The organism is Nocardioides terrae, from assembly GCF_900112345.1.
Lineage (GTDB): Bacteria > Actinomycetota > Actinomycetes > Propionibacteriales > Nocardioidaceae > Nocardioides > Nocardioides terrae.
The window spans coordinates 1-56,219 of record NZ_FOLB01000010.1; the positions used below are offsets into that span (position 1 = coordinate 1).

Annotated in this window: 55 protein-coding genes (1 of these 55 running past the window's edge); 40 read left to right on the forward strand and 15 right to left on the reverse strand. The window is 72.4% G+C overall.

What is annotated here, in order from left to right:
• From BM236_RS13565 to BM236_RS13575, 3 genes are all read left to right on the forward strand, one after another.
• Positions 1–324 (forward strand): integrase core domain-containing protein (locus BM236_RS13565; protein ID WP_139230111.1); only part of this gene is annotated, 324 nt, incomplete at its 5' end.
• Positions 325–332: 8 nt separating this feature from the next.
• Positions 333–1,565 carry an MFS transporter gene (locus BM236_RS13570; protein ID WP_091124749.1) on the forward strand — a complete coding sequence of 411 codons (1,233 nt, stop codon included), beginning with the start codon at positions 333–335 and terminating at the stop codon, positions 1,563–1,565.
• A 40-nt stretch (positions 1,566–1,605) separates the two neighbouring features.
• Positions 1,606–3,162, forward strand: a complete 1,557-nt coding sequence (locus BM236_RS13575; RefSeq protein ID WP_091124752.1) for a long-chain-fatty-acid--CoA ligase — start codon at positions 1,606–1,608, stop codon at positions 3,160–3,162.
• A gap of 11 nt (positions 3,163–3,173) precedes the next feature.
• Here the strand turns inward: BM236_RS13575 and BM236_RS13580 are convergent, their stop codons facing one another.
• The 4 genes from BM236_RS13580 to BM236_RS13600 form a co-directional block, all read right to left on the reverse strand.
• The gene (locus BM236_RS13580) at positions 3,174–3,473 is read right to left on the reverse strand and encodes a winged helix-turn-helix domain-containing protein (protein WP_091124755.1); all 300 of its coding nucleotides are present in this window, start codon (positions 3,471–3,473) and stop codon (positions 3,174–3,176) included.
• Positions 3,470–3,934 (reverse strand): hypothetical protein, encoded by a 465-nt coding sequence (locus tag BM236_RS13585; protein WP_091124757.1) that lies wholly within the window; start codon positions 3,932–3,934, stop codon positions 3,470–3,472. The genes BM236_RS13580 and BM236_RS13585 overlap by 4 nt, the downstream gene beginning before the upstream one ends.
• 57 nt (positions 3,935–3,991) lie before the next feature.
• Positions 3,992–4,150, reverse strand: a complete 159-nt coding sequence (locus BM236_RS19035; RefSeq protein WP_175507688.1) for a hypothetical protein — start codon at positions 4,148–4,150, stop codon at positions 3,992–3,994.
• 690 nt (positions 4,151–4,840) lie between these two features.
• Positions 4,841–6,130 (reverse strand): citrate synthase, encoded by a 1,290-nt coding sequence (locus tag BM236_RS13600; RefSeq protein ID WP_091124767.1) that lies wholly within the window; start codon positions 6,128–6,130, stop codon positions 4,841–4,843.
• Between the two features lie 293 nt (positions 6,131–6,423).
• Here BM236_RS13600 and rplM point away from each other — a divergent pair, with 293 nt between their 5' ends.
• Genes rplM through glmM form a run of 3 tightly spaced genes read left to right on the forward strand, consistent with a single transcriptional unit; the run spans position 6,424 to position 8,741 of the window.
• Complete coding sequence (gene rplM, locus BM236_RS13605) at positions 6,424–6,867, forward strand: 50S ribosomal protein L13 (RefSeq protein WP_091125017.1); 444 nt, start codon at positions 6,424–6,426, stop codon at positions 6,865–6,867.
• 14 nt (positions 6,868–6,881) lie between these two features.
• On the forward strand, positions 6,882–7,382 hold the full coding sequence (gene rpsI / locus BM236_RS13610; RefSeq protein WP_091125019.1) for a 30S ribosomal protein S9: 501 nt from the start codon (positions 6,882–6,884) through the stop codon (positions 7,380–7,382).
• 12 nt (positions 7,383–7,394) lie between these two features.
• Positions 7,395–8,741, forward strand: coding sequence for a phosphoglucosamine mutase (glmM, locus tag BM236_RS13615; protein WP_091124768.1), 1,347 nt, complete (start codon positions 7,395–7,397; stop codon positions 8,739–8,741).
• A gap of 201 nt (positions 8,742–8,942) precedes the next feature.
• Here the strand turns inward: glmM and coaA are convergent, their stop codons facing one another.
• Positions 8,943–9,938: a type I pantothenate kinase gene (coaA, locus tag BM236_RS13620; protein WP_091124771.1), complete on the reverse strand. Its 996-nt coding sequence runs from the start codon at positions 9,936–9,938 to the stop codon at positions 8,943–8,945.
• 68 nt (positions 9,939–10,006) lie between these two features.
• Here coaA and glmS point away from each other — a divergent pair, with 68 nt between their 5' ends.
• The 9 genes from glmS to BM236_RS13665 all read left to right on the forward strand — a co-directional run bounded on the left by glmS (position 10,007) and on the right by BM236_RS13665 (position 19,443).
• Positions 10,007–11,851 carry a glutamine--fructose-6-phosphate transaminase (isomerizing) gene (gene glmS, locus BM236_RS13625; RefSeq protein WP_091124773.1) on the forward strand — a complete coding sequence of 615 codons (1,845 nt, stop codon included), beginning with the start codon at positions 10,007–10,009 and terminating at the stop codon, positions 11,849–11,851.
• Positions 11,852–11,876: 25 nt separating this feature from the next.
• Positions 11,877–12,227, forward strand: coding sequence for a holo-ACP synthase (locus tag BM236_RS13630; RefSeq protein WP_091124776.1), 351 nt, complete (start codon positions 11,877–11,879; stop codon positions 12,225–12,227).
• A 118-nt stretch (positions 12,228–12,345) separates the two neighbouring features.
• Positions 12,346–13,659 (forward strand): aspartate aminotransferase family protein, encoded by a 1,314-nt coding sequence (locus BM236_RS13635; RefSeq protein WP_091125021.1) that lies wholly within the window; start codon positions 12,346–12,348, stop codon positions 13,657–13,659.
• A 21-nt stretch (positions 13,660–13,680) separates the two neighbouring features.
• Positions 13,681–15,069, forward strand: a complete 1,389-nt coding sequence (locus tag BM236_RS13640) for a bifunctional ADP-dependent NAD(P)H-hydrate dehydratase/NAD(P)H-hydrate epimerase (RefSeq protein WP_091124778.1) — start codon at positions 13,681–13,683, stop codon at positions 15,067–15,069.
• A gap of 79 nt (positions 15,070–15,148) precedes the next feature.
• Complete coding sequence (gene alr / locus BM236_RS13645; RefSeq protein WP_091124781.1) at positions 15,149–16,315, forward strand: alanine racemase; 1,167 nt, start codon at positions 15,149–15,151, stop codon at positions 16,313–16,315.
• Positions 16,315–17,370, forward strand: a complete 1,056-nt coding sequence (locus BM236_RS13650; RefSeq protein WP_091124783.1) for an alpha/beta fold hydrolase — start codon at positions 16,315–16,317, stop codon at positions 17,368–17,370. The genes alr and BM236_RS13650 overlap by 1 nt, the downstream gene beginning before the upstream one ends.
• Positions 17,367–18,359, forward strand: coding sequence for a tRNA (adenosine(37)-N6)-threonylcarbamoyltransferase complex ATPase subunit type 1 TsaE (tsaE, locus tag BM236_RS13655; protein ID WP_091124785.1), 993 nt, complete (start codon positions 17,367–17,369; stop codon positions 18,357–18,359). The genes BM236_RS13650 and tsaE overlap by 4 nt, the downstream gene beginning before the upstream one ends.
• Positions 18,359–18,982 (forward strand): tRNA (adenosine(37)-N6)-threonylcarbamoyltransferase complex dimerization subunit type 1 TsaB, encoded by a 624-nt coding sequence (tsaB, locus tag BM236_RS13660; RefSeq protein ID WP_175507689.1) that lies wholly within the window; start codon positions 18,359–18,361, stop codon positions 18,980–18,982. Before tsaE ends, tsaB begins: the two co-directional genes overlap by 1 nt.
• Positions 18,979–19,443: a GNAT family N-acetyltransferase gene (locus BM236_RS13665; protein WP_091124788.1), complete on the forward strand. Its 465-nt coding sequence runs from the start codon at positions 18,979–18,981 to the stop codon at positions 19,441–19,443. Before tsaB ends, BM236_RS13665 begins: the two co-directional genes overlap by 4 nt.
• Here the strand turns inward: BM236_RS13665 and BM236_RS19240 are convergent.
• Positions 19,431–21,374, reverse strand: a complete 1,944-nt coding sequence (locus BM236_RS19240) for an HAD family acid phosphatase (RefSeq protein ID WP_217645339.1) — start codon at positions 21,372–21,374, stop codon at positions 19,431–19,433. The genes BM236_RS13665 and BM236_RS19240 overlap by 13 nt on opposite strands.
• A gap of 129 nt (positions 21,375–21,503) precedes the next feature.
• Here BM236_RS19240 and tsaD point away from each other — a divergent pair, with 129 nt between their 5' ends.
• The gene (tsaD, locus tag BM236_RS13675; RefSeq protein WP_091124790.1) at positions 21,504–22,553 is read left to right on the forward strand and encodes a tRNA (adenosine(37)-N6)-threonylcarbamoyltransferase complex transferase subunit TsaD; all 1,050 of its coding nucleotides are present in this window, start codon (positions 21,504–21,506) and stop codon (positions 22,551–22,553) included.
• Between the two features lie 5 nt (positions 22,554–22,558).
• Here the strand turns inward: tsaD and BM236_RS13680 are convergent, their stop codons facing one another.
• The 5 genes from BM236_RS13680 to BM236_RS13700 all read right to left on the reverse strand — a co-directional run bounded on the left by BM236_RS13680 (position 22,559) and on the right by BM236_RS13700 (position 28,802).
• On the reverse strand, positions 22,559–24,676 hold the full coding sequence (locus tag BM236_RS13680; RefSeq protein WP_091124792.1) for an MMPL family transporter: 2,118 nt from the start codon (positions 24,674–24,676) through the stop codon (positions 22,559–22,561).
• Between the two features lie 123 nt (positions 24,677–24,799).
• On the reverse strand, positions 24,800–26,005 hold the full coding sequence (locus tag BM236_RS13685) for a hypothetical protein (protein WP_091124794.1): 1,206 nt from the start codon (positions 26,003–26,005) through the stop codon (positions 24,800–24,802).
• Positions 26,002–26,514, reverse strand: a complete 513-nt coding sequence (locus BM236_RS13690; RefSeq protein ID WP_091124796.1) for a SigE family RNA polymerase sigma factor — start codon at positions 26,512–26,514, stop codon at positions 26,002–26,004. Before BM236_RS13690 ends, BM236_RS13685 begins: the two co-directional genes overlap by 4 nt.
• Positions 26,515–26,665: 151 nt before the next feature.
• A complete protein-coding gene (locus BM236_RS13695; RefSeq protein WP_091124798.1) occupies positions 26,666–27,607 on the reverse strand; it encodes a hypothetical protein in 942 nt (313 codons plus the stop codon).
• Positions 27,608–27,629: 22 nt separating this feature from the next.
• The gene (locus tag BM236_RS13700; RefSeq protein WP_139230112.1) at positions 27,630–28,802 is read right to left on the reverse strand and encodes a class I SAM-dependent methyltransferase; all 1,173 of its coding nucleotides are present in this window, start codon (positions 28,800–28,802) and stop codon (positions 27,630–27,632) included.
• Positions 28,803–29,015: 213 nt separating this feature from the next.
• Here BM236_RS13700 and groES point away from each other — a divergent pair, with 213 nt between their 5' ends.
• From groES to BM236_RS13730, 6 genes are all read left to right on the forward strand, one after another.
• On the forward strand, positions 29,016–29,309 hold the full coding sequence (groES, locus tag BM236_RS13705) for a co-chaperone GroES (RefSeq protein ID WP_091124800.1): 294 nt from the start codon (positions 29,016–29,018) through the stop codon (positions 29,307–29,309).
• Positions 29,310–29,405: 96 nt separating this feature from the next.
• Positions 29,406–31,034, forward strand: a complete 1,629-nt coding sequence (groL, locus tag BM236_RS13710; RefSeq protein ID WP_091124802.1) for a chaperonin GroEL — start codon at positions 29,406–29,408, stop codon at positions 31,032–31,034.
• Between the two features lie 155 nt (positions 31,035–31,189).
• Positions 31,190–32,374, forward strand: coding sequence for a right-handed parallel beta-helix repeat-containing protein (locus BM236_RS13715; RefSeq protein ID WP_091124804.1), 1,185 nt, complete (start codon positions 31,190–31,192; stop codon positions 32,372–32,374).
• Positions 32,375–32,464: 90 nt separating this feature from the next.
• Positions 32,465–33,400, forward strand: a complete 936-nt coding sequence (locus BM236_RS13720; RefSeq protein ID WP_091124807.1) for a GNAT family N-acetyltransferase — start codon at positions 32,465–32,467, stop codon at positions 33,398–33,400.
• Between the two features lie 71 nt (positions 33,401–33,471).
• Positions 33,472–34,971: an IMP dehydrogenase gene (guaB, locus tag BM236_RS13725; RefSeq protein WP_091124808.1), complete on the forward strand. Its 1,500-nt coding sequence runs from the start codon at positions 33,472–33,474 to the stop codon at positions 34,969–34,971.
• Entirely contained in the window at positions 34,968–35,333 is a 366-nt protein-coding gene (locus tag BM236_RS13730; protein ID WP_091124811.1) for an RNA-binding S4 domain-containing protein, read from the forward strand. Before guaB ends, BM236_RS13730 begins: the two co-directional genes overlap by 4 nt.
• A gap of 21 nt (positions 35,334–35,354) precedes the next feature.
• Here BM236_RS13730 and BM236_RS13735 read toward each other — a convergent pair whose 3' ends face one another.
• On the reverse strand, positions 35,355–36,272 hold the full coding sequence (locus BM236_RS13735; protein WP_245750337.1) for an ABC transporter permease: 918 nt from the start codon (positions 36,270–36,272) through the stop codon (positions 35,355–35,357).
• Positions 36,269–37,225 (reverse strand): ABC transporter ATP-binding protein, encoded by a 957-nt coding sequence (locus BM236_RS13740; RefSeq protein WP_091124814.1) that lies wholly within the window; start codon positions 37,223–37,225, stop codon positions 36,269–36,271. Before BM236_RS13740 ends, BM236_RS13735 begins: the two co-directional genes overlap by 4 nt.
• A gap of 131 nt (positions 37,226–37,356) precedes the next feature.
• Between BM236_RS13740 and BM236_RS13745 the strand changes: the two genes are divergently transcribed.
• The 4 genes from BM236_RS13745 to BM236_RS13760 all read left to right on the forward strand — a co-directional run bounded on the left by BM236_RS13745 (position 37,357) and on the right by BM236_RS13760 (position 41,282).
• Positions 37,357–38,478: a sensor histidine kinase gene (locus BM236_RS13745; protein WP_139230113.1), complete on the forward strand. Its 1,122-nt coding sequence runs from the start codon at positions 37,357–37,359 to the stop codon at positions 38,476–38,478.
• Complete coding sequence (locus BM236_RS13750) at positions 38,475–39,140, forward strand: response regulator (protein ID WP_091124817.1); 666 nt, start codon at positions 38,475–38,477, stop codon at positions 39,138–39,140. The genes BM236_RS13745 and BM236_RS13750 overlap by 4 nt, the downstream gene beginning before the upstream one ends.
• An 80-nt stretch (positions 39,141–39,220) precedes the next feature.
• The gene (locus BM236_RS13755) at positions 39,221–40,111 is read left to right on the forward strand and encodes a TIGR03621 family F420-dependent LLM class oxidoreductase (protein ID WP_091124820.1); all 891 of its coding nucleotides are present in this window, start codon (positions 39,221–39,223) and stop codon (positions 40,109–40,111) included.
• A 64-nt stretch (positions 40,112–40,175) separates the two neighbouring features.
• Positions 40,176–41,282, forward strand: a complete 1,107-nt coding sequence (locus tag BM236_RS13760; protein WP_091124823.1) for a GuaB3 family IMP dehydrogenase-related protein — start codon at positions 40,176–40,178, stop codon at positions 41,280–41,282.
• A 4-nt stretch (positions 41,283–41,286) separates the two neighbouring features.
• Here the strand turns inward: BM236_RS13760 and BM236_RS13765 are convergent, their stop codons facing one another.
• Positions 41,287–41,883 carry a TetR/AcrR family transcriptional regulator gene (locus BM236_RS13765; RefSeq protein WP_091124825.1) on the reverse strand — a complete coding sequence of 199 codons (597 nt, stop codon included), beginning with the start codon at positions 41,881–41,883 and terminating at the stop codon, positions 41,287–41,289.
• 105 nt (positions 41,884–41,988) lie between these two features.
• Between BM236_RS13765 and BM236_RS13770 the strand changes: the two genes are divergently transcribed.
• The 8 genes from BM236_RS13770 to BM236_RS13805 are packed head-to-tail and all read left to right on the forward strand — an operon-like array spanning position 41,989 to position 49,812.
• Positions 41,989–42,744 carry an SDR family oxidoreductase gene (locus BM236_RS13770; RefSeq protein ID WP_091124827.1) on the forward strand — a complete coding sequence of 252 codons (756 nt, stop codon included), beginning with the start codon at positions 41,989–41,991 and terminating at the stop codon, positions 42,742–42,744.
• 3 nt (positions 42,745–42,747) lie between these two features.
• Entirely contained in the window at positions 42,748–43,527 is a 780-nt protein-coding gene (locus BM236_RS13775) for an SDR family NAD(P)-dependent oxidoreductase (protein WP_091124830.1), read from the forward strand.
• Positions 43,524–44,540 (forward strand): NADPH:quinone oxidoreductase family protein, encoded by a 1,017-nt coding sequence (locus BM236_RS13780; protein WP_217645340.1) that lies wholly within the window; start codon positions 43,524–43,526, stop codon positions 44,538–44,540. Before BM236_RS13775 ends, BM236_RS13780 begins: the two co-directional genes overlap by 4 nt.
• Positions 44,537–45,202: an HAD family hydrolase gene (locus BM236_RS13785; RefSeq protein WP_091124835.1), complete on the forward strand. Its 666-nt coding sequence runs from the start codon at positions 44,537–44,539 to the stop codon at positions 45,200–45,202. The genes BM236_RS13780 and BM236_RS13785 overlap by 4 nt, the downstream gene beginning before the upstream one ends.
• A complete protein-coding gene (locus BM236_RS13790; RefSeq protein ID WP_091124837.1) occupies positions 45,199–46,245 on the forward strand; it encodes a phosphotransferase family protein in 1,047 nt (348 codons plus the stop codon). Before BM236_RS13785 ends, BM236_RS13790 begins: the two co-directional genes overlap by 4 nt.
• Positions 46,245–47,492: an acyl-CoA dehydrogenase family protein gene (locus BM236_RS13795; protein ID WP_091124840.1), complete on the forward strand. Its 1,248-nt coding sequence runs from the start codon at positions 46,245–46,247 to the stop codon at positions 47,490–47,492. Before BM236_RS13790 ends, BM236_RS13795 begins: the two co-directional genes overlap by 1 nt.
• Positions 47,489–48,676 (forward strand): acyl-CoA dehydrogenase family protein, encoded by a 1,188-nt coding sequence (locus BM236_RS13800; RefSeq protein ID WP_091124841.1) that lies wholly within the window; start codon positions 47,489–47,491, stop codon positions 48,674–48,676. The genes BM236_RS13795 and BM236_RS13800 overlap by 4 nt, the downstream gene beginning before the upstream one ends.
• Positions 48,673–49,812: an acyl-CoA dehydrogenase family protein gene (locus BM236_RS13805; RefSeq protein WP_091124842.1), complete on the forward strand. Its 1,140-nt coding sequence runs from the start codon at positions 48,673–48,675 to the stop codon at positions 49,810–49,812. The genes BM236_RS13800 and BM236_RS13805 overlap by 4 nt, the downstream gene beginning before the upstream one ends.
• On the opposite strand, the gene BM236_RS13810 is transcribed toward BM236_RS13805, so the two are convergent.
• Positions 49,802–51,034 carry a PucR family transcriptional regulator gene (locus BM236_RS13810; RefSeq protein ID WP_091124843.1) on the reverse strand — a complete coding sequence of 411 codons (1,233 nt, stop codon included), beginning with the start codon at positions 51,032–51,034 and terminating at the stop codon, positions 49,802–49,804. The two genes, BM236_RS13805 and BM236_RS13810, sit on opposite strands and share 11 nt — an antisense overlap.
• 180 nt (positions 51,035–51,214) lie before the next feature.
• On the opposite strand from BM236_RS13810, the gene BM236_RS13815 reads away from it, so the two are divergent.
• The 6 genes from BM236_RS13815 to BM236_RS13840 all read left to right on the forward strand — a co-directional run.
• On the forward strand, positions 51,215–52,015 hold the full coding sequence (locus tag BM236_RS13815) for an ABC transporter ATP-binding protein (RefSeq protein WP_091124844.1): 801 nt from the start codon (positions 51,215–51,217) through the stop codon (positions 52,013–52,015).
• Positions 52,015–52,719 (forward strand): ABC transporter ATP-binding protein, encoded by a 705-nt coding sequence (locus tag BM236_RS13820; protein ID WP_091124847.1) that lies wholly within the window; start codon positions 52,015–52,017, stop codon positions 52,717–52,719. Before BM236_RS13815 ends, BM236_RS13820 begins: the two co-directional genes overlap by 1 nt.
• A 10-nt stretch (positions 52,720–52,729) precedes the next feature.
• Complete coding sequence (locus BM236_RS13825) at positions 52,730–53,608, forward strand: branched-chain amino acid ABC transporter permease (RefSeq protein WP_091124849.1); 879 nt, start codon at positions 52,730–52,732, stop codon at positions 53,606–53,608.
• Entirely contained in the window at positions 53,609–54,658 is a 1,050-nt protein-coding gene (locus BM236_RS13830) for a branched-chain amino acid ABC transporter permease (RefSeq protein WP_217645341.1), read from the forward strand. It begins immediately after the preceding gene.
• 78 nt (positions 54,659–54,736) lie between these two features.
• Complete coding sequence (locus BM236_RS13835) at positions 54,737–56,047, forward strand: ABC transporter substrate-binding protein (RefSeq protein ID WP_091124851.1); 1,311 nt, start codon at positions 54,737–54,739, stop codon at positions 56,045–56,047.
• Positions 56,048–56,119: 72 nt separating this feature from the next.
• Positions 56,120–56,219, forward strand: partial view of a serine hydrolase gene (locus BM236_RS13840; protein ID WP_091124854.1) — the beginning only. It continues 683 nt past the right edge of the window; only the first 100 of its 783 coding nucleotides appear in the window; the start codon lies at positions 56,120–56,122; its stop codon lies off the right edge, out of view.

Sequence of the window (56,219 nt, forward strand, 5' to 3'; positions counted from 1 at the left end):
GAACGTGGCGTCACCGTCCAGCGTGTTCTCAGCGACAACGGCAGCTGCTACCGCTCCTACCTATGGCGCGACACCTGCGCCGAGCTCGGCATCACGCCCAAGCGCACCCGGCCCTACCGGCCCCAGACCAACGGCAAGATCGAGCGCTTCCACCGCACTCTGGCCGAGGGCTGGGCGTTCAAGAAGTTCTACAACTCCGAATCAGCCCGACTCGCGGCCCTGCCAGGATGGGTCCACCAGTACAACCACCACCGGCCCCACTCAGCAATCGGCAAGCAAGCACCCATCACCAGGTTGGACAACCTGGCTGGGCATCACATCTAGTGCCCCCGATGAACGTCACGCCCGCCGCCACAGCCGTACGCCGGCCAGGACCGCTGCGCCATCGCAACTTCCGCCTGCTGGTGACCGGCGCGTCGACGAGCGCGCTCGGCAACGCCATCACGCCGGTCGCCCTGGCGTTCGCCGTGCTCGACCTCGGCGGCTCGGCCTCCGACCTCGGCATGGTCGTCGCGGCGTTCGCGCTCGCCGAGGTCGTCACGACGCTCTTCGGCGGCGTCCTCGGGGACCGGACGTCCCGGCGGATGATGATGAGCGGCTCGGCCGCGGGCAGCGCGCTGGTCCAGGCGGTGGTGGCCGGCACCCTGGTGGCCGACGTGGCCACGATCCCGCTGCTCACCGTGCTCGGCGTGGTGACCGGCTGCCTGAGCGCGCTCAGCCAGCCGAGCGCCAGCGCGATGACCCGGATGACCGTCCCGGCGGATGTGCTCTCCCGCGCGATCGCGATGCGCAGCCTGCTCCAGACGACGGCGTCGATGGTGGGATTCGCCGTCGGGGGCGTGCTCGTCGCCGGCATCGGGCCGGGCTGGGCGATCGCCGTCGACGCGGCGACGTTCGTGGTCGCCGCGGTCTGCTTCGCTGCGCTCCGCGTCGAGCAGGCGCCGGCGACCACGGGCGGCACGATCCTGGCCGAGCTCCGGGAGGGCTTCGCCGAGGTGCGGACCCGCCGCTGGCTGTGGATCTGCATCCTGATGGCGCTCGTCTACCACCTCATGTTCGGCGGCGCCCAGGGCGTCGTCGGGCCGATCGTGGTGGGGGAGGGCATCGGTCGCGACGCCTGGGGCTTCGCGCTCGGCGCGATGATGGTCGGCTTCGTCGTGGGCGGCCTGCTGTGCCTGCGCTGGCATCCGAGGCGTGGTCTCTTCTGGGGGAGCGTGTTCCTCTGCCTGACGCCGCTGTTCCCGCTCGCCATGGTCTCCGACCGCCTGTCGGTCATCCTGCTCGGCGCCTTCCTGCACGGCTTCGGGCTCCAGGTCTACGACGTCCAGTGGAACGCCTCGATCCAGGAGCAGGTGCCCGACGCGAAGCTCTCCCGCGTCTACTCCGTCGACGTGGCCGGCTCCTTCGTCGCCCGCCCGGTCGGTCTCGCGCTGACCGGGCCGCTCGCGGAGGCCGTCGGCTTCGACCGGTGGCTCTTTCTCGTCGCAGGCGTGATGCTGCTCGCCGAGATCGCCCCGCTCCTCGTCCGCGACGTCCGCCGGCTGGAGCGGGTCGCCACCGGGTGAGTCGCTTGTGCCGGCGTGTGGCCTGCGCCACACTCCCGCCATGGAAGCCCCCGAGCCCACCTTCGTCGACGACCGGCTCGCCCACTGGGCGAGCGTGAGCCCCGACGGCGACTGCATGACCTACGGGCAGCGGACGTGGACCTGGGCGCAGTTCCACGACCGGGTACGCCGGGTGGCCGGTGGGCTGCGCGACCTCGGCGTCGGCCGCGGCGACATGGTGGCGTTCCTCGACAAGAACCACCCCGCGTGCGTCGAGCTGTCGCTCGGCGCCGGGCTGGTCGGCGCCGCCAATGCCGTCGTCAACTGGCGGCTGGCCGGCGAGGAGGTCGGCTTCACCCTCAACGACTGCGGCGCCAAGGTGCTCGTCGTCGGCAGCGAGCTGATGCCGGCGATCGAGGCGATCCGCGGCGACCTGCCGCACGTCACCCGGGTGATCGAGGTGACCACGGACGGTGCGCCGGGCGACCCCTACGAGGAGTGGCTGACCACCGCCACGCCGGCCGACCCGGACCCCGCCCGCACGGCCGACGACACGTGCCTGGTGCTCTACTCCAGCGGCACGACCGGCCGGCCCAAGGGCGTCATGCTGACCCACCGGAACTTCGTCCGGCACACGGTCGCCTCGCACGACGGCTGGGACTTCGAACCCGGTGACAAGAACCTGGTCGCGATGCCGCTCTTCCACGTCGGCGGGTCGTCGTACGTCCTCTTCGGGCTGCACGACGGCATCCCCAGTGTCATGACGCGGGAGCCCGACGGGATGTCGCTCGCCGGCGCCATCATGCAGGGCGCCAACCGGATGTTCCTCGTGCCGGCCGTGCTCGCGCAGGTGATCCAGTCCGGGCCACAGGGCGTCGAGATGTTCAGCCGGCTGAAGAGCTTCACCTACGGAGCCGCGCCGATGCCGCCGCCGCTGCTGCGCGCCGCGATGAAGACGTGGCCCGACATGGACCTCATGCAGGTCTACGGCCTCACCGAGGTGTGCGGTGTCGCCACCCACCTCCTGCCCGACGAGCACCGCCGGGCGGAGGCCGAGGGCCACCCTGAGCGGCTGCTCAGCGCGGGCCGGGCCCTCCCCGGGATGGAGGTCCGCATCGTCGACATCGGCACCCTCGAGGACGTGCCGACCGGTGACCCCGGTGAGATCTGGTTGCGGTCGGAGCAGGTGATGAAGGGCTTCCTCGGGCGGCCGGAGGAGACCCGGAAGGTCGTCACCGAGGACGGCTGGTTCCGGACCGGCGACATCGGGCGCATCGACGCCGACGGGTTCGTCTATGTCGAGGACCGGCTCAAGGACATGATCATCAGCGGTGGCGAGAACATCTACTCACCCGAGGTCGAGCGCGTCCTGGCGGAGCACCCGGCCGTGCTCGAGTGCGCGGTCGTCGGCGTACCCGACGAGACGTGGGGCGAGTCCGTGCGGGCGTACGTCGCCCTCAAACCCGAGACGGCCGCGACCGAGGACGACGTGATCGCGTTCTGCCGGGAGCGGCTCGCGCACTTCAAGTGCCCCCGCTCGGTGGTCTTCCTCGGCGCGCTGCCGCGCAACCCGACCGGGAAGGTCCTCAAGCGCGACCTGCGCCCCGCGCAGGTCTGAGCGACTCGGCGCTACGGCGTCGTGCCAGCGAGGTCGGTGATCGCCCGCAGTGCCGCGACATGACCCTCGAACGCCGTCCGGCCGGTCGGGGTCAGGCGTGCCCTCAGCCGGTGCCGGCTGCCGTCGAGACGGCGTTCGGTGGCGACGTAGCCCGCCTCCTCGAGCGTGGCCAGCTGCTTGGACAGCGCCGAGTCCGACATGCCCAGCCGCTCGCGCAGGAACGCGAACTCCGCCCAGTCCGCCGCCGCGAGCGTCGCCATCAGGGTCAGGCGCGTGCTCGGGTGGATGAGCTCGTCGAAGCGGCCGGTCATGCGCGGAACAACCGCCGCGCGCCCCGGAGCAGCTCGGGGCCGCCGAACCCGGTGATCGCGCCGACGAGCACGCCGGCCGCCAGGGACGGGTGACCTGCGCCGTCGGCGTCGAAGGCCAGTGCCGCGGCGAGTGTGAGCGCCACGAGTGCCACCAGCATGGAGACGACCGCGATCGGCGTACGCCGCCCGGCCGTGGCCGCGCTGACCCGCACCTGCTCCGACCGCCGGCGGCCGTCGAGCATCCGCGAGGCGATCACCGAGTGCACCATGCCGAAGCCGGCCGTCGCCACCGTGGTCACCCATGGGTTGCCGAGCTCGGCGATGGCGCCGAACCCGACCCAGGCCAGCCCCAGGCCCCACCAGTAGCCGCGCGGCAGGCCGATCTCGCCGGCCACTGTCGACTGCGCGTGCCGTACCGCGGCGAGCGCTGCGCTCGCCTCCTCAGGAGTCGTTCCTGACATCACTCCACCTCCACTTTCCTGTCTAGAAAGAGACGTTCCTCTTTCCTGGATGGAAAGTCAAGCGCGGATGGGGGCTTGTGATCGTGTCGATGCTGCGGCAGCGACGGCGTGGTCGCGGTCGACCTTCACGTCCAGGCCGGTGGTGTGGGGGAAGACGGGGCCGATGGTGGTCACCGGGCCGTCCAGGGCGGCCTGGTGCAGGTGCACGAACAGCACCGCCCTGGCCCGACGCCCGGGACGCCGACCGTGGGCCTGGTCGTCGGCTCGGGTGTCGGCGGTGTGGTCGAGGAGGCCGGAGCTCGGCGAGATCGTGGGGCCGGGCGAGCCAGCCGAACGCCGCCGCCCGGAGCTCGTCGGTGCTGGGGTGCTCGCCGAGCCTGGGTGTCTGGTCGCGGGTGGCGGTGAGCCACACCCCTTTGGCGGCCTTCGCCGCCGCCTGCAGCTCGGCCAGCCGGAGGGCTTCGTCGGCCTCGATGACCTTGGCCTCGGCGATGGCGAGCAGGCGGCCGGCCGCCTGCCCGGCCGCCTCCGCCACCGCCTCGTCAACGAGCGCCGCGGCGTCGCGGGTGAGCTTGCGCGACATCGAGGCGATCTTGCGGGCCACCCACGGCTCGAGCCGTAGCCCTTGGACCGCGACCCAGAGCAGTGGGAGGCGGTGGCGCAGGTCGAGGAGGTCGGCCAGCAGGGACCGGGTGGCGTAGACGTGCTCGCACCGGGCGATCGCGAGCTCTTCGAGGCAGAGGTCGCGCACGGGCGGCGTACCGTCGCCGCGCGCGGGTGTGCGCCCACGGACGAGGCGGGGAGACGCCGACGGCCCCCGACTGTTCAGTCGGGGGCCGTTGATCGGTCTCGATACGCGCGCTACTCGACCAGCGAGGAGATCGCTCGCTCCGACCAGCGAGGTCGTCAGGCCCAGCGCTGCTCGGTGGGGGTGTAGGTGAGACCCCGCGAGCCGGTGTAGATCTGCTTCGGGCGGGCGATCTTCTGCTCCTTGTCCTGGGTGAGCTCGAGCCACTGCGCGAGCCAGCCCGGCGTACGCCCGATGGCGAAGAGCACCGTGAACATCTCCGGCGGGAACTCCAGCGCCTCGTAGATCAGGCCGGAGTAGAAGTCGACGTTGGGGTAGAGCTTCCGCTTGACGAAGTACTCGTCCTCCAGCGCGATCTTCTCGAGCTCCTGGGCGACCTCGAGGAGCGGGTTGACCCCGGTCACCTCGAAGACGTCGTCGCAGGCCTTCTTGATGATCTTGGCGCGCGGGTCGTAGTTCTTGTAGACCCGGTGGCCGAAGCCCATCAGGCGCTCGTTGCCGTTCTTGACGCCCTCGATGAAGGCGGGGATCTCGGACTTGTTGCCGATCCGCTTGAGCATGCGGAGGACAGCCTCGTTGGCGCCGCCGTGGAGCGGGCCGAAGAGGGCGCCGATGCCGGCGGAGACGGCCGAGTAGGGGTCAACCTGGGTCGACCCGACGGCGCGGACGGCGTTGGCCGAGGCGTTCTGCTCGTGGTCGGCGTGCAGGATGAAGAGCGTGTCGAGCGCCTTCACGATCCGCTCGTCGGCCTGGTAGGTCGGCTCGCTCATCTTGAAGAGCATCGAGAGGAAGTTCTCGGTGTAGGACAGCTCGTTGTCGGGGTAGACGTAGGGCTTGCCCTGCGCGTGCCGGAAGGACCAGGCGCCCAGCGTCGGCATCTTGGCGATCATCCGGATGATCTGGATGGCGCGGTTGTCGGCGTCGCTGATGTTGCGCGACTCCGGGTAGAACGTGGAGAGGGCCCCGACCGACGCCATCAGCATCCCCATCGGATGGGCGTCGTAGCGGAAGCCCTCCATGAAGCCCTTGACGTTCTCGTGCACGAACGTGTGGTAGGTGATGTTGTGCACCCACTGGTCGTACTCGTCCTTGCTGGGCAGGGAGCCGTGGACGAGGAGGTAGGCGACCTCGAGGAACGACGACTGCTCGGCGAGCTGCTCGATGGGGTAGCCGCGGTATTCCAGGATGCCCTTGTCACCGTCGATGAAGGTGACCGAGCTCCGGCAGGAGGCGGTGTTGACGAAACCGGGGTCGTACACGGCCAGTCCCGGCTCGTCCTCGCCGGACCGGATCTTCCCGATGTCGGCGGCCTTGATGGCGCCGTCGAGGATCGGGACCTCGTACTCCTGTCCGGTGCGGTTGTCGCGGACGGTGAGAGAATCAGTCACGCTGCTCACGTTAGCCGCCGTGCGGGAAACCGGGTAAGCCGGTGCCCGCGTCGTGGGCGCAGCGGCGCCCGCGCGAGGGGGTCGCCGGGGCGGCGTACGCCGTTTTGACCGCCCGTGCGCCGGCCCGTAGCCTTGTTCGGTCGCGACTCCTGCCGCTTCCCGGCCACCCACGGTCGAGGGGCAGCCCGGCTCCGCCAGATCCGTCTGGCGCTCCGGCAGTGTTCGTCAGAAGCCGCGAAGCACCGCCTCACCGGCAGCCGCCGGCGAGGACCAACGAACGAATGAGGCACATCGTGGGCACTTACGCTCCGAAGCCGGGCGACATCGAGCGCGCCTGGCACGTGATCGACGCGACTGACGTCCGTCTCGGTCGCCTGTCGGTGCAGGTCGCGAACCTGCTCCGCGGCAAGCACAAGGCGATCTTCGCCCCCAACGCCGACACCGGCGACTTCGTCATCGTCATCAACGCCGAGAAGGTCTCCCTCTCCGGCACCAAGCGCACCACCAAGCTCGCCTACCGCCACTCCGGCTACCCGGGCGGTCTGACGGCCACGCCGATCGGCGAGATCCTGGACAAGGACGCGCGCAAGGCGATCGAGACCGCAGTGTGGGGCATGCTCCCGAAGAACAAGCTCGGTCGGCAGATCATCAAGAAGCTCAAGGTGTACTCCGGCCCGACGCACCCCCACGAGGCCCAGCAGGCCGTTCCGTTCGAGATCAAGCAGATCGCCCAGTGAGCCAGGACCAGGACATGACTGAGAACACCGCTGAGGTCGAGGAGACCTTCGAGACCGACGAGCAGGGCGTTGCCTACACGTCCGAGAGCGCCGCGTCCGCCGACACCCCGGCCCGCCCGGCGACCATCGCGCCCGCCGGCGCCACCGGCCGCCGCAAGGAGGCCGTCGCCCGCGTCCGCATCGTGCCGGGCACCGGCAACTGGACCATCAACGGTCGCGGCTTCGAGGAGTACTTCCCGAACGCGCTGCACCGCCAGGTCGCTGCCGAGCCGTTCGCCGCGCTGCAGCTCGAGGGCCGCTTCGACGTCATCGCCCGCATCCACGGCGGTGGCATCACCGGCCAGGCCGGTGCGCTGCGTCTCGGTGTCGCCCGCGCGCTGAACGCCATCGACGTCGACGCCAACCGCCCGACCCTGAAGAAGGCCGGCCTGCTCACTCGCGACGCGCGCGTCGTCGAGCGCAAGAAGGCCGGTCTCAAGAAGGCCCGCAAGGCCTCGCAGTTCTCCAAGCGCTGACGTAACGGCGACATGGCTCGCCTCTTCGGCACGGACGGGGTCCGGGGCCTGGCGAACGGTGAGATCCTCACCGCTCGGCTGGCCCTGGACCTCGCTGTTTCTGCGGCCCAGGTGCTCGGCGACGCCGGCCAGTTCGAGGGTCACCGCCCGCGGGCGGTCGTCGGCCGCGACCCCCGCGTCTCAGGCCAGTTCCTCGAGGCCGCCGTGGCCGCCGGCCTCGCGTCGGCGGGTGTCGACGTGCTCGACATCGGCGTCATGCCGACGCCCGGCATCGCGTTCCTGACCGGCTCGCTCGGGGTCGACCTCGGCGTCGTCATCACGGCGTCGCACAACCCGATGCCCGACAACGGCATCAAGTTCCTCGCCCGTGGTGGGGTCAAGCTCGACGACACCCTCGAGGACGCGATCGAGGCACGGCTCGACCAGCCGTGGACGCACCCGACCGGCGCTGCCGTCGGCCGGATCGGCTTCTACCACGGCGGCATCGACGACTACGTCGACCACCTGCTCTCCTCGATGCGCGGCCGGCTGGACGGCCTGACCGTGGTGCTCGACTGCGCCAACGGCGCCGCCCACGAGTCGGCGCCGCTCGCCTTCGAGCGGGCCGGCGCCCACGTGATCCCCATCAACGACAAGCCCAACGGCACCAACATCAACGACGGCGTCGGCTCGACCCACATCGAGGGTCTGCGCCGGGCCGTCCTCGACGCGGGCGCCGACGCCGGCTTCGCATTCGACGGCGACGCGGACCGCTGCCTGGCCGTCTCCGCAGACGGCGAGCTCGTCGACGGCGACCAGATCATGGGGATGCTCGCCCTCGCGCTGCGCGACGAGGGCCGGCTCGCCTCGGACACGCTCGTGGCGACGGTGATGAGCAACCTCGGCCTGCGCCGCGCGATGAAGGACGCCGGCGTCACCCTGCTGGCCACCGCCGTCGGCGACCGCTACGTCCTGGAGGCCATGAAGGCCGGCGGCTACTCCCTCGGCGGCGAGCAGTCCGGCCACGTCATCATGAGCGACCACGCCACGACCGGCGACGGCACGCTCACCGCCCTGCACGTCGCCCAGCGGATCGCCTCGACCGGGCTCCCGCTCGCCGAGCTCGCCTCCGTCGTCGCCCGCTTCCCGCAGGTCCTGCTCAACGTCCCCGGCGTCGACAAGGCGCGCTGCGACGACGACGAGCTGCTGGCAGCGGTCGCCGCCGAGGAGGCCGACCTCGGCGACAGCGGGCGCGTCCTGCTGCGGCCGTCCGGCACCGAGCCGCTCGTCCGCGTCATGGTCGAGGCTCCGACCGCCGAGGTCGCGACCGGCGTCGCCGAGCGGCTCGCGGCCGTCGTACGGGCGCGGCTCTCTCTCTGAGACGACTGGGTCTCGATACGCGGGTCGCGGCTTCGTTCCTCAGCCGCGCCGCTACTCGACCTGGCGCCCGGTCAGCGCCTTCGCAAGCTCAGGCGCTGGGCGCTCAGGTCTCGATACGCGGGTCGCGGCTTCGTTCCTCAGCCGCGCCGCTACTCGACCTGGCGCCCGGTCAGCGCCTTCGCAAGCTCAGGCGCTGGGCGCTCAGAGCTTGCGCAGCCGCACGTAGCGGACCGAGTGGTCGCGGTCCTTGCGCAGCACCAGGGTCGCCCGCGAGCGGGTCGGCAGGACGTTCTGCTGCAGGTTGGGGCCGTTGATGGTGTCCCAGATCCGCTCCGCCTCGGCGATCGCCTCGTCGAGGTCGAGCTTGGCGTACTTCCGGAAGTAGGAGTCGGGGTCGCGGAAGGCGGTCTCTCGCAGCCGCAGGAAGCGCTCGACGTACCACCGCCGGATGTGCGCCGTGCCGGCGTCGACATAGACCGAGAAGTCGAAGAAGTCCGACAGGCCCAGGCCGGCGCGGCCGTCGTCGCGGACCCGGGCGGGCTGCAGGACGTTGAGGCCCTCGACGATGACGATGTCCGGGTGCCGGATGACGACCTTCTCGTCGGGCACCACGTCGTAGACCAGGTGGGAGTACGTCGGCGCCGCGACCTCCTCCTTGCCGGACTTGATGTCGACGACGAACTTGAGCAGCGCCCGCCGGTCGTAGGACTCGGGAAAGCCCTTGCGCTCCATCAGCCCGCGGCGCTGGAGCTCGTCGTTGGGGTAGAGGAACCCGTCGGTGGTGACCAGGGCGACGTTGGGGTGCTCGGGCCAGTGGGCGAGCATCTGCTGCAGCACGCGAGCGGTGGTGGACTTGCCGACCGCGACCGACCCGGCGACGCCGATCACGAACGGCGTCCGCGGGGGCGTGCGACGGTGGAGGAACGCCTCCTGCTCGCGGTGCAGCTTGCCGGCCGCCGAGACGTAGAGCGACAGCAGCCGGGAGAGCGGGAGGTAGACCTGCTCCACCTCGGTCAGGTCGATCTGGTCGGCCAGGCCGCGCAGCCGCTCGAGCTCCTCGGCCGAGAGCGGGCTGACCGTCTCGCTGGCCAGCTGGGCCCACGCCTCGCGGCTCAGCTCGAGATAGGGCGACGCCTCACCCTCGTGGCTGCCGTCGCCGTGGGAGGACTCCCCGGGTTGGGCCTCGGTCGAGGTCATGGCAGGTGATTGTTACAGCCGGGCCGGTAGCGGCTGTCGCGCACCCCGCTCTCGTAGACTCCCGAGCCATGTGCGGCATCGTGGGCTACGTCGGGAGGCAGCAGGCCGAGGGCGCCGTGATCGAGGGGCTGCGGCGGATGGAGTACCGCGGCTACGACTCCGCCGGCATCGCCGTCGTCGCCGACGGCGGGCCCAGCGTCCGCAAGAAGGCGGGCAAGCTGGCCAACCTCGACAAGGCGCTCGCCGCCGACCCGCTGCCGCCCTCGACGACGGGCATCGGGCACACCCGCTGGGCCACCCACGGCGGGCCGACGGACCACAACGCGCACCCGCACCTCGGCGCGGCCGGGCGAGTCGCGCTCGTCCACAACGGCATCATCGAGAACTTCGCCGAGCTGCGCGCCGAGCTCGAGGCCGCCGGCCACACGCTGCTCTCCGAGACCGACACCGAGGTCGTCGTCCACCTGCTCGAGGCGGCCGTGCTCGACGGCGCCGACCTCACCAGCGCGATGCAGTCGGTGTGCGGCCGGCTCCAGGGCGCTTTCACCTTCGTCGCCGTCGACTGCGCGGACCCGGAGCGCATCGTCGGCGCCCGCCGCAACAGCCCGCTCGTGGTCGGCCTCGGCGACGGCGAGAACTTCCTCGGCTCCGACGTCGCCGCCTTCATCGGCCGCACCCGCGACGCGCTCGAGCTCGGCCAGGACCAGGTCGTCACCATCAGCGCCGAGTCGGTCGACGTCACCGGCTTCGACGCTACGCCGGCCGAGGGCCGCCGCTACCACGTCGACTGGGACCTCTCGGCGGCCCAGAAGGACGGTCACGACTGGTTCATGCGCAAGGAGATCTTCGAGCAGCCGCGTGCGGTCGCCGACGCCCTGCTCGGTCGCCGCGCGGCCGACGGCCGGCTCCAGCTCGACGAGATGCGCCTCTCCGACCAGGAGCTGCGCGACATCGACAAGATCATCATCATCGCGGCCGGCACGTCGTTCTACGCGGGCATGGTCGCGAAGTACGCCATCGAGCACTGGTGCCGCATCCCCGTCGAGGTCGAGCTGTCCTCGGAGTTCCGCTACCGCGACCCGATCCTCGACTACTCCACGCTTGTCGTGGCGATCTCGCAGTCCGGCGAGACCGCCGACACGCTCCAGGCGATCCGGCACGCCCGCCAGCAGCGCTCGAAGGTGCTCGCGATCTGCAACACCAACGGCTCCACCATCCCCCGCGAGTCCGACGCCGTCATCTACATGCACGCCGGGCCGGAGATCGGGGTGGCCTCGACCAAGGGCTACGTCACCCAGCTCGTCGCCTGCTACCTGCTCGCGCTCTACCTCGCGCAGGTCAAGGGCACCCGCTACGGCGACGAGATCACCGCGGTCGTCGAGCAGCTGGAGGCGATCCCGGAGCAGATCGAGAAGGTGCTCGGCAAGGCCGACGAGATCTACGCCCTCGCCCGCGAGCACCTCGGGTCGCGCTCCTTCCTCTTCCTCGGGCGCCACGCGGGCTACCCGGTCGCCCTGGAGGGCGCCCTCAAGCTCAAGGAGCTGGCCTACCTGCACGCCGAGGGGTTCGCCGCGGGCGAGCTGAAGCACGGCCCGATCGCGCTGGTGGAGCCGGGCCTGCCCGTGCTCTGCGTGGTTCCGCCCCGCGGCCGCGACTCGCTGCGCGACAAGATGCTGTCCGGCATCCAGGAGGTGCGCGCCCGTGGCGCCCGAACCATCGTGCTGGCCGAGGAGGGCGACGACGGGATCGGCGCGTACGCCGACGCGCTGGTCACCCTCCCGCAGGTGCCCGTCCTCCTCCAGCCGCTGGTGGCCGTCATCCCGCTGCAGCTCTTCGCGTGCGAGCTCGCGTCCGCGATGGGCCACGACGTGGACCAGCCGCGGAACCTGGCCAAGTCGGTGACCGTCGAGTGAGCCCGTCCACGTCGCGAGGTCCGCGATGATCGTCGGCGTCGGGATCGACGTCTGCGACATCGAGCGGTTCGCCGCCTCTCTCGAACGCACCCCGGGGCTGCGCGAGCGTCTCTTCACGGCCGCCGAGGCGACGCGGCCGACCGCCTCCCTCGCCGCTCGCTTCGCCGCCAAGGAGGCACTGGCCAAGGCGCTCGGCGCCCCGACCGGGCTCGCCTGGCACGACGCGGAGGTGGTCTCCGAGGAGTCGGGCCGGCCGCTCTTCGAGCTGCGCGGGACGGTCGCGGCCCGCGCTGCCGACCTGGGGGTGGCCCACGTCCACGTGTCCCTGTCGCACGATGCCGGGATCGCCTCGGCGATGGTGGTGCTGGAAGGATGACGCACGGCGCTGCCGCGTCGGTATAGTCCGAAATGCGACGGTCGCGGTCCGCTTCGCCACGGATTCCGCACCGTTCGATGCCTGTTGCTGATGATTCCGTTACTGCATGGAGGGTTCGATGAGTGCTGACCTGGACGACCTGACCGTCTCCCTCGACCGGGCCCACGTCTTCCACTCGTGGTCGGCGCAGGGCGCCCTGGCACCGCTGTCGATCGCCGGGGGCAAGGGCTGCCAGGTCTGGGACCACAGCGGCCGGCAGTACCTCGACTTCTCCAGCCAGCTGGTCAACACCAACATCGGCCACCTGCACCCGAAGGTCGTCGAGGCGATCCAGGAGCAGGCGGCCCTGCTGCCGACCATCGCCCCCTCGACCGCCAACCTGGCCCGCGGCGAGGCAGCGAAGCGGATCGTGGAGCGTTCGCCCGACGGCTTCGGCAAGGTCTTCTTCACCAACGGCGGCGCCGACGCGATCGAGAACGCGATCCGGATGGCCCGCCTGCACACGGGCCGCGACAAGGTGCTCTCCACCTACCGCAGCTATCACGGCAACACCGGCGCCGCGGTCGTCGCCACCGGCGACTGGAGGCGGCTGCCCAACGAGTTCGCGCGCGGTCACGTGCACTTCTTCGGCCCCTACCTCTACCGCTCCGAGTTCTGGGCGACCACCCCCGAGGAGGAGTGCGCCCGGGCGCTCCACCACCTGCGCCGGGTGATCGAGGCCGAGGGCCCGTCGTCGATCGCGGCCGTCCTGCTCGAGACCATCCCGGGAACGGCCGGCGTCCTCGTCCCGCCGCCGGGCTACCTGCCCGGCGTACGTGCGCTCTGCGACGAGTTCGGGATCCTGCTGGTCCTCGACGAGGTCATGGCGGGCTTCGGCCGCACGGGGGAGTGGCTCGCCCTCGACGCGTTCAACGTCGACGGCGCCGTGGTCCCTGACCTGATCACCTTCGCCAAGGGCGTGAACTCCGGCTACGTCCCGGTCGGCGGCGTGATCATCAGCGACCCCGTGGCCGCGACGTTCGACGAGCGGGTCTTCCCCGGTGGGCTCACCTACTCCGGCCACCCGCTCGCCGCCGCCTCGATCGTCGCCACGCTCGACGCGATGGAGTCCGAGGGCATCGTCGCCAACGCGAAGCGGATCGGCCAGGACGTCCTCGGCCCCGGCCTGCGTGCGCTGGCCGCGAAGCACGACGTCATCGGCGAGGTCCGCGGCACCGGCGTCTTCTGGGCCCTCGAGCTGGTCTCGGACCGGGACGACCGCACGCCTCTCGCCGCCGCCGACATGGGCCGGCTCAAGGCAAGCCTCCTCGACCGCGGGCTGCTCCCGTTCGTGCAGGACAACCGCGTGCACGTCGTCCCGCCGTGCATCGTCACCGACGACGAGGTGGACCAGGCGCTGGCGATCTACGACGAGGCCCTCGCCGCGCTCTGAGCGAGGGGCTAGCGTTCGCCCGTGAGATCGGCACATACCGTCGAGCAGGTCCGCGCGGCCGAGGCCGCCCTGATGGCGACCCTACCCGACGGGGCGCTGATGCAGCGCGCGGCGACGGGGCTGGCGACGGCGGTCGCGGACCTTCTCGGCGGCGTCTACGGCCGCCGGATCGTGCTGCTGGTCGGGCCGGGCGACAACGGCGGCGATGCGCTGTACGCCGGCGGCGTGCTCGCCCGCCGGGGCGCGAGCGTCGAGGCGTGGCTGCTCGCCGACACCTGGCACGACGATGCCCTGGCCGCGCTGCGCCGCGCCGGCGGCCGGACGAGCGCCCCCCGCCCGCTGCGGGCCGGAGCGGTCGACGTCGTCGTCGACGGGGTCTTCGGCATCGGGGCCCGACCGGGCCTCCCGCCGCGCGTCGCGGAGGCGGTCATCCCGATCAGCTCCTCGATCCCGTTCGTGGCCGTCGACGTGCCCAGCGGCGTCGGCGTCGACACCGGCGAGGGCGGCGGGATGCACCTGCGGGCGGACCTCACCGTCACCTTCGGCACGCACAAGATCGCCCACCTGGCCGACCCGGCCGCCCAGGCCTGCGGCGTGGTGGAGCTCGTCGACATCGGGCTGGACCTGCCGCCGGCTCCGGTCGAGTCGCTCGGCGAGGCCGACGTGGCGGGGCTGCTGCCGCGGCCGCGGCCCGACGACCACAAGTACACCCGTGGCGTCGTCGGCGTCCGGGCCGGCAGCGCCACCTACCCGGGCGCCGGGCTGCTCGCCGTCGCAGGCGCGAACACCGGGCTGGCCGGCATGGTCCGCTACGTCGGCAGCGCGGCCGAGACGGTCAAGCAGCACCACCCCGAGGTGGTCGGGCCCGGCCGCGTCCAGGCCTGGGTGGTCGGGCCCGGCACGGCCGACGACGCCGAGCAGCACCTCGCCGAGGCGGTCGCGGACGACGTACCGCTCGTGGTCGACGCCGACGCGCTCGGGCACGTGACCGCCCCGCTCCCACAGGCGGTCCTGACGCCGCACGCGGGCGAGCTGGCCGCGATGCTCGGCGTGGAGCGCAAGGCGGTCGAGGCCGCCCCGCTGCGGCACGCCACCGACGCCGCTGCGCGCTTCGGCTGTGTCGTGCTGCTCAAGGGCAACCACACCGGGATCGCCGGTGAGCGGGTCCGCATCACGACCGCGGGCACGCCGTGGCTGGCGACCGCGGGAGCCGGCGACGTGCTCAGCGGTCTCATCGGCGCGCTGCTGGCCGCCGGCCTGGCGCCCTTCGACGCCGCGAGCGTCGGGTCCTGGCTGCACGGCGCCGCCGGCACGCTGGCGAGTGACGGCGGCCCGATCACCGCGACCGACCTGGCGCGGGCGATCCCTCGCGTGGTCCAGCAGATCGCGGTGAGACACTGGGGGCTATGAGCCCGACCACCGTGACTCGCAGAGGCGACTCGCGCAGGCGGCTCCTCCTGCTGATGGCGGCCGCGAACGGGCTTCCCGGATGAGCCGCGCGGAGATCGTCGTCGACGTCGCCGCGATCCGCCACAACGTCCGCCGGCTGGCGCAGTTCACGCAGACGCCGGTGATGGCCGTGGCGAAGGCGGACGGCTACGGCCACGGCATGCTCCCCGCGGCGCGCGCCGCCCGCGAGGCGGGCGCGCGGTGGATCGGTGTCGCCACTCTCGACGAGGCGCTCGCGCTGCGCGACGACGGCGACGCCGGCCACGTCCTCTGCTGGCTGACCGTCCCGGGCGACGACCTGATGCCCGCCGTCGCCCGCGGCATCGACGTCACGGCCTACACAACCGACGAGCTGGACGCCATCGCGCAGGCGGCAGGCCGCGCCGGCCGCAAGGCCCGCGTGCAGCTCAAGATCGACACCGGGCTCTCCCGCGGCGGCGCGACGGCGGCGCACTGGCCGGACCTGGTCGCCCGAGCCCGGGCGGGCGAGGAGGCCGGGACGTGGCGGATCACCGGCATCTGGTCGCACTTCGCGAGCAGCGAGCTCCCCGACGATCCCGCCAACGACGCCCAGGAGAAGCTCTTCCGCGAGGCGCTCGACCTCGCCGGCGCGGCGGGTCTGCAGCCCGAGGTGCGCCACCTCGCCAACAGCGCCGCCGCGATCCTCCGGCCGAGCGCCCGCTTCGACCTGGTCAGGTGCGGCATCGCGACGTACGGCCTCGACCCGGCGCCGGGCCTCACCCCGTCCGACCTCGGCCTGCGGCCGGCGATGACCGTGCGGGCCGACCTCGCGCTGGTCAAGCACGTCGACGCGGGGGCGGCGGTGTCCTACAACGGGCGCTGGGTCGCGCCCGCGGCGACGACGCTGGGCCTGGTCCCGGTCGGGTACGCCGACGGCGTCCTGCGCAGCGCCGCCAACCGGGCCGAGGTGCTCGTCGGCGGCGCCCGCCGGCCGATCCGCGGCAGCGTCTGCATGGACCAGGTCGTCGTCGACCTGTCCGGAGACGAGCCCGACCCGGGCGAGCCGGTCATCCTCTTCGGGCCGGGCGACGACGGTGAGCCGACCGCCGAGGACTGGGCCGAGGCGGCCGGCACCATCAGCTACGAGATCGTGACCCGCATGGGCGGGCGTCTGACCCGCCGGGTCGTGGATACCGAGCGCGACGACAGGCTCGAGGACGGGCCCGACGACAGCAGGGAGCAGTAGTGGGCCTCACCGCACGCATCGCCGGCGCCGTCGCCGGCGCGGCCGGCATCGCTGCGACGGGCGCGGCGGTCGGGGTGGCGCAGCGACGCCGGACGATCGCGCGGCGCTCGGGCGACCAGGCGCCGTTCGGGTCGCTCCACTCGCCGGCCCACACCGTGATCACCGACGACGGCGTCCCGCTGCACGTCGAGGTGGACGAGGCGCCCGATGCCGAGTCGCCGGTCACGGTGGTGTTCGTGCACGGCTACTCCCTCAACCTCGACTGCTGGCACTTCCAGCGGGCCGCCTTCCGCGGGCTGGTCCGCACGGTGTTCTACGACCAGCGCTCCCACGGCCGGTCGGGCCGCGGCCCGGTCACCGGGGGCACCATCGACCAGCTCGGCCGCGACCTCAAGGGCGTCCTCGACGCGGTGGTCCCCGACGGCCCGGTGGTCCTGGTCGGCCACTCGATGGGCGGGATGACGATCGTGGCACTCGCCGAGCTCCACCCCGAGCTCTTCGCCCCGGACGGCAAGGTCGTCGGGGTCGCCCTCATCGCCACGACCGCGGGTGGGCTCGACCCGGCCCGGCTACTCCTCCCGCTGGTGCCGCGCCGGCTCAGCTCGGGGATCACCGACAGCACCCTGCGCACGCTCGCCCGCGGTCACCGGGCCGTGGACGGCGTACGTCGCCTCGGCCGGTCGATCGCGACGGTGGTGACCGACGCCTACGCGTTCGGCGACGCGGTGCCGCAGTCCTACGTCGAGTTCGTCGACGACATGCTGTCGGCGACGCCGTTCCAGGTGGTCGCGGAGTTCTTCCCCGGCATGCGTGAGCTCGACAAGTTCGACCACGTCGGGGTGCTCGGGATGATCCCGACGACGATCATCGGCGGCACCGCTGACAAGCTCACCTCGATCGGGCACAGCCGCAAGCTGCACAGCCGGATCCCCGGCTCGACCCTCGTCGAGTGCGAGGGCGCCGGCCACATGGTGATCCTCGAGCGGCACGGACAGGTCAATGCCTGCCTCGACCAGCTGCTCGCCGCCGCCTCCGCCGGGTCGGGTGCCCGATGAGCACACCGCTGACGTGGGACCTTGGGCTCGTCACCGTCCGCCGGGTCGGCCCCGAGGAGGCGCCGACGGTCCTCGACATCGTGCAGGAGGCCTTCGGGGCGCGCCCGCCCCTCGACCCGCCGGCGGCCGCCCTGCAGGAGACCGAGGAGACGATCGCGACCCGGCTGTCGTCGTACGGCGGCCTGGTGGCGAGCGTCGACGACCGGCCCGTCGGCGCGCTGGTGATGGACCCGGTCGGCCACACCGTCTACCTGCGCCGCTTCGCCGTGCGACCGGAGGCGCAGCAGCACGGCGTGGCCCACGCGATGGTCGCCGCCGCGGTCGAGGCCGCGGACGGCTTCGCCGACCTCACCGTGATCGCCCGCGAGGAGCTGCCGCACAACGTGCGCTTCTGGGAGAAGCAGGGCTTCCACGAGGTCGCCCGCCACTCGCCCGACATCGAGCTGCGCCGGCCGCTGCGCACCCATGTCGTGGAGGTGCCGCAACCCGACGAGATGCGCGAGCTGGGGGAGCGGCTGGCGACCCAGCTGCGCGCCGGTGACCTGCTGGTGCTGACCGGTGAGCTGGGGGCGGGGAAGACGACCTTCACCCAGGGACTCGGCACCGGGCTCGGCGTACGCGGCGCTGTCACCTCACCGACCTTCGTCATCGCACGGGTGCACCCCTCGGAGGTCGGCGGCCCGGCCCTGGTGCACGTCGACGCCTACCGGCTGGGCGGCGGCAGCGACCCACGCGCCGAGCTCGACGACCTCGACCTCGACGCCGACCTCGACGCCGCGGTGACGGTGGTCGAATGGGGGGAGGGCCTGGCCGAGGGGCTCGCCGAGTCGCGGCTGGAGATCCGGATCGTGCGGGCCCTGACCGTCGACGAGCTCATCGACGACCGGGATCCCCGCCGCGTCGAGATCACGCCGGTCGGTCCGCGCTGGCACGACGTCGACTGGTCGGCCGTCGACGCGGACCTCCACCACGAGGGAGCCACACACTGATGCTCTTGGCCTTCGACACCGCCACCCCCTCCGTGACCGTCGCGCTCCACGACGGCGCCGACGTGGTCGCCGAGCTCGGCTCCGAGCGCGCGATGAGCCACGGCGAGCAGCTGGCCCCGCTGATCGACCGGGTCCTGCGCGAGGCCGGCGCCGAGCGGCACGACCTCACCGCCGTCGCGGTCGGCGCGGGGCCCGGACCGTTCACCGGCCTGCGCGTCGGCCTGGTCACCGCCCGCACCCTCGGCTACGCGTTGGAGGTTCCCGTCTACGCCGTCTGCACCCTCGACGTGCTCGCGGTCGAGGCGCTCGACACCGGCGCCGTCCACGGACCGTTCAGCGTCGCCACCGACGCTCGCCGCAAGGAGGTCTACCTCGCGACCTACGGCGAGAACGGCGAGCGGCTGACCGGCCCCGTCGTCGCCAAGCCCGCGGCCCTCGCCACCGACGGCCCCGTCGTCGGGGAGGGCGCCGTGCTCTACCCGGACGCCTTCCCGAAGCCCGTCGGCCCCACCCGGCCGAGCGCGGGCTGGCTGGCCCGGGCGGTCGCCGAGGAGCGTGCCGAGCTGCTCGACCCCGAGCCGCTCTACCTGCGCCGCCCCGACGCGGTCGCCAAGCACGGATGACAACGGTCCGTCCGGCCACCCTCGACGACATCCCGGCGGTCGTCCTGCTCGAGCTCGACGGGTTCCCCGGCGACGCCTGGACGGCCGACTACCTGCGCATCGCGGCCGAGGGCGGCATGCCGACGGTCCGGCTGCTGGTCGCTGAGTCCGACGGCCCCGACCGCACGGTCGTCGGCCACGCGATCGCCAGCATCGTCTTCGAGGTCGCCGAGCTCCAGCGGATCGCGGTCGGGCCGGCGTACCGCCGCCGTGGCCATGCGCAAGCGCTCCTCGCCGCGGTCATCGAGCAGGCCACCGCCGAGGGAGCCGAGCGGCTGGTGCTCGAGGTCCGCGAGACCAACGAGCCCGCGCTCGCCTTCTACGCGAGCGCGGGCTTCGTCGAGATCGACCGGCGGCCCCGCTACTACCGTGACGGGACCACCGGCGTCGTGCTTGAGCTGACCCTGGATCAGGGCAGGTAGTACGTCGGGTTCGGCAGCTTGTACGTCGAGTCCGCGTACCCGCCGTGCAGGTCGGAGAACTGGTCGCCCAGGTTGGCCACGATGTCGAGGCCCTTCTGGGTCTCCAGGTACTCCCGCGTACCGGCCTTGTACTCGATGGTCGAGCAGACCTTGTCGTCGCCGCAGTCGATGTACGACGGCTGCGGCGCGCCGCTCACCCACTTGGTGTAGTAGTTCGCGGCGGTGAACAGAGGCCTGCCCGCGGCGTCGACGTACCCGACCTTGGTCAGGTTGTCGATCGTGGCCGCCTGCTGGCCGGTGTTCCGGCCGGTGAGGCCGACGATCGTGCAGCCGGCCGCCTGGACCGCCTTGACCACTGCCGGCATGCCGGGCGTGGCCAGGAACCACTCGTTCTGCACCCAGTCGTTCTGCAGGGTCGGGTTGAAGTTGAACTGCATGCCGGCGTGCGGGGCGGTCGGGTTGCCGTCCTCCATGTCGTAGGTCCACAGCGTGGTGTCGTCGGCGTCGAAGACGGCGGCCGGCGACCTCGGCACGGTGATCCCGGCGAGGGTCCGCTGAGCACGGGCCAGCCTCCGCTCGGCCCTGGTCAGGACGCGCTCGGCGGCCGCGAGCCTCCGCTTGGCCGCGCGCTTGGCCCTACCGTGCGACCGCTTCACCGCGCGCTTCGCCTTGCGGACGTCCCTCGCGGCGTCCCGCACCGCGCGAGCGTCCTCGGTCACGACGGCACGGGCGCCGACGATCGCGGTCTGGGCGGCCGCGACCTTCGCCGCGCCGCGCTGGCACGCGGTCGTGATCTGCGAGGTCCAGGCGGACTCGAGCGAGGCCAGCTGGCTGATGTAGGGCGAGCTGGTCTTGTCGGCGATGCCGCCGGTCGCGCCGTAGTAGGCCCGGATCAGCGTCGCGACGTTGCCCTCGTTCGGGATGTTGTCGCCGTCGGTGGTCGTCGCGCCCGTGGAGCCGTCGGGAGCCATCGTGTAGTGGGTCGGCGGCTTCATGTCGGCGTCGCTCGCCGGGGCTCCCGCGATGTTCGGGCTGCCCAGGTAGTACGTCGGGTTCGGGACCTTCTGCGTGTCGTCGGCGAAGCCACCCTGGAGGTCGCTCCACTGGTCGCCGACGTTCATCACGATGTCGGCGCCGCCGTCCTCCAGGTGCTGGCGCGTGAGCGCCTTGTACTGGACGGTCGTGCACTTGGAGAGGGTCGCGGTGGCGACGATCGCGCAGCCGGTGATGTAGCTCGGCTGCGAGGCGTTGTCGGCCGGCTTCGTGTAGAGGTTGTCGGCGTCGAACAGCGGCCCGTTGGAGTCGGCGTACCCGACCCCGGTGAGGTTGCCGATCGTGTCGTCCTCCTGGCCCGCCGGCCGGCCCGTGATGCCGTAGATCGCGTAGCCCTCGGCGGCCAGGGTCTTCACCGCGGCGACCATGCCCGGCACCGCCGGCATGAGCTGGTGCGTCACCCAGTTGCCGTTCAGCGCCGGAGAGTAGTTGTAGTTCATCTCCTCCTCGTTGGCGTAGTCCGAGAGGAGGGTGGAGTCCACGTCGAAGACGACGGCATCCGCTGCGCCAGGGACGTCGGGGAGCGCGTCGAGGAGACCCTCGGCGACCGCCGTGGTGTTCTTGGCGTACGCCGACGTCGTCAGGTTCGGCAGGTAGGTCGTGGCCGGAGCCGACGCGTCGAAGGCGTGGGCGGGGTTGTCGCCCTTCGTCGCACCGTAGTAGGCCCGGATCGTCGACTTGACCGAGTCGATGTTCGGGATGGCGCTGCCGTCGGTCGGCGCGACCACGGTGCCGTCCTGGTGGACGGTGTAGTCGAAGCTGGTCGCGGGGTTGAGCTGACCGGCAGCCTGTGCGGTCGGCGCTGCGGCGAGCCCGGCGGCCACCAGGGCCGCCGAGGCCGCGACGGTGGTCGCGGCCTTGGTGTGGATGAGTCTCATGCTCTCTCCGGAAGAAAGGCGATAGGAGTTCGGAACCTAATACACCGGCCGTTCTTCCGGGAGTGGCAAACGTTCACCAAGTCGGGAGCGGCCGGCGGTGCCCTCGGAGCGCCACGGCACAATGGCCGCATGACCGCCGACGAACCGCTTGTCCTCGGGATCGAGACCTCCTGCGACGAGACCGGCGTCGGCATCGTCCGCGGCCACACGCTCCTGGCCGACGCCATCGCGAGCAGCGTCGACGAGCACGCCCGCTTCGGCGGTGTCGTGCCCGAGGTCGCCTCTCGCGCGCACCTCGAGGCGATGGTCCCGACCATCGAGCGGGCCTGCGAGACGGCCGGGATCAGGCCCTACGACGTCGACGCGATCGCGGTCACCAGCGGGCCGGGCCTCGCCGGCGCGCTCCTGGTCGGCGTCGCTGCCGCCAAGGCGCTCGCCTTCGCGCTCGGCAAGCCGCTGTACGGCGTCAACCACCTGGCCTCGCATGTGGCGGTCGACCAGCTCGAGCACGGGCCGCTGCCCGAGCCGACGATCGCGATGCTCGTCAGCGGAGGGCACTCCTCGCTGCTGCGGGTCACCGACGTCACCGGCGGGGTGGAGCCGATGGGCGCCACGATCGACGACGCGGCGGGGGAGGCGTTCGACAAGGTCGCCCGGCTGCTCGGGCTCGGCTTCCCCGGCGGTCCGGTGATCGACCGGGAGGCGCGCTCCGGGTCGTCGGTCGCCATCGACTTCCCGCGCGGCCTGACCGCCCGGCACGACCTCGAGCGGCACCGGTTCGACTTCTCGTTCTCCGGCCTCAAGACCGCCGTGGCCCGCTGGGTCGAGGCGCGGGAGCGCTCGGGTGAGCCGGTGCCGATCGCTGACGTCGCCGCGTCCTTCCAGGAGGCGGTGTGCGACGTCCTCGTCCGCAAGGCGCTCGACGCCGCGTCCTCCGAGGGGATCGAGGACCTGGTGATCGGCGGCGGTGTCGCGGCCAACTCACGGCTGCGGGTGCTCGCGGAGTCGCGCGCTGCCGACCTCGGCATCCGCGTCCGCGTCCCGCGCCCCGGCCTGTGCACCGACAACGGCGCCATGGTCGCCGCACTCGGTGCCGAGATGGTCGCCCGCGGCCGTACGCCGTCCCCGCTCGACCTGCCCGCCGACTCCTCCCAGCCGATCACCACCGTCCTCGTCTGAGGCGGTCAGACCTCGGACATCTCCGTCGGGGCCTTCTCGTCACCGTGGCCCGGCCACCAGGCGGCGTGGCCGATGATCGCGGTGAGCGCCGGCGTGAAGAACATCGCCATGACGAAGGCGGCGACGGCGATGCCGAACGAGATCGCGAAGCCCATCGACGTCAGCAGGGAGTTGCCGGCCAGCATCAGCGAGGCGAACGTTCCGGCCAGGATGAGACCGGCCGCGCCGACGGTCGGTCCGGCATGGCGGACCGCCAGGGCCGCAGCCTCACGCGGTGGTCGGCCCTCGCGCGCCTCCTCCCGCAGTCGGGCGATCATCAAGATGTTGTAGTCGGTGCCGAGCGCGACCACGAACAGGTAGATGTAGATCGGCAGCAGGAAGATCAGCCCTGTGTCCCCGGCGATGTGCTGGAAGACGATCACCGAGGCGCCGAGCGTCGCGGCGAAGCCGAGGCCGACGGAGACCATGAGGTACCACGGCGCGACCAGCGACCTCAGCAGCAGCCCGAGGATGAGCAGGATGATGACCGCCGCGACGGGGAAGACGACGGCGTAGTCCCGGTTCATCGCGGCCTTGAAGTCGACGAAGACGGAGGTGATGCCGCCGACGTAGGCCGTGGCCCCGTCGGGTGCGGCGTCGTGGACGGCCGGCCGGATGACGTCGCGGACAGCGACGAGCGCGGTGTCGGAGGCCGGGTCGTGGTCCAGCACGGTCATCACGACGGCGGTCGACGGGTCGGCCGGTGAGATCTGGCCGCTGATCACCTGGGCGATGCCGTCGACGTTCTTCAGCGAGTCGGCGAAGGAGTCGACGGCGGCCTGGGAGAGGTCACCCTTCGACTTGAGCACGACGGGCGTGGGCTGCGTCGCGCCGGCGGAGAACCCGCCGTCCTCCAGGGTCTTGGTGGCCGTGGCGGACTCGACGTCTGACGCCGAGCTCGACGCCCCGAGGTCGAAGGTGGGGTTGAAGCCGAGGGCGAAGACGGCGAGGACGGCGAGCAGGCCGCCCGACGCGATCGCGTAGCGGACGGGGTTCTTCCCCAGTGAGGTGCCGATCCTGGCGAAGCGGCTGCCGGTCGACGGGCGCTTCCACTTCTTGGAGGGCCAGAAGAGCGCCCGGCCGAGGACGGTGACGACGGCCGGGACGAGCGTCAGCGCGGCGATCACGGTGACCGCGACGGCGATCGCCAGCGACGGGCCGATCGAGCGGAAGATGCCGAGCGTCGAGAGGACCAGCGTCATGAAAGCGACGAAGACGGCCGCCCCGGCGGAGGCGATCGCCTCGCCGGCCCGCTCGATGGCGTGCGCCACGGCGTTGCGGTGCTCGTCGCCGTCGCGCATCCGCTCCCGGTAGCGGAACAGGAAGAAGAGGATGTAGTCCGTGCCGATGCCGAAGAGGACCACGATCAGGATGACGCTCGTCGAGGGGTCCTTCTGCAGGCCGAAGAGCTTGGCCGCGGTGTCGATGAGACCGTTCGCGACGGGCGTCAGGAAGAAGCCGATGATGAAGATCGGGAGCAGTGTGATGATGACGCTGCGGAAGATCAGGGCGAGCAGCACGATGATGAGCAGGATGGTCGCGAGGCCGACGATCGCCTCGGCGTTGCTGCCCGACTCCGACTGGTCGTAGGTCTGCGGCAGCGATCCGGTGGTCTGGGCCCGCAGGCCCGTCCCCTTGGTCGCGTCCTTCAGTCCGTCACGCAGGTCCTTGACCTGGTTGTAGTCCTCCGGGTCCTGCCCGGTGACGCCCTTGGCGAGGGTGAGGTTGGCGATCGCGACCTGGTTGGTCGGCGACACCTGCGGGTCCTGCGCTCCGGTGAAGACCTTGGGCAGGTCGAGACCGGTCACGATCTCGCCGACCTTCGACACGTCCGCCTGGGTGAGCTTCGACCCGTCGGTGCGGTCGAAGACCACCGTGGCGCCCGAGTCCTGCTGCTGCGGAAAGGCGTCGGTGATCAGGGACGTGGCCTTGATCGACTCGTACTTGTCGGGCAGGAAGTCGGCCTGGTCCGTCGTCGCCTCGACCTTCGGGTGGAAGGCCACCACGACGACGGCGAGCACGATCCACGCGGCGATCACGAACCAGGGACGACGAGAGGCCAGGCGGCCCAGCGCAGCGAACATGGGCAAGAACCTAGCGGCTGCGCCGGGCCGGCCCCGCACCGTTGAGAGAGGTCCGGACGAACATCACGTGACACCCCTGACAGATGTCACTGACGCGGCGTCAGGGTCCCGGCCGGGTCCGGGTCACTGGGTCCCGAAGACGTACGCCGGCTGCTCGCCGCCGCCCTTCTGCGCCGTGCCGCGGCCGACCGTGAAGCCGTCGCCGGAGAGCCGGACCAGCGACCACTCGCCGCTGCCGCGGTCGTAGAGGTCGGCGAGCAGCTCGTCGCCGTCCCAGGTCCAGCTCCCGAAGTAGCCGTTCTCGGGTGCCACGAAGGCCGCGACGGGCAGCAGGTCGGCCGCCGTACGGATCCAGATCGTGCTGGTGGCGGTGGCGGAGTCCCAGTCGGTGCTTCCCGGGATCCGGTGCTCGCGGTCGCCGACCAGCGCGACGTAGCGGCCGTTCGGGCTGAACGAGTTGACCCCTGCCCAGTCCACCGTCCAGCGGGTCGCACCGTCGGGGTCGCGCGCCTCCCAGGTGCCGTCGCTGCGGCCGTAGGCGACGAGCCCCGTCGGCACGGACGTCACCGCCGTGGCCGGGGAGGGCACGGACTCGATCGTGTCGGTGGCCAGGTGGACGACCTCGACGCCGTCGGCGCCCTGGACGACCACGTCCCCGTTGGGCATGACGCCGTAGATCTGCGACCACTCCAGGCCGGTCCCGAGGTCGACGACGTGGTCGCCGGCGGTCAGGGTCGTCCGGGTGTTGTGCTGGGTGAGGGTGACGATCTCGCCACGCGGCCCGACTGCCAGGCCGCGCTCGAAGGTAGGCACGGGCTGGCCCACCCGCTGGCCGGCGTCGGTGACGCGCACCAGGTCGGCGTGGGCCTCGTCGAGGACGACGACGACCCAGTCGCCGGACGCCTCGTCACGCACGAAGGTGGCCGGGCGGTCGGGGAAGGGGGTGACCGAGCCGTCGCTGTCGATGATCTGCCCGTCGGACCAGTAGGGCACCCGCGGCTCGGCACCGGAGGTCTGGTCGGCCGGGACGGCGAGCTTCACCGCGAAGACCGGCCCGACGGCGTTCGCGTCCTGGGCCGTCGGCGTTGCGCTCGGTGTGGCGTCCGCGGTCTGGCTGGCCGGCGGCACGCTGTCGTTGCCGGAGTCCGACGGCGCGATCGCCACGCCGAGGCCGGCGATGGCGGCGACCGCGGCGGCGGTGCCGAGCACCGCTGTCGTCGTACGACGCCGCCGGATCTGCTTCGCCCGGCCGCGGACCTGCTCGAGGGAGAGGGGGGTGGGTGCCGAGGCGTCGGCGACGCGGGTCAGGGCGTCCTTGAAGTCGTTCATCGCTCCTCCAGCCCGGAGGCGAGGTCGGGGTGAGTGGCACGGAGCGTCGCGAGGGCGCGTGACGCCTGGGACTTGACCGTCCCGGTGGAGATGCCGAGGACGTCGGCGATCTCCGCCTCGCTCAGCTCCTCGTAGTAGCGCAGCACGACGACCGCCCGCTGGCGCGTCGGCAGCGAGGTGACCGCGCGCCACACCGCGTCGGCCCGTCCGTCGTCGTAGGTCTCCTCGCGGCTGCGCTCGGGCAGCACGTCGGCGACGACCTCGCGCCGGCGCCACGGGCGCCGCCACAGCGACGTGGTCTCGTTCGCGATGATCCGGCGGACGTAGCCGTCGACGGAGTCGCGCTCGCGGACCTTGTCCCACGAGAGGTAGAGCTTCGCGAGCGCGGTGGCGACGACGTCCTCGGCGATGTGCCGGTCGCCGGTCAGCAGGAAGGCCGTACGGAGCAGGGCGGGCTGCCGGGCTTGCATGTAGGCCGCGAAGTCGGCATCGCGGGTCCGGTCGGCCATGCCACCTCCTCGGTCCACGCCAGGCGCGAGTGCTGTCGGGTCCATCCTGTCCTCCTCGCGCCCGGTCGTGCCGGTCGAGCTCGTCGGGGCCCGGTGTGTTCGGGCCTGTCACGAGGAGGACGCGATCCGGTCCGTCAGGGTTGCATCGCGGCTAGGGCAGCACCAGCGCGGCACGCCCCGGGTCCTTGCCGCCGCCGGCGAGGAACAGGTCGTCGAAGGCGCCGTCGACGGCATCCATCCGGGACAGCCGGGACTCCCGCGTGGTGGCGTCGTAGCTGACCACGAGCAGCGCGCCGTCGCTCTCCCAAGCCACGTCGAGGACCCGGCCGATGCGTACGTCCAGGACCGGCGAGGCGTGCCGCAGGCCGATCCGCACCCGGCGCGGGTACACCTCAGCGACGTAGCGGCCGTCCGGGCTGACCAGATCGCCGTCCTCGTCGCACGACCGCCAGGGCTCGCGTGGCTCCGTCGACGACTCCCACCCGCGGCACGCGGGCGAGAGGAGGCGGCCGTCGGTCGTCCGGGCCGGCCCGGGGTCGTCGGCCTCGAGCTCCATGACCGGGCCGTCGGGCGTGCGCCAGGCGACGGCCGTCCCGTCCCGCCGTCGCGCCAGGTCGCCCTCGATGGGGTACGTCGACCGCGGACCGCGCGTGCCGACGACCGTGACGCTGCCGTCCCCGACCAGCACCACGCGACCGTCGGTGAGGCGGGCGAGGTCGTGCCACCGACCGTCCGGCAGTGCCCGCTGCCGGCCGTCGACGTCATGGAGGATGCCGTTGCGGATGTAGGGCAGGCCCGGCGCCGCCGGCGTACCGCCGTCGAGCTCCTCGAGCGAGCCGACGTAGGGCGTGCTCGAGGGGCTCGGCGGCGTGGAGGCCGCCGTCGACCGGCGTGGCGTGGCCGGCGGGTCGTCGAGGGCGCCGTGGGCGACCGCCCAGCCACCGGCGGCGAGGAGTGCGACCGCGATCAGCAGCGCCGTGCCGCGTCGGCCCAGGCGGGCGGTCAGCCGGCCGGCCAGTCGGGCGGCCAGTCGGGTGAGGGGACCGTTCGGCCGCCGCGGTGGGCCGCCGAGGTCCAGCTGCTCCTCGCTCACGTCCGTGTGCTCCGGACCGACGTCACAACCGGCGCACGAGCAGGCACGTGCCCTCGCCGCTCACCCGGGTCAGCACGATGGTGGCCTCGTTGGGGCCCTCGAGGGAGAGCGCGCGGCGCAGCTGCTCGGGGACCACCGACACCCCGCGCTTCTTGATGGTCAGCCGCCCGATGCCGCGCTCACGCAGGGCGGCGCGCAGCGCCCGCTCGCGGTAGGGGAGCTCCTCGAGCACCTGGTAGGTGGTGGCGAACGGCGTTCGGAAGGCGTCGTCGGAGGTCACGTAGGCGATGTGCTCGTCGACGAGTCCGCCGCCCACGCCGTCGGCCACGGCGGTGACGAGGCCGGCGCGTATGACGGCGCCGTCGGGCTCGTAGAGGAAGTCGCCGACGCTCCGGACAGACGCCGGCGCGTCGTCCTCGTCGGTCAGCGTGGCCAGACCGCCGTTCCCGATCACGGTCGCCCGTCGGCGTACCGTCGCCAGGCCGCCGGCCCACAGCGCTGCCTCCTTGACGTCGCCGTGGTGACTGACCCACTCGGCCTCGACGCCGGCCGGGACCATCCCGTGGGGGATGCCGGGCGCGACCTTCACGCACGCGTCGCGGGTCAGCAGCGTCTCGACGAACGACCACGACGGCGTCCAGCCCTCGGCGTCGAAGACCCGGCCGCGGGCACCCCGGCGGGCCGGGTCGGCGAAGGCGACCTCGAAGGCGGTGTGGTCGATCTCGGTGGCGTCCGCGACCTGCACGGCACCGGCCAGCCCGAGGGCGGCCAGGTTGGCCTGCGCCACCGCGACGCGCTCGGGGTCCAGGTCGACGCCCGCGACGATGAGCCCCGCCCGCGACGCGGCGATCAGGTCGCCACCGACGCCGCAGCCCAGGTCGATCAGCGTCCGGGTGCCGTAGGCGGCCAGCCGTGCGGCGCGGTGCTCGGCGACGGCGAACCGGGTGGCCTGCTCGAGGCCGTCGGGGGTGAAGTACATCCGCTCGGCGAGCGCCCCGAACTTCTCCGCGGCCTTCGCCCGCAGCTCCGCCTGGGTCATCGCGACGGCGACGTACGACGCCGCCGTGTCCCCCGGGACCTCCTTGCGCAGGGTGCTCTGCGCCTTGAGCGGGTCGAGCCCGCGCAGCTCGGTCGCCCGGGCCAGGAGTCGCTGGCCGTCGTCGGTCAGCAGCCAGGCGAACGCGTCGAGCTCCATCCGGGCAGTCTCTCAGAGCGTGCCTCACGGACGGACGGGCGCAACCACCCTGGCACTCCCTCCGGGTGAGTGCTAACGTCTGACTTGGCACTCTCGACCCGAGTGTGCCAACTGCCTGCCGGCTCGTGAGCGACCCCCGCGACGGCGCTGGAGCCAAGCAGGCGAAGACGTCCACTGATTCGCCCATCGAAGTGTGAAGGGGAGGTCGACACCGTGTCGATCAACATCAAGCCTCTCGAGGACCGCATCGTCATCAAGCAGGTCGAGGCTGAGCAGACGACCGCCTCCGGCCTGGTCATCCCGGACACCGCCAAGGAGAAGCCCCAGGAGGGCGAGGTCCTGGCGGTCGGCCCGGGTCGCATCGACGACAACGGCAACCGCGTCCCGCTCGACGTCGCCGTCGGCGACAAGATCATCTACAGCAAGTACGGCGGCACCGAGGTCAAGTACGGCGGCGAGGAGTTCCTCATCCTCTCCGCCCGCGACATCCTCGCAGTCATCGGCTGACGCAGCCCTGACATCCCGGGACGTCATGCGGACGGAGCGACTGCTCGCGCCGTCCGCATGACGTCCCGCTCCGTTTTCTGATCTCAAAGGAGAGTCATGCCGAAGATCCTGGAGTTCGACGAGAACGCCCGCCGCGCCCTGGAGCGCGGGGTCGACGCCCTCGCCAACGCCGTCAAGGTGACCCTGGGCCCGAAGGGCCGCTACGTCGTCCTCGACAAGAAGTGGGGCGCCCCCACGATCACCAACGACGGCGTGACCGTCGCCCGTGAGATCGAGCTCGACGACCCGTTCGAGAACCTCGGCGCCCAGCTGACGAAGGAGGTCGCCACCAAGACCAACGACGTCGCCGGTGACGGCACCACCACCGCGACGGTGCTCGCCCAGGCGATGGTCCACGAGGGCCTGCGCGCGGTCGCGGCCGGCGCCAACCCGATGAGCCTCAAGCGCGGCATGGACGCTGCTGCCGGCGCCGTGAGCGACGCGCTGCACGCCGCCGCGCGCGACGTGGACAGCAAGGAGGACATGGCCGCGGTCGCGACCATCTCCAGCCGCGACAGCCACATCGGCGAGCTGCTCGCCGACGCGTTCGACAAGGTCGGCAAGGACGGTGTCATCACCGTCGAGGAGTCCAACACCACGGGCACCGAGCTCGAGTTCACCGAGGGCATGCAGTTCGACAAGGGCTACATCTCCCAGTACTTCGTCACCGACCCCGAGCGCATGGAGGCCGTCCTCGACGACCCCTACATCCTGCTGCACCAGGGGAAGATCTCCTCGGTCCAGGAGCTGCTGCCCCTGCTCGAGAAGGTCATCCAGGCCGGCAAGCCGCTCTTCATCCTCGCCGAGGACGTCGACGGCGAGGCGCTCTCGACCCTGGTGGTCAACAAGATCCGCGGCACGTTCAACGCCGTCGCGGTCAAGAGCCCGGCCTTCGGCGACCGCCGCAAGGCGATGATGCAGGACATCGCGACCCTCACCGGCGGTCAGGTCATCGCCCCCGAGGTCGGCCTCAAGCTCGACCAGGTCGGCCTCGAGGTCCTCGGTCAGGCGCGTCGTGTCGTCATCACCAAGGACAACACCACGATCGTCGACGGCGCCGGTGACGGCGCCGAGGTCGCGGGCCGCGTCAACCAGATCAAGGCCGAGATCGAGAACACCGACTCGGACTGGGACCGCGAGAAGCTCCAGGAGCGCCTGGCGAAGCTGGCCGGCGGCGTGTGCGTCATCAAGGTCGGCGCCCACACCGAGGTGGAGCTCAAGGAGAAGAAGCACCGCATCGAGGACGCCGTCTCGGCGACCCGCGCGGCCATCGAGGAGGGCATCGTCCCCGGCGGCGGCTCGGCGCTGATCCACGCCGTGTCGGTGCTGGAGAAGGACCTCGGCCTGACCGGTGACGAGGCGGTCGGCGTACGCATCGTGCGCAAGTCCGCCGAGGAGCCCCTGCGCTGGATCGCCGAGAACGGTGGCGAGAACGGCTACGTCATCACCACCAAGGTGCGCGAGCTGGGTGTCGGCAACGGCTACAACGCCGCCACCGGCGAGTACGGCGACCTGGTCGGCCAGGGCGTCATCGACCCGGTCAAGGTCACCCGCTCGGCGCTCATCAACGCGACCTCGATCGCGGGCATGCTGCTCACGACCGAGACGCTGATCGTCGACAAGCCCGAGGACGAGGAGCCGGCCGCTGCCGGCGGTCACGGCCACGGTCACGGCCACGGCCACTGACCTGAGCCACTGACGAGTCGGCACAAGTTCGCCTCTCACAACGCCCGAGTCGGCAGAAGCTCGCGGAACCTCGCGAGCTTCTGCCGACTCGGCGTTTCTGGGGCGAAAGCTTCTGCCGACTCGGCGTGAGGTCGGGAACCGTCCACAATGGAGCGATGCGAGCCAAGAGGACAGTGACGGCGCCGGTGACGGCGCTGGCGACGGCGCTGGCGTGCACGGCGACGGTGGCGGTCAGCGGGAACCCCGCCACAGCGGCCCCGGCGCTGGCCCGGGCCGGGACGCGGACGTGGCACGTGGGACCCGGCCGGACGCTCGCGACGCCCAGCGCCGCTGCCGCGGTGGCCCACGACGGGGACACCGTGCTGATCGACGCTGCCACCTACGTCGGCGACGTGGCCACCTGGACCCAGGACGACCTGACTCTGCGCGGCGTGGGCGGCCGGGCCCGGCTGCGGGCCGGCGGCAGGAGCGCCCAGGGCAAGGCGATCTGGGTGATCGCCGGCGACCACACCAGGGTGGACCGCGTCGACTTCAGCGGCGCCGCGGTGCGTGACGGCAACGGCGCGGGCATCCGCCAGGAGGGTGTCGGGCTCACCGTCACCCGCAGCTGGTTCCACGACAACCAGGACGGCATCCTGACCGGTGCCGCCCCGGGCAGCGACGTCGTGGTCCGGCGGTCGCGGTTCTTCCGCAACGGCGCCGGCGACGGTTACACCCACAACCTCTACGTCGGCGGCGTCCGCTCGCTCACGGTCACCGGCAGCTACCTCGGCCTCGCCGACGCCGGCCACGAGCTCAAGTCGCGCGCGGCCAGGAACACGATCGTCGGCAACCTGATCACCGACGGCGACGCGACGGCCAGCTACTCCATCGACCTGCCCAACGGCGGCAGGTCGCTGGTCGCCGGCAACGTCATCGTCCAGGGGCCGCACTCGGAGAACTCGGCCCTGGTCTCCTACGGCGCCGAGGGCTTCGCGCCCGGCTCGCGCGAGCTGTGGGTGGTCAACAACACCTTCGTCAACCGGCGCACGACGGGCACGTTCGTCCGGCTCGCCAGCGGCAGCCACGCCCAGCTCCGCAACAACCTGCTGGTCGGCCGGGGCGACCTCACCAACCTGGCCGGGATCTCGGCGCGGGCCAACCGCAGGGTCGGGAGCGGAAGGTTCGTAGACCCGCGCGCCGGCGACTTCCGGCTCCGGTCGGGGTCGCCGGCCATCGATCGCGGCGTGCGGGTGCCGAGGCGGTGGCGGGCGCGCTGGGAGTTCGTCCGCCCGGTCGGCCAGGTGCGCCGCCCGGTCGCCGGACGGATCGACCTGGGCGCCTACGAGCGGCGCCGCTGACGTCCGACCGGTGGCGGAGCCGGCAGATCGTCTCGTCCGCGAAACCGAAGGGGAACGACACCGTGACCCGACGTCGGTCAGACTGTCCCCATGCTGTGGAGAGTGCGCACCACCCTTCCGGACAGTCCAGGCACGCTGGCGCTGCTCGCGCAGCGCTGCGGTGACGCCGACGTCAACATCCTGCGGCTGCAGATCTTCCCGGGCGTCGAGGACGTCACCGACGAGATCGTGCTGAGCACCGACGACTCGTGGTCGGCGGGCCGGATCGTCGAGCTCGTCTCCGGGGCTGGCGGTAGGGACGTCGTCGCGCAGCCGAGCACGGAGGCGGCGCTGGAGGACCAGCCGACCCGCTACGTCAGGGCCGCCCGCGCGACCCTCGACCACCCGATGCACTTCCCCGAGATCGTCGCCCAGCTCTTCGACGCGGAGGCCGAGCCCACCGACCCCGGCGTCGTCCACGACACCATGGAGATGGTGGTCGGCGACGTCCAGGTCCAGGTGCACCGGACGGCTCCGTTCACTCCCACCGAGCGCGCTCGCGGCGCGGCCATGGCCGACCTCGTCAACGACCGGCTCGCCCGGACCGGTCACCTGCACGCGGCGGAGGCCACCACCGAGCCGGAGCCCGAGCCGGCCGAGCAGAGCCCCGCACCGCTCGGCACCCCCACCTCGCCGGCGTACGTCGTCGAGGACGACTCGATCTCGGCCTACGTCGAGGGCGTGGTCGTGGGGACGGCCACGCTCGGCGCGACCGAGACGCACGGCGACGGCACCACCGCCCTCGACCTCGACCTCGACGTCGAAGCCGCCTGGCAACGACGCGGGATCGGCACCCGACTGCTGCTCGGCGCCGGGCGGATCGCGCGCACCCGGGGCGCTGACGAGCTGCTGCTGACCACCGCCGCGGACAACGACGCGGTCCTCCCCATGGTGCTCGGGGCCGGCCTGCGCGGCCGGATCAGGATGGCCGGCGACCAGCTCACCGTGCGGGTCTCGGTCGGCGGCCTCAAGCCCCTGGCCGGCTAGGAGGCTGGTCCCTCGTCTCGCCTCCGACCGTGGATTCGGGGTCGAGGCGGAAACCGCCGTAGCATTTCGTCATGGAGCTCCCCGAGAAGTTCGCGACCCTGGGCCTCACCTACGACGACGTCCTGCTGCTACCGGGCTACTCCGATCTCGCCCCGAGCGACATCGACACCACCAGTCAGCTGACCCGCGAGCTCTCGCTCAAGTCACCGCTCATCTCGGCCGCCATGGACACCGTGACCGAGGCGCGGATGGCGATCGCCATGGCCCGCCAGGGCGGCATCGGCGTGCTGCACCGCAACCTCTCCATCCAGGACCAGGCCTACCAGGTCGACCTGGTCAAGCGGACCCAGACCGGCATCATCAACAACCCGGTCACGATCACCGCCGACGCGACCCTCGAGCAGCTCGACCACCTCGCCGGTGAATACCGCATCTCGGGCTTCCCCGTCGTCGACACCGAGAACCGCCTCATCGGCATCATCACCAACCGCGACCTGCGCTTCACCCCGCTCGCCGAGTGGGCGACGACCAAGGTCGAGGAGGTGATGACGCACGCCCCGCTCATCACCGGACCCGAGGGCATCAGCCGGGAGGACGCCACCAAGCTCCTGCGCCAGCACAAGCGCGAGCGGCTTCCCCTGGTCGACGGGGAGGGCAAGCTCACCGGGCTCATCACGGTGAAGGACTTCGTGAAGTCCGAGCAGTTCCCCAACGCGTCCAAGGATGGTCAGGGTCGCCTCCTCGTAGGCGCGGCGATCGGCTACTTCGGCGACGCGTGGGAGCGCGCCACGACGCTGATCGAGGCAGGTGTCGACGTCCTCGTGGCCGACACCGCCCACGGCAACGTGCGCCTGCTCATCGACATGGTCCACCGGCTCAAGACCGACCCGGCCACCAGGCACGTCCAGGTCATCGGCGGCAACGTCGCGACCCGCGAGGGCGCGCAGTCCTTCGTCGACGCGGGCGCCGACGCGGTCAAGGTCGGCGTCGGCCCGGGCTCGATCTGCACGACGCGGGTCGTCACCGGCGTCGGCGTACCCCAGATCTCCGCGGTCTACGAGGCGAGCCTCGCGTGCAAGCCGGCCGGCGTCCCGGTCATCGCCGACGGCGGCCTGCGCTACTCCGGAGAGATCGGCAAGGCGATCGTCGCGGGCGCCGACACCGTCATGCTCGGGTCGCTGCTGGCCGGCACCGAGGAGACGCCCGGCGAGCTGATCTTCCTCAACGGCAAGCAGTACAAGGCCTACCGCGGCATGGGCTCGATGGCCGCCATGTCCTCGCGCGGGAAGAAGTCCTACTCCAAGGACCGCTACTTCCAGGCCGAGGTCACCAGCGACGACATGATCGTGCCCGAGGGCATCGAGGGCCAGGTCCCCTACAAGGGCTCGCTCGCGACCGTCGCCCACCAGCTCGTCGGCGGCCTGCACCAGACGATGTTCTACGTCGGCGCGCGCACGATCCCCGAGCTCAAGGAGAAGGGCCGCTTCATGCGGATCACCTCCGCCTCGCTCAAGGAGAGCCACCCGCACGACGTGCAGATGACCGTCGAGGCGCCGAACTACCGGTCGTGAGCACCCGCGTCGACGCCTGGTGCTGGGCGGTCCGGCTCTACAAGTCGCGGTCGCAGGCGACGGCCGGGGCGAAGGCCGGGCACATCCGGATCAACGGCGTGCGGGCCAAGCCGGCCCAGCCGGTCAAGGTCGGCGACGAGGTGCGCGTCTTCACCGACCGCGAGCACGTCGTCATCGTCAAGGAGCTGCTCGTCAAGCGCGTCAGTTCGCCCCTGGCCCAGGCGGCGTACGACGACCGGACGCCCGCCCTCCCGCCGAAGGAGGAGCGCGCGGCGCCGGTCTTCATGCGCGAGCGCGGAGCCGGCCGTCCGACCAAGCGCGACCGCCGGGTGCTCGACCGGCTGCGCGAGCTGGGCCGGTAGCGGCCGCCGCGACCGGGAGGGTCAGGCCACGTCCCGCCGGCGGACGACCACCAGCGTGAGGCCGACCAGCGCGACGACGTAAGCCACGACGGTGACAAGCGCCCGGCCGCCGGAGATGTCGACCAGCACCCCGGGCGCGCCGCCCGCCTTGCCGACCAGGGCGCCGACCAGCGAGCCGGCCGCGGTCCCGGGCAGCACGTGGGTGATCGCGTCCACGACCGAGAGCAGGCTGCCGACACCGCGCAGCAGGTTCTCGACGACCAGCAGCCAGACCAGGCCGAGGCCGACGGCCAGGGCCGGGCCCTTGGCGAGCACGCCGGCGGCGAAGCCGAGCAGCGCCCACATCTCCAGGACCAGCAGCCCGCCGCCGAACGACCGTGCCACGTCGCCGAGCCCCGGCATGGTGAGCGAGTGCCCCTCGGTGGCCGCGATCAGCGACGAGCAGCCCAGGCACAGCACCGTCGAGACCAGCATGACCAGCACGACGAACGCGCTGACCGCCAGCAGCGACCCGATCGTCACCGACGTGCGAGGCTTCCCCTGGGTGAAGACCGTCTTCCAGGTGCCCCAGGCGAAGCCGTTGCCGGCCGCCAGCGCGCCGAGCACCATCACCAGCGCGCCGCCGAACATCGGCAGGCCCTGCACCATCACGTCGGGGACCGCCGGAGGTAACAGGCCGGCGAGCAGCTGCGCCTTCGTCTCGCCCTCGTTGGAGAAGCCGCTGTCCCCGCTCCGGTAGGCCAGGTAGTCGAAGAGGTAGCCGAACATCAGCGAGAGCGCGAGCCACGCGCCGACGACGATCCAGACCGCCGGCCACTTGCGCAGCCGCATCAGCTCGGCCCTCGTGCTGTCGACGATCCCGCCCAGGGTCCCGTTCATGGTCCCGTTCATGGTCCCGTTCGTGGTCCCGTTCGTGGTCCCGTTCGTGGTCGCGTTCATGACACCTTCTCCTTCGTCGTGTGCTGGTCGCCGGTCATCTCGAAGAAGACCTCCTCGAGCGACCGCTCCCTCGCGCTGATCTCGTGCACGTCCAGTCCGGCGGCCACCAGGGCCCGGGCCAGCTCCGGTGCCGCGTCGGCGGCCAGGTCCAGGTCGAGCGACCCGTCCTTCTCGCGGCGCACGCCGTCGTCGCCGGCCAGCCGCATCGCGACCGCGATCGCGGCGTCCTCGGGCTCGGCCCGCACGCGCAGCGTGACGCCGCCGCGGAGCTCGGCGACCGTGGACTCGCGCAGCAGCCGGCCCTGGTCGATCACGCCGACCCGGTCGCAGATCTCCTGCACCTCCGCCAGCAGGTGGCTGGAGAGGAGCACGGTCTGGCCGCCGCGCGCCAGCGACACCACCAGCGCGCGCATGTCGGCCATGCCGGCCGGGTCGAGGCCGTTCGTCGGCTCGTCGAGCACGATCAGCTCGGGCGAGCCGAGCAGCGCGGCGGCGACGCCGAGCCGCTGCTTCATGCCCAGGGAGTAGCCCTTGAACCGGTCGTCGGCGCGCCCGGTCAGGTCCACCAGGTCGAGCACCCGCTCGACCTCCTCGTCACCGAGCCGCCGGTAGCGGGCCAGTGCGCGGAGGTTGTCGCGCCCGCTCAGGTAGGGGAAGAAGCCCGGCCCCTCGATCAGTGCTCCCACCCGGGCGGTCACGTCGGCGGCACCGGCGGGTCGCCCCACCACCGTCGCCGTGCCCGCGGTGGGCCGAACCAGGCCGAGCACCATCCGCAGCGTGGTCGTCTTGCCGGCGCCGTTGGGTCCCAGGAAGCCGTAGACCTCGCCGCGCCGGACCGTCATGCCGACCCCGTCGACGGCCAGCCGGTCGCTGTACCGCTTGGTCAGCCCGTCGGTCCTCACCACCAGGTCGTCCCTGGGCTCGTTCCTCACGTCGTTCCGTAGCTCATCCATGCGTCCCACCATCGCCGAGCAGATCCCGCCGCGCGTCGCCCCGCAGGAGGCTCCGGCCTACGCAGGACCGCGTAGATCCGAGGCGCCCCGGGCCGTACGCGTCAGGGCCCGCGCGCGGCTAGCGTCGAGGCATGTCACAACCCGCTCGTGCCCTCGTCCCCTGGCTGGCCGGAGTGGCGCTGGTCGTCATCGTGATGGGAACCCTGGGCGCGAACCTGCACGCCGACGTCTCGGGGCCGGCCGTGTGGGGTGCCCTGCTCGCCGGCGGCGCGGTGCTGCCCGCGCTGCTCCCCCTCCCGACCCAGGTCGCCCTGCCGCTGAGCGGCGTCTTGGTCGGCCTCTACTTCACGGCGGGGTACGCCGACGGGCCGGTGTTCCTCGCGGTCCCGGCCCTGGCGCTGGTGCACGCGTCCCGGGTCGCGCCGCGTCGCTGGGCCGTCCCGGCCCTCCTGGCCGTGGTCGCCGTCGTGGCCGGCCTGTGGCTGCGCCACGTCCTCCACAACGCCGACCGCGCACCCAGCCTGTGGCAGGCCGTCGGCGTGACCGCCCTCGTCGCCGCCGCGGGCGCCGCAGGAGCGGCCGGCCGGTCCCGCCGCGCCGCGGCCGCCGAGCGCGCCCGCAGCGTCGCGGGGGAGGAGCGGCTCCGGATGGCCGCCGACCTGCACGACGGCGTGGGGCACGGGCTCGCGGTGATCGCCATGCAGGCCGGTGCCGCGCTGCACGTCCTCGACCGGGACACCGAGGCGGCGCGGGCCAGCCTCGAGGCGATCCGGTCGACCAGCAAGGAGTCGCTGGACCTGCTCCGCACCCAGCTCGCCCGACTGTCCGACCCGGCCGACGCGCCCCGGACACCGGTGCCGGGCCCGGCCGACCTCCGGGCCCTCGTGGCGCGGGTCAGGGCGGGCGGGCTGGCCGTCGGGCTCGACGCCCCCGACGACCTCGACGACCTCCCCGACGACGTCGGGCGCGCCGTCTACGCCGTGGTGCAGGAGGGGCTGACCAACGTGCTCCGGCACGCCGCCGCCTCCAGTGCCGCGGTCTCCGTCCGCAGGTCTCCGTCGGGCGTCGTGGTGACCGTCGAGGACGACGGCCACGGCCCGGCCGCTGACAGCGCGGGCGGCGGGCTCGGGCTGGTCGGGATGCGCTCGCGCGTGGAGGCGCTCGGCGGCAGGCTCGAGGCGGGCCCGCGCGGAGGCACGGCCGGCTTCCGGGTCCGGGCGACGATGCCCCTGACCGCCGGAGTGACCCGATGAGCCACGAGAGGATCCGGGTGGCCCTCGTCGACGACCAGCCGCTCCTGCGGATGGGGCTGGCCACCATCGTGAACGCCGAGCCGGACCTCGAGCTGGTCGGCGAGGCCGGCGACGGGCGCGAGGGGTTGGCGCTCCTGCGCCGGACCCGGCCGGACGTCGTGCTGTGCGACATCCGGATGCCCGTGCTCGACGGGCTGGGCCTGCTCGAGCAGGTCGGCCGGGACGAGTCGCTGGCCGGCGTACGCGTGGTGGTGCTGACGACGTTCGAGCTCGACGAGTACGTCTTCGAGGCGCTGCGCCTGGGCGCGAGCGGCTTCCTGCTCAAGGACGCCGAGCCGAGCGCGCTGCTCGACGCGGTGCGGGTCGTCGCCGACGGAGGGTCGTTGCTCGCCCCCTCGGTCACCCGTCGGGTGATCGAGGAGTTCGGTGCGAGCAAGCGGGCGCCCCGGCCGCACCCCCGTCTGGGCGACCTCACCGAGCGCGAGCGCGAGATCGTGGGCTGGGTGGCGACCGGACGCTCGAACACCGAGATCGCCGACGCCCTCTTCCTCAGCCCGGACACGGTCCGCACCCACGTCAGCCGCGCGATGGTGAAGCTGCAGGCACGCGACCGGGCCCAGCTCGTCGTCTTCGCCATCGAGTCAGGTCTCCGGGCGGACTGAGCGGCGTACGCAACACTGCGTACGTCGGTGCCGCGAGCGCGCGGACGCGCCCGGCCCTCGGGAGTGCCACCGTGGAGGGCATGGACACGAGAACTCCGTTCAGGTTCGGCGTCGTCACCTCGCAGGCGCCCTCGGGATCGGCCTGGCTCGACCGGGCCCGCCGGGTCGAGGCGCTCGGCTACGACACGCTCGTGATGCCCGACAACGTGGCCGCCGGCCTCTCGGTGTTCCCCGCGCTCGCGGCGGCGGCTGCGGCCACGTCGCGGCTTCGCGTGGGGAGCTATGTCCTCGCCAACGACTTCCGCCATCCCGTCCAGGTCGCCAAGGACGCGGTCGCCCTCGCGGTGCTCTCCGAGGGGCGCTTCGAGCTCGGCCTCGGCGCCGGCCGCCCCGGCGCCGACCGCGACAACGCGATGCTCGGCCTGCACTGGGACGACGCCGGCACCCGGGTGAGCCGGCTGGCCGAGTCGGTGTCGATCATCAAGCGCCTGGTGGCCGGTGCGACGGTGACCGCCGACGGGCCGCACTACCGGGCGACCGAGGCGTCGGTCGTGCCGCCGGGCGTCGAGCCACCGCCCGTGCCGGTCCTGGTCGCCGCGCGCGGTCCCAGGATGCTCGACCTGGCCGGCCGGGAGGCCGACATCGCCGCCCTCGGGGTGCCCTTCGACATGGACGCGGAGGCGGTGGCCGGGCTCGCCGGGCGGGTGCGCGCCGCGGCCGGTGACCGTCCGGTGGAGCTCAACCTCAACCTGATGGCCGTCGGCGACGCGGTGCCCCGCTTCCTCGCGGGACGGCTGGATCCGGCCGCGCTCGCTGCTGCGGGGTCGGTCTGCGTCGTCACCGGGTCGGCCGAGGAGATGGCCGGGCAGGTCCGCGACCGCCGCGAACGGCTCGGCCTGTCCTACCTCCTCGTCGCCGACGAGCTGATGGAGGCGTTCGCGCCGGTCGTCGCGATCCTCGCCGGGGAGTGAGCCCTCGTGGTGCATGCGGGCCCACGGTTTCCACCGATCCCTCCGACGGTGCCAGAATCGGCGCGTGACTGACATCGAGATCGGCCGGGCCAAGCGGGCGCGTCGCGCCTACGCGTTCGACGACGTGGCGATCGTCCCCAGCCGCAGGACGCGTGACGTCGGGGAGGTCAGCGTCGACTGGCAGATCGACGCCTACCGCTTCGAGCTGCCCGTGCTCGCCGCTCCCATGGACTCGGTCATGTCACCGGCCACCGCCATCAAGCTGGGCAAGCTCGGCGGCCTCGGCGTGCTCAACCTCGAGGGCATCTGGACGCGGTACGCCGACCCGGAGGCGCTCCTCGAGGAGGTCGCCGGCCTGCGCGGCGCCGACGCGACGCGTCGCCTCCAGGAGATCTACACCGAGCCGATCAAGCCCGAGCTGATCACCGAGCGGCTGCACGAGATCCGCGAGTCCGGCGTGACCGTGGCGGGCGCGCTCAGCCCGCAGCGCACCAAGGAGTTCGCCAAGACGGTGACCGACGCGGGCGTCGACCTCTTCGTCATCCGCGGGACGACCGTCTCCGCCGAGCACGTGAGCAGCCAGGCCGAGCCGCTGAACCTCAAGGAGTTCATCTACGAGCTCGACGTCCCGGTCATCGTCGGCGGCTGCGCGACCCACCAGGCCGCGCTCCACCTGATGCGGACCGGCGCGGCCGGCGTACTCGTGGGGTTCGGTGGCGGTGCCGCCCACACGACCCGCACCGTCCTCGGCGTCGCCGTCCCGATGGCCAGCGCCGTCGCCGACGTCGCCGCGGCTCGCCGCGACTATCTCGACGAGTCGGGCGGCCGCTACGTCCACGTCATCGCCGACGGCTCGATCGGCCGGTCCGGCGACATCTCGAAGGCGATCGCCTGTGGCGCGGACGCCGTCATGGTCGGCAGCCCGTTCGCGCGGGCGACCGACGCCCCGGGCCGCAGCTTCCACTGGGGCGCCGAGGCGCACCACGCGGACCTGCCGCGCGGCCAGCGCGTGGAGTTCGAGCCCGTCGGGACGTTCGAGGAGATCCTGCTCGGTCCGAGCCACGTCGCCGACGGCACGATGAACCTGATCGGCGCGCTGAAGCGGTCGATGGCCACCACCGGCTACACCGACCTCAAGGAGTTCCAGCGGGTCGAAGTAGTGGTGGGGTAGCAGGTCAGGCGCCGACGATCCGCAGCGCCAGCACCGCCATGTGGTCACCGACGTCGTCGGGCGTCCAGCGGCCGTCGTCGCGGTACCACCGGGCGATGTCGATGCCGAGCGACAGGACCGCCGTCGTCGCCATGCTCACCTCGGGGACGTCGAACTCGCCCGAGGCGATGCCGTCCTCGATGACCGCGCGCACCTCCTGCTCGATGGCGATGCGCAGCGCGCGGATCTCCTCGCGGTGGTCGGGGGAGAGCGCCTCGAGCTCGTAGTTCACGATCCGCGCCCAGGTGTGGCCCTGCGCGTGGTGCCGGCCGAACTCGCGCGCGATGGCCGCCAGTCGCTCGCTCGGCGTCGCAGCCGAGCCGGCCGCGCCAGCGCGACGCACCAGGTCGAGCGTCGTCCGGTGCCCGTCGCGGGAGATGACGTGGAGAAGCTCCTCCTTGGAGCGGTGGTGCACGTAGACCGCCGCCGGGCTCATCCCGGCCGCGGCGGCGATGTCGCGCGTCGTCGTGCCGTGGAACCCCTTCGCGCCGAAGGCCCGCACCGCGGCCTCGATCAGCCGGGCGCGGGTGAGGTCGCCACGGGTCTCGGGCAACGCGCTCATCGGGCCTCCTCATCGTGACGCGGGGATTGACCGCGCCGACGTCGTACGGCATCGTGGCCATCCTAAGCAAGCGCTTAGTCATGTGACCAGCCCAGAGGAGACCACGTGCCCGGACGGTTCGACGGCAGGACAGCGATCGTGACGGGGGCGAGCCGGGGCATCGGCCTCGCGATCGCCCAGCGACTGGTGAGCGACGGAGCCCGTGTGGTCCTCACCGCCCGCAAGACCGACGCCCTCGAGCAGGCGGTCGCCGAGCTCGGCGGCCCCGAGCACGCGATCTTCGTCGCCGGGCACGCCGACGACCCCGACCACCGGGCCGAGACGGTCACTGCGGCGGTGGAGACGTTCGGCAGCCTTGACCTGCTGGTCAACAACACCGGCATCAATCCGACCTACGGACCGCTGATGGGCCTCGACCTCTCGGCCGCGCGCAAGATGGTCGAGGTCAACTGCCTCTCGGCGATCGCGTGGATCCAGCAGGCCCACCGGGCCTGGATGGGCGAGCACGGCGGGGCGGTCGTCAACGTCGCCTCAGTCGGCGGCCTCCGGCCGGCGCCCGGCATCGCGATGTACGGCGCCACCAAGGCGATGCTCATCCACCTCACCCAGGAGCTCGCCGTCGAGCTCGGCCCGAGCATCCGGGTCAACGCGGTCGCCCCCGCGGTGGTGAAGACGAAGTTCGCGACCGCGCTCTACGAAGGGCGCGAGGACGAGGTCGCGGCGACCTACCCGCTCAAGCGGCTTGGCGTCCCCGACGACGTGGGCTCCGTCGTGGCCTTCCTGCTCTCCGACGACGCGGCGTGGATGACCGGCCAGGCGCTCGTCATCGACGGCGGCCTGCTGCTCGCCGGCGGCGTCTGAGCGATGGACCTCACCGGCAAGGGCGTCGTGGTCACCGGCGCCGGTCACGGGATCGGCCGGGCGCTCGCCCGGCGGATGGCCGCGGGCGGCGCCAGGGTCGTGGTCAACGACCTCGATGCCGAGGCGGCCGAGGCCGTCGCCACCGAGATCCAGGGGTACGCCGCACCCGGCGACGCGGCCTCGGCCGTCGGCGTCGCCGCGCTGGTCGAGCGTGCGAGGGCGGCACTCGGCGACATCGACGTCTGGTTCGGCAACGCCGGGATCGACCGCGGCAACGGGCTCGACGCACCCGACGAGGACTGGTCGGCGGCGCTCGACGTCAACGTGATGGCCCACGTGCGGGCCGCCCGGCTGCTCGTCCCCGACTGGGCCGAGCGCGGAGCCGGGCGCTTCGTCGTCACCGCCTCCGCGGCCGGCCTGCTGACGATGCTCGGCAGCCCGACGTACTCCGTCTCCAAGCACGGTGCAGTCGCCTTCGCCGAGTGGCTGTCGGCGACCTATCGTCACCGCGGCGTCGTCGTGCAGGCCATCTGCCCGCAAGGCGTTCGGACCCGCATGTACGAGGACGCCGGGGCGCTCAAGGAGGTGCTCAGCCACGACTCCGTGCTGACGCCCGAGGAGGTCGCCGAGGCCGCGTGGGCGGCGCTCGACGGCGACCGGTTCCTGGTGCTGCCGCACCCGCAGGTGCAGGACTATTACGCCGCCCGGGCCACCGACACCGACCGGTGGCTGGGCGGGATGAACCGGGTGCAGCAGCACCTCGACCAGAAGGGCGACTCATGAGCGGGCCGCAGATGAAGGCGTGGCGCGTGGCCGAGCTCGGCGAGCCGGGGGCGGTGATGCGGCTCGAGGACGTCGAGGCGCCGACGCCGGGCCCGCGCCAGCTGGTCGTGAAGGTGCTGGCGTCGCCCGCGAACTTCCCCGACGCGCTGATGTGCCGTGGGCTCTACCAGGTCCGGCCCGACCTGCCGTTCACGCCGGGCGTCGAGCTGTGCGGCGAGGTCATCGCGCTCGGTGACGAGCTCGACGGCACGGGGTTCGCCGTCGGCGACCGCGTCATCGGCGGCGCCGTGCTGCCGTACGGCGGCTTCGCCGAGGTCGCCCTGATGGACGCCGCGACGACCTTCCCCGCGCCCGCGTCGCTCGACGACGCCCAGGCGGCCTCTCTCTACATCGGCTACCAGACCGGCTGGTTCGGGCTGCACCGCCGAGCGGCCCTGAAGGCCGGCGAGACGCTGCTGGTCCACGCCGCCGCGGGCGGCGTCGGCAGCGCGGCCGTCCAGCTCGGCAAGGCGGCCGGTGCGACGGTCATCGGCGTGGTGGGCGGCCCGGAGAAGGCCGAGGTCGCCCGCGCCCTCGGCGCCGACGTCGTGGTGGACCGGCACACGGAAGGCCCCGCCGGTGACTGGGTGGCGGTCGTCAAGGAGCACACGGGCGGCCGCGGCGCCGACGTCGTCTACGACCCCGTCGGCGGCGAGACCTACCAGCGGTCCACGAAGTGCGTCGCCTTCGAGGGGCGCATCCTGGTGATCGGCTTCGCCGGCGGCGACATCCAGTCCGCGGCGCTCAACCACGCGCTGATCAAGAACTACTCGATCGTCGGGCTGCACTGGGGCCTCTACAACCTGGTCGACCCGGCAGCAGTCGCCCAGTGCCACACCGAGCTCACCGACCTCGCCGACCGTGGGCTCGTGCGGCCGTTCGTCAGCGAGCGGCTCGGGCTGGAGCAGGCGGCGGACGGCGTACAACGGCTCGCCGACGGCACCACCGTCGGCCGGGTCGTGATCACGCCATGACGCAGGTGGAGGCGGTCGTCCTCGACTACGGCGGCGTGATGACGACGCCGATGGGCGACTCGATCCGGGCGTGGATCGCCGCCGACGGCATCGACCCCCAGTCGTTCAGTCGGACCCTCAAGGCATGGCTCGCCCGCGACGCGCCGGCCGGTACGCCGATCCACCGGCTCGAGACCGGTGAGCTGGACGCCGACGAGTTCGGTGTGCTGCTCGCCGCCGAGCTGGCCCGTCACGACGGCGAGCCGGTCGACCCCGAGGGCCTCCTCGGCCGGCTCTTCGCGGAGATCCGCGTCGAGTCGGCGATGTTCGACCTCGTCGCCGACCTGCGCCCGCTCGGCGTGCGCACCGGGCTGCTCTCCAACAGCTGGGGCGACATCTACCCGCGCGAGCGGATCGCGGCCGCGTTCGACCACGTCGTCATCTCCGCCGAGGTGGGCCTGCGCAAGCCCCAGCCGGAGATCTTCCGTCTCGCTCTCGACGGGCTCGGCGTCGCGGCCGGGCAGGCCGTCTTCGTCGACGACGCCGAGCCGAACCTCATCGGCGCCCGTGCGGTCGGGCTGCGCACGATCCTGCACACCGACCCGGTCACGACCCGCGCGGAGCTCGTCGCGCTCGTGCCGGGACTCCGCCCGACCCCGACCGGCCGAGGAGCCATCCAGTGAGCGACGTCCCCGGACTCGACCTGTCCCGGCTGGGTGCGTGGTTCGCCGACCACGTGCCCGGGGTCTCGACGGGCTCGACCGCCGAGGTCCGGCTCACCGCCCGCCACATCAGCGGCGGCAAGTCCAACCTCACCTACGAGGTCTCCGACGGATCGAGCTCCTGGATCGTGCGCCGGCCGCCGCTCGGGCACGTGCTGGCGACCGCTCACGACATGGCCCGCGAGCACCGGGTGATGACGGCCCTGCGCGAGACCGTCGTCCCGGTGCCGCTCACCTACGCGCTCTGCGAGGACACCGACGTGGTCGGCGCGCCCTTCTACGTCATGGAGAAGGTCGACGGGACCCCCTACCGCAGCGCCGCGGAGCTGCGCGGGCTCGGCGCTGAGCGCACCCGTGCGATCACCGAGCGGCTCGTCGACACCCTCGTCGCCCTGCACGAGGTCGACCCGGCAGCGGTCGGGCTGGCCGACTTCGGCCGCCCCGAGGGCTTCCTCGCCCGCCAGGTCGGCCGCTGGCGCAAGCAGATGGAGGCGTCGTACCACCGCGACCTCCCCGCCGCCGACGAGCTGCACGCACGGCTCGCGGCGAGCATCCCGCCCGAGGGGGCGGCGGGGATCGTGCACGGCGACTACCGGCTCGACAACGTGCTGGTCGGGACCGGCCCCGACGACCGTGACCGCCTCAACGCGGTCGTCGACTGGGAGATGGCCACGCTCGGCGACCCGCTCACCGACCTGGCCCTGATGCTGCTCTACCAGCGCCTGGCCGCCTTCGGCGGCGACACGGTCAGCGACGTCAGCACCGCACCCGGCTACCTCGCCGAGCAGGAGATCCTGGCCCGCTACGACGCCGCGAGCCACCGCGACCTCGGCCACTTCGGCTTCTACCTCGGGCTGGCGGCCTACAAGCTCGCCGCGATCCTCGAGGGCATCCACTACCGCTTCCTCCAGGGCCAGACGGTCGGGGAGGGGTTCGACACCATCGGCGACGCCATCCACCCGCTGCTCGACGCCGGCCTGGCCGCACTCAAGGAGAAGAACTGATGGACTTCGCGTTCGACGCGCGCACCGAGGAGCTGCGTGCCGACCTGCTCGACCTCATGGAGAGCCACATCCACCCGGCCGAGCAGACCTTCCACGAGCAGGTCGAGGCGCTCGACGACCGCTTCGCCTGGGACTCCGCGCCCGTGCTCGCCGAGCTCCGCGCCGAGGCGCGTCGCCGCGGCCTGTGGAACGTCTGGCTCCCGGGCGAGCGCGGCGCCGGGCTGACCAACCTGGCCTACGCCCCGCTCGCCGAGATCACGGGCCGGGCGATCCAGCTCGCGCCCGCCGTGCTCAACTCCGCCGCGCCGGACACCGGCAACATGGAGGTCCTCAACGACTTCGGCACCGACGCGCAGAAGGAGCAGTGGCTGACGCCGCTGCTCGAGGGTGAGATCCGCTCGGCCTTCGCGATGACCGAGCCCGACGTCGCCTCCTCCGACGCGACCAACATCCAGCTCAGCATCGTCCGTGACGGCGACCACTACGTCCTCAACGGCCGCAAGTGGTGGATCACCGGGGCGATGAACCCGAACTGCCGGATCTTCGTCGTGATGGGCAGGACCGACCCGTCGCGCCCAGAGAATCCGGCGCAGCGGCACCGCCAGCAGTCGATGGTGCTCGTCCCGCGCGACACCCCCGGTCTCGAGGTCAAGCGCGCCATGCACGTCCTCGGGTACGACGACCACGACCACGGCGGCCACGCCGAGCTGTCCTTCACCGACGTGCGGGTGCCGGTCGAGAACCTGATCGGCGATGAGGGCTCGGGCTTCGCGATCGCCCAGGCGCGGCTCGGGCCCGGCCGCATCCACCACTGCATGCGCTCGATCGGCGTCGCCGAGCGGGCGATCGAGCTGATGTGCGCCCGGGCGTCCTCCCGGGTCGCGTTCGGCCGGCCGATCGCCGACCAGGGCGTCGTACGCGACTGGATCGCTGAGTCCCGCGTCCGGATCGAGCAGCTGCGCCTGCTGGTGCTCAAGACCGCCTGGCTGATGGACACCGTCGGCAACCGCGGAGCGCACACCGAGATCCAGGCGATCAAGATCGCCACGCCGACGACGGTCCAGTGGATCCTCGACAAGGCGATCCAGGTGCACGGCGCCGGCGGGCTGTCCCAGGACTTCCCGCTCGCCGCGGCCTACGCCGGCATCCGCACCCTGCGGTTCGCCGACGGCCCTGACGAGGTGCACAAGAACGCGCTGGCGAAGGCCGAGCTCGCCCGCCAGTCCACCCGGGAGGTGACCCGATGACGCCTGCCGAGCTGCGGGAGCGGGTCGAGGCCTTCCTCGCCGAGCACCCGCCGGCCACCACCGACCGGCGCGAGTTCCTCCACGCCCGCTACGCCGCCGGGCTGGCCTGGGTGCACTTCCCGGAGGGCCACGGCGGCCTCGGCCTCTCCCGCGGCCTGCACCCGCTGGTCGAGTCGCTCTTCACGACCGCCGGAGCGCCGGACAACAACTCCCGCACCAACGGCATCGGGCTCGGCATGGTCGCCCCGACGATCCTGACCTACGGCAGCGAGGAGCAGCGCGAGCGGTTCCTCGAGCCGCTGTGGTGCGGCGAGGAGATCTGGTGCCAGCTCTTCTCCGAGCCCGGCGCGGGCTCCGACCTCGCCGGCCTCGCCACCCGGGCCGTCCCCGACGGCGAGGAGTGGGTCGTCAACGGGCAGAAGGTGTGGACGTCAGGCGCTCACAACGCCGACTTCGCCATCCTGGTCGCGCGCACCGACCCTGACGTACCCAAGCACCGCGGGATCACCTACTTCCTCGCCGACATGCACGACCCGGGCGTCGACGTACGCCCGCTGCGCCAGATCACGGGCGAGGCGGAGTTCAACGAGGTCTTCCTGACCGACGTCCGCATCCCCGACCCGATGCGGGTCGGCGCGGTCGGCGACGGCTGGCGGGTCGCCAACGGCACCCTCAACAACGAGCGGGTCGCGATCGGCGGAAGCGCGCTTCCCCGCGAGGGCGGCATGCTCGGCACCGTGGCGCGGTCCTGGCGCGAGCACCACGACCAGCACACCCCCGAGCTGCACGACCGGCTGATGCGCCTCTACGTCGAGGGGGAGGTCGCGCGGCACACCGGCCAGCGGCTGCGCCAGCAACTCGCCTCCGGCCAGCCCGGCCCGGCCGGCGCGACGATGAAGCTCACCTTCGCCCGGCTCAACCAGCAGCTCAGCGGCCTCGACCTGGAGATCCGCGGGGCCGAGGGGCTGCGCTACGAGAGCGAGCCCGGCTGGACCATGCGCCGGCCCGACGAGGTCGACTTCACCGGCCGCGACGCGGTCTACCGCTACCTGCGCGCCAAGGGGAACTCCATCGAGGGCGGAACCTCGGAGATCCTGCGCAACATCGTCGCCGAGCGCGTGCTGGGCCTGCCGGCCGAGCCGCGCGTCGACAAGGACGTCCCCTGGAACGAGGTGCCACGATGACCGCCCCCACCACCGGCCCCAACCCCGACCCGAGCCCCGACGAGCTGGTGCTGCTCGACACCGACGACGACCGGGACCTGCGCGCGACCGTCGCCGGCTACCTGGCCGCCCGCTGTCCCTCGACCGCGGTCGCCGCGGTCTACGATGGCGACCGGTCCGTCGTCGCGCCGCTCTGGCGCGGGCTGGCCACCGAGCTCGGCCTCGCCGGCCTCCTCGTCCCCGAGTCGTACGCCGGCGCCGGCGCGACCCCCCGCGACGCCGCCGTCGTCCTGGAGGAGCTCGGCCGGTCTGTCGCCCCGGTGCCGTTCCTGACCAGCTCGGTGATCGCCGCGACAACGCTCGCGCACGCCTCGACCGACGCCGGCCGCTCCCTGCTGGCGGACCTCGCCGAGGGCGGGCGGACGGTCGCCCTGGTGGTCCCGCTGACGACCGCCTTCGACGCCGACGTCCCGGTCGTGCAGGGACACGGGCAGGTGCACGTGCGCAGCGTGGCCGGAGCCCTTGACGCCGACACCCTGCTGGTCCCGGTCGCGGCCGGCGACGGGATCGAGCTCCACGCGGTCCCGGCGGGCGACGCCCGGATCGAGCCGGTGGTCTCGCTCGACATGAGCCGCGAGCTCGCCGACGTCACCGTCGACCCGACGGCCGGCACGGTCGCCGTCGAGGGCGATGCTGCGGCCGGCGTACGCGCGGGGCTGCTGGCGGGGACCACCCTGCTCGCCTCCGAGCAGGTCGGGATCGCGCAGTGGTGCCTGCAGGCGACCGTCGGCCACCTTCAGGAGCGCCGCCAGTTCGGCCGGGTAGTGGGCGGCTTCCAGGCGCTCAAGCACCGGCTCGCCGACCTCTACACGGCGGTCGAGGGCGCGAGCGCGACGGCCCGGTTCGCGGCGGCCGCGCTCGCTGCCGACCCGCACGGCGAGGAGGCTCGGATCGCCGCTCACACGGCCGCGGCCTGGTGCTCGGACGTCGCCGTGCTGGCCGCGGAGGAGGCGGTGCAGCTTCACGGGGGCATCGGCATGACGTGGGAGCACCCCGCCCACCTCTACCTCAAGCGGGCGAAGGCGGATCAGCTGGCGCTGGGCCTGCCCGGCCACCACCGCGCGCGGCTGGGAGAGCTGGTCGGCCTCACGGTGTGATCGGGTCGACCGCCAGGAGGGCCAGCATCAGCAGCAGCCTGTCCTCGGGGTCGGCGAGGTCGCGGCCGGTGAGCGCCTGCAGCTGCCGCATCCGGTAGATCACGGTGTTGCGGTGGCAGTAGAGGTCCTGGGCGGCGTGGGTCGGCGAGCCATGATGGGCGAGCAGCGCCCGCAGCGTCGTCATGAGGACCTCGGCCTGGTGTGCCGGCTGGGCCAGGACCGGCCCGATCGAGCGACGGACCAGGAGCGCCGTGATCGCGGGGCTGGCCGCGAGCAGCACCTTCGGGAGCCGCTCCTCCCCGTCCGCGACCTCGGCGGTGCCGCGAGGGATGGTGTCGACCGTGTGAGCGGCGAGCTGGAAGGCGGTGCAGAACCCGGTCAGCCCCTCCGGTGAGGCCGCCACGCCGACCCGCCCGGACGTGCACGGGCGCAACAGCTGGACGACGTCCACGACGGCCGCGGAGCCCAGCTGGACCAGCCCGAAGTGCAGGTCGCCCCGCACTTGCCAGTACGACGCCAGGCCGGCTCCGTCGAGCCGGTCGTCGGGATTGCGCAGGGGGCTGTCCCGGTCACCGTCGAAGGCCGCGACCACGCAGGCGACGGCGTCGTCGGGCGCGACGCCGAGCACCTCCTGCACCTCCGCGGCGAAGGCGGGGTCGCTGCCCCGGCCCTCGACCAGTCCGTCGAGCAGCCGGCCCTGCCGGTGGAGGTCGCGACGCTGCAGCAGCGCGCTCTCCTTGCGGTAGGCCGCCGACATCACCGAGTTCTGCACGTCGAGGTTGGACCAGACCTTCCGGCCGGCCACCAGCAGGACGTGGTCGTCGACCTGGAGGACCGGGTCGGTCTGGCGCCGTACCAGCGCCTCCCAGAGCACGCGGGTGCCGATCGTGTAGGCGTTGAGCACCAGCTCCAACGGCACGCCCTGGCGCGCTCGCCGACGCCCCGTCTCGCGCCAGAGGGCGAGCAGCGTGTCGAAGTCCTCGTCCCCGGCCATTGCCCGCAGCCCGAGCCGGATGTGGTCGCGGGTGCTCCTCCTCAGGTCGGCGCGGATCTCCGGGTCGGCGTGGTCGTACCAGTCCTTGTCGTGGTCGAGGAGGGTGAGGGTGATCTCGTCGGCGATCGCGTCGCCGCTGCTCAGCAGCGACGCCCAGGCGCGGCCGACGTCGCTCGGTAGGGCGGCCTTCTCCGGCGCCGTCGCCCGTGTGTCACCCGTCACACGCATGCCCCGACACTTGCACGCGGCGCACAGCCCTGCCAAGGCGTCCCGGCGTGTTCCCCGTGCAGTTCGGGCGCTGCGCCCCAACAGGTTTGGGCGCTGCGCCCATGTCGGCCACTGTGCGGAGCGACCAAGGTGAGCCCGGAGTGGTGGACAGCCACCCCCCGAGCAGAGGGACGAGGTGCGATGGCGCAGCCGGTCTCGACCAAAGCCGCAGAGCCGTTGTTCGCAGCCCGCGGCGTCTCCGTCCGCTTCGGCGGCGTGCAGGCGCTGTCCCAGGTGTCCCTCGAGGTGGCGCCCCACGAGGTCCTCGGCGTCATCGGCCCCAACGGCGCCGGCAAGACGACGCTCTTCAACGTGCTGTGCGGGTTCGCCGTGCCGGACGAGGGGGAGCTGGCCTGGGAGGGCCGCCCGCTCGGCCGGGTCCGGCCGTCCCAGCTGGCCGGGCTGGGCATGGCCCGCACCCTGCAGGGCCTCGGCCTCTTCGACCGGATGACGGTGCTCGAGAACGTCATGGTCGGTGCCGACCACCACGCCCGGGCCGGCTTCTGGACGGGCCTGTTCGGTCTCGGCCACCGCGACGAGGCCCGGCTCGTGGAGCGGTCCCGCGCGGTGCTCGCCAGGCTAGGCGTCGAGGACTACGCCGAGCGGATGCCCGGCGGCCTGCCCTACGGCGTGCGCAAGAAGGTCGCGCTGGCCCGTGCCCTCGTCAGCGAGCCGCGGCTGCTGCTGCTCGACGAGCCGGCCAGCGGCCTGTCGCCCCACGAGATGGAGGAGCTCGGCGGCGTCGTGCGCGACCTCACCGCCACCACCGCGACGCTGCTCGTCGAGCACCACATGGACCTGGTGATGAGCGTGTGCGATCACGTCACTGTGCTCGACTTCGGCCGGGTCATCGCCAGCGGGACGCCGGCGCAGGTTCAGGACGACCCGGCGGTCACCGCCGCCTACCTCGGCACGCCCGTCGCCGACGGCGAGGTGAGCTGATGCTCGCCGTCCACGACCTCACCACCACCTACGGCGCCGTCACGGCGCTCGACGGCGTCAGCCTGGAGGCGCCGGCCGGTCAGGTCACCGCCGTCCTCGGCGCCAACGGCGCGGGCAAGACCACTCTGCTGCGCACGGTGTCCGGGCTGGTCCGGGCGCAGCGCGGCGCGGTCAGCCTCGAGGGCACCGACATCACCCGGCTCCCGGCCGAGCGGATGACCGGCCTCGGCATCGCACACGTCCCCGAGGGGCGCGGCGTGATCGCGGAGCTCACCGTCGCGGAGAACCTCCGCCTCGGCGGCCTCCACCGGAGGCAGGGGAGCGAGCCGGAGCGTCTCGAGCGGGTCTACGAGCTCTTCCCCGTGCTCGGCGACCGCAGCAACGCGCTGGCGCACGTGCTGTCCGGCGGCGAGCGGCAGATGCTGGTCATCGGCCGTGCGCTGATGGCCCGGCCCCGGGTGCTGCTCCTCGACGAGCCGTCGCTCGGGCTGGCGCCCCGGGTGGTGGCGCAGATCTTCGCGCTGCTGCGCACCCTCGTCGAGCGCGACGGCCTCACCGTGCTGCTGGTCGAGCAGAACGCCACCAGCGCCCTGTCCATCGCTGACCGCGGCGTCGTGCTCGGCCTCGGCCGGGTCGTCGCGACCGAGCCCGCCGAGCGCCTGGCGGCGGACGAGAAGCTCCGCCACGCCTACCTGGGATTCTGAGGAGGGCACCGTGCAACAGTTCATGACCACGCTGCTGGGGGGCCTCACGCTCGGCGCCGTCTACGCGTCCTTCGCGCTGGCGCTCTGCCTGATCTGGCGCTCGACCCGCGTGGTGAACTTCGCGCAGGCGCCGATGGCGATGGTGACGACGTACGTCGGCCTGGAGGTCATCGAGGCGACCGGCTCCTACTGGCTCGGCTTCGCCGTCGCGCTGGCGGCCGGCTTCGTGCTCGGTGCCCTCGTCGAGCGGCTCCTCGTCCGCCACGTCGAGGGGGCCGGCGACCTCAACATCGTCATCTTGACGCTCGGGCTCTTCGTGGCGCTGCACGGGCTGGCCGCGCTCGTCTTCGGCTCCGACTACCGCTCGTTCCCCGCGCCCTTCGGCCTGAAGGGGCTGCACGTCGGCGGCCACAACGTGGCGATCACGCCCTTCGGCGTCTTCACGATCGTCGCGGTGGGCATCGTGCTGGTGCTCCTCGTGCTGCTCTTCCGCTCCACCGACGTCGGCCTGCGGATGCGGGCCGCCGCGTTCAGCCCCGAGGTCGCCCGGCTCCTCGGCGTCCGGGTCGGCGCGATGCTCACGCTCGGCTGGGCGCTCGCCGCCGTGGTCGGCTCGCTCGCCGGTCTCCTCATCGCCGGCGGCAACCTGGTCTTCCCCCAATACATGGACTCGGTCGTCGTCTACGGCTTCGTCGCCGCGGTGCTCGGAGGGCTGGACAGCCCGGTCGGGTCGGTCGTCGGCGGCCTGATCCTCGGCCTGGTCCTCAGCTTCGTCAGCGGGTACGTCGCCGGCGACCTCGTCCCGGTGACCGCGCTCATCGTCCTGGTCGGCGTCCTGCTGGTCAGGCCCGGCGGTCTCTTCTCCCACGTCGCCGAGCGGAGGGTCTGAGTGTCCACTCTCGCCGTGCGGTCGGCCGCCCTGTGGCGGGTTCCGCTGCTGCGCCACGTCGTCCTCGGCCTGGTCGGGCTGACCGTGATGCTCTTCGTGCTCGGCTCGCTCAGCCCGTTCCGCGACGCCCAGCTCGCGACCATGGCCTACCTCGCCATCGCCGCGGGCGGGCTGACCGTGCTGACCGGCTTCAGCGGTCAGCTCTCCCTCGGCCACGGGGCCTTCCTGGCCGTCGGCGCCTACACCACCGCCGTGCTGCTGGAGGACGGTGACCCGCCCTTCCCGCTGGTCGGCGTCATGGTCGCCGCCGTGGTGGTCACCGTGGCCGTCGGCGCGGTCGTCGGCATCGCCGCCGCCCGGCTGCATGGCCCCTACGTCGCGGGGGCGACCCTCGCCCTGGCCGTCGCCGTCCCCTCCCTGGCCCGTTACCTCGACGGGCTCGGCCAGGAGCAGGGGCTGCACGTCCGGGTCCCCGACGTGCCGACGTGGTTCGACGACACCGTCTGGATGATCACGGGGGCCGACGTCGACCCGACCAGCTACGTCGCCTACCTGGGCTGGACGGCGCTGGTGGTCACCTACGTCCTGCTCGCCAACCTGATGCGCAGCCGGGTCGGACGCACCTGGCGGGCACTGAGCAACGACGACGTCGCCGCTGAGATCGCCGGGGTCCGGCTGGGCCGGGCGCGGGTGCTCGCCTTCGTGGTCAGCACGGCCGCCGCCGGCCTGGCCGGCTCGCTGATGGCGATGGCGGTGCGGGTGACCTCGCCCAGCGGCTTCTCCGTCGACCTGTCGGTCACCCTCCTGAGCGCCATCGTGCTCGGCGGCCTGGGCACGCTCAGCGGCGCGCTCATCGGCTCGGCCCTCCTCACGTTCCTGCCCCAGGCAGTCACCAGCTGGGGCACCTCGGCCGGTCTCTCCGACGTCCGCGCCGCCGAGCTCGCCCCCGTCGCCTACGGGCTGATCATGATCGCGGTCGTCCTGCTCGCCCCCGCCGGGATCGTGGGCAGTCTCCGCCGGGTCTGGTGGCGCCGACGAGGCATCGCATGAGCCGTCCGCGCCGTACCCCCAGACGCACCCCAGTCGCACCCACGCCCGCACCGGGCAGATGACGAGAAGGAGACAACGATGAGGAGATACAGGAGGCTCGGCGCCGTCCTGCTGGTCGCCGCGCTCGCGACGTCCGCCTGCGGCCGCGACCCCGACAAGCGCGACAGCGACAAGAAGGCGGGGGACACCACCGGCGTCACCGACACGTCGATCAAGGTCGGCGGCACGTTCCCGCTGACGGGCGTCGCGGCGCCCGGCTACAGCGAGATCCCGAAGGGCATCAAGGCCTACTTCGACTACGTCAACGCCCAGGGCGGGGTGCACGGCCGCAAGATCCAGTGGACCGTCAAGGACGACGGCTACAACCCCACCCAGACGAGCGCGGTCACCAACGAGCTGGTGCTCAAGGACAAAGTCTTCGCGATGCTCGGCTCGCTGGGCACTCCCACCCACGAGGCGGTCGTCGACTTCCTCAACGACAACAAGGTGCCCGACATCTTCGTCTCCAGCGGCTCGGTCGCCTGGGGCGACGACCCCGACAAGTACCCCTGGACCTTCGGCTGGCAGACCGACTACGAGTCCGAGGGCAAGGTGATCGGGCAGTACATCGCCGACAACATGCCCGACGCCAAGATCGGCCTCTTCCTGCAGGACGACGACTTCGGGGCCAGCGGCGAGGCGGGGCTGCGCAAGTACGTCGACAAGCAGATCGTCGAGGTGCAGAAGTACACCCCGGGCGGCACCGACGTCACGCCGCAGGTCGCCGCGCTCAAGGCGTCGGGCGCCGACCTGGTGGTGGGCTTCAACGTGCCGTCGTACACGGCGCTGACCCAGCTCGTCTCGCTCAAGGTCGGCTACAAGCCGCAGTGGTTCTACAGCAACGTCGGCTCCGACCCGACCCTCGTCGGGGCACTGCTCGCCAACTTCTCCAAGGGCGCGGTCAGCAACGGCGCCAGTCTCCTCGACGGCGTGATGTCGACGGCGTACCTGCCGGGCGTGGACCAGCCCGACAACCCGTGGGTCACGCTCTACCAGAAGGTCTGGGACGCCAACGGCGAGGGCGGTCCGCTGACCAACTACCTGGTCTACGGCATGTCGGAGGCCTACACGTTCGTGCAGGCGCTGCAGGCGGCCGGTCAGGACCTCACCCGCGAGGGCCTGGTCGACGCGCTCGCCTCGGACGGCGGCGACTTCAAGGGGCCGACCTACGGTCCGTTCCGCTACTCCGACGACAGCCACCTCGGCACCTCCGGCTTCCAGGTCGTGAAGCTCGCCGGTGGTGCCACCCAGCCGCTCACCGATGTGCTGACCACCGACATCGGCGACGCCGACATCGAGAAGTACGACGGCGAGCCGGCCACCCCGCCGAGCAACGGCATCCCGAAGTAGCCGCACGCCGACCCCGGTGCGGACAGGAGGCCGTGGCGCTCGGCGCCACGGCCTCCTGACTAGGGTGACCGCGTGATCGATCTGGGCGTGGGGCCGCTGGTCTCGGTGTGGCTCGCCGACCTCGACGGCACTGTGCGGCAGGCGCAGAACGTCAACCACCAGCACTACGCCG

Coding starts and splice junctions, on each gene's coding strand:
- BM236_RS13570 (WP_091124749.1), top strand. CDS start 333: ATGAACGTCACGCCCGCCGCCACAGCCGTACGCCGGCCAGGACCGCTG.
- BM236_RS13575 (WP_091124752.1), top strand. CDS start 1,606: ATGGAAGCCCCCGAGCCCACCTTCGTCGACGACCGGCTCGCCCACTGG.
- BM236_RS13580 (WP_091124755.1), bottom strand. CDS start 3,473: ATGACCGGCCGCTTCGACGAGCTCATCCACCCGAGCACGCGCCTGACC.
- BM236_RS13585 (WP_091124757.1), bottom strand. CDS start 3,934: ATGTCAGGAACGACTCCTGAGGAGGCGAGCGCAGCGCTCGCCGCGGTA.
- rpsI (WP_091125019.1), top strand. CDS start 6,882: ATGACTGAGAACACCGCTGAGGTCGAGGAGACCTTCGAGACCGACGAG.
- glmM (WP_091124768.1), top strand. CDS start 7,395: ATGGCTCGCCTCTTCGGCACGGACGGGGTCCGGGGCCTGGCGAACGGT.
- coaA (WP_091124771.1), bottom strand. CDS start 9,938: ATGACCTCGACCGAGGCCCAACCCGGGGAGTCCTCCCACGGCGACGGC.
- glmS (WP_091124773.1), top strand. CDS start 10,007: ATGTGCGGCATCGTGGGCTACGTCGGGAGGCAGCAGGCCGAGGGCGCC.
- BM236_RS13630 (WP_091124776.1), top strand. CDS start 11,877: ATGATCGTCGGCGTCGGGATCGACGTCTGCGACATCGAGCGGTTCGCC.
- BM236_RS13635 (WP_091125021.1), top strand. CDS start 12,346: ATGAGTGCTGACCTGGACGACCTGACCGTCTCCCTCGACCGGGCCCAC.
- alr (WP_091124781.1), top strand. CDS start 15,149: ATGAGCCGCGCGGAGATCGTCGTCGACGTCGCCGCGATCCGCCACAAC.
- tsaE (WP_091124785.1), top strand. CDS start 17,367: ATGAGCACACCGCTGACGTGGGACCTTGGGCTCGTCACCGTCCGCCGG.
- tsaB (WP_175507689.1), top strand. CDS start 18,359: ATGCTCTTGGCCTTCGACACCGCCACCCCCTCCGTGACCGTCGCGCTC.
- BM236_RS13665 (WP_091124788.1), top strand. CDS start 18,979: ATGACAACGGTCCGTCCGGCCACCCTCGACGACATCCCGGCGGTCGTC.
- BM236_RS19240 (WP_217645339.1), bottom strand. CDS start 21,374: ATGAGACTCATCCACACCAAGGCCGCGACCACCGTCGCGGCCTCGGCG.
- tsaD (WP_091124790.1), top strand. CDS start 21,504: ATGACCGCCGACGAACCGCTTGTCCTCGGGATCGAGACCTCCTGCGAC.
- BM236_RS13680 (WP_091124792.1), bottom strand. CDS start 24,676: ATGTTCGCTGCGCTGGGCCGCCTGGCCTCTCGTCGTCCCTGGTTCGTG.
- BM236_RS13685 (WP_091124794.1), bottom strand. CDS start 26,005: ATGAACGACTTCAAGGACGCCCTGACCCGCGTCGCCGACGCCTCGGCA.
- BM236_RS13690 (WP_091124796.1), bottom strand. CDS start 26,514: ATGGCCGACCGGACCCGCGATGCCGACTTCGCGGCCTACATGCAAGCC.
- BM236_RS13700 (WP_139230112.1), bottom strand. CDS start 28,802: ATGGAGCTCGACGCGTTCGCCTGGCTGCTGACCGACGACGGCCAGCGA.
- groL (WP_091124802.1), top strand. CDS start 29,406: ATGCCGAAGATCCTGGAGTTCGACGAGAACGCCCGCCGCGCCCTGGAG.
- BM236_RS13715 (WP_091124804.1), top strand. CDS start 31,190: ATGCGAGCCAAGAGGACAGTGACGGCGCCGGTGACGGCGCTGGCGACG.
- BM236_RS13720 (WP_091124807.1), top strand. CDS start 32,465: ATGCTGTGGAGAGTGCGCACCACCCTTCCGGACAGTCCAGGCACGCTG.
- guaB (WP_091124808.1), top strand. CDS start 33,472: ATGGAGCTCCCCGAGAAGTTCGCGACCCTGGGCCTCACCTACGACGAC.
- BM236_RS13735 (WP_245750337.1), bottom strand. CDS start 36,272: ATGAACGCGACCACGAACGGGACCACGAACGGGACCACGAACGGGACC.
- BM236_RS13740 (WP_091124814.1), bottom strand. CDS start 37,225: ATGGATGAGCTACGGAACGACGTGAGGAACGAGCCCAGGGACGACCTG.
- BM236_RS13745 (WP_139230113.1), top strand. CDS start 37,357: ATGTCACAACCCGCTCGTGCCCTCGTCCCCTGGCTGGCCGGAGTGGCG.
- BM236_RS13750 (WP_091124817.1), top strand. CDS start 38,475: ATGAGCCACGAGAGGATCCGGGTGGCCCTCGTCGACGACCAGCCGCTC.
- BM236_RS13755 (WP_091124820.1), top strand. CDS start 39,221: ATGGACACGAGAACTCCGTTCAGGTTCGGCGTCGTCACCTCGCAGGCG.
- BM236_RS13765 (WP_091124825.1), bottom strand. CDS start 41,883: ATGAGCGCGTTGCCCGAGACCCGTGGCGACCTCACCCGCGCCCGGCTG.
- BM236_RS13775 (WP_091124830.1), top strand. CDS start 42,748: ATGGACCTCACCGGCAAGGGCGTCGTGGTCACCGGCGCCGGTCACGGG.
- BM236_RS13780 (WP_217645340.1), top strand. CDS start 43,524: ATGAGCGGGCCGCAGATGAAGGCGTGGCGCGTGGCCGAGCTCGGCGAG.
- BM236_RS13785 (WP_091124835.1), top strand. CDS start 44,537: ATGACGCAGGTGGAGGCGGTCGTCCTCGACTACGGCGGCGTGATGACG.
- BM236_RS13795 (WP_091124840.1), top strand. CDS start 46,245: ATGGACTTCGCGTTCGACGCGCGCACCGAGGAGCTGCGTGCCGACCTG.
- BM236_RS13800 (WP_091124841.1), top strand. CDS start 47,489: ATGACGCCTGCCGAGCTGCGGGAGCGGGTCGAGGCCTTCCTCGCCGAG.
- BM236_RS13805 (WP_091124842.1), top strand. CDS start 48,673: ATGACCGCCCCCACCACCGGCCCCAACCCCGACCCGAGCCCCGACGAG.
- BM236_RS13810 (WP_091124843.1), bottom strand. CDS start 51,034: ATGCGTGTGACGGGTGACACACGGGCGACGGCGCCGGAGAAGGCCGCC.
- BM236_RS13815 (WP_091124844.1), top strand. CDS start 51,215: ATGGCGCAGCCGGTCTCGACCAAAGCCGCAGAGCCGTTGTTCGCAGCC.
- BM236_RS13820 (WP_091124847.1), top strand. CDS start 52,015: ATGCTCGCCGTCCACGACCTCACCACCACCTACGGCGCCGTCACGGCG.
- BM236_RS13835 (WP_091124851.1), top strand. CDS start 54,737: ATGAGGAGATACAGGAGGCTCGGCGCCGTCCTGCTGGTCGCCGCGCTC.